This window comes from Bacillus cereus group sp. BfR-BA-01350 (genome assembly GCF_022663775.1).
Lineage (GTDB): Bacteria > Bacillota > Bacilli > Bacillales > Bacillaceae_G > Bacillus_A > Bacillus_A paranthracis.
On record NZ_JAKUGD010000008.1, the window covers coordinates 1 to 57,671 of the forward strand.

The window sequence follows — 57,671 nt, forward strand, 5'->3', positions numbered from 1 at the left end:
TTTTTCATCTTCAAAATGTCCGATTGTTCCTTCACATACTTGGCATACGATTGTTCCCATTTTTCATTTCCCCCTAAGTTTATGGTCCTAAAAACTTTCAGCTGTCCATTTCCTATCAATTATTGGGCTTTTGTATGCTCTGTGTGATCACATCCGCAAGATCCACATTTCCCGTAAAGTACTGTTACTTTCTCATCCTCGAAGTGTGCAATTGTACCTTCACAATCTTGACATACGATTGTTCCCATTTTTCATTTCCCCCTAAGTTTATAATCCCAAAAACTTTTTGTAACCGCTTAACTTTCTGTCTTTATTTTAATATGTTATACTTTTTACGTCAATAGGTTTTTAGTATAACACATTAAATATTTTAAATTTAAATTAGTATGCGATATTCAAACAAAAAAACAGCCATATTTATACGTACGACTGTTTTACATTATTTATTCTTCGTATTCCGCATGCAAAGATGTAGATGGAACTAGAAATGAGAAAAACTGAGATAACTCAGCTGCTTCCTCTTCTGAGCCTAATTTGAAAACTTCCTGTAAATATTGAATATTCTCCACATCATCTCGTCCAAGTAAAGTTGACTTCCCTGTTTGCATGCAAACAATAAGTGGCTTTCCAAAGAACATATTTGTATAAATAACACCAAAATCATAACGAGTATCATGTGTCATAAACCCCAAAAATCGTACCTTCACACTTTCATGCTCATCATACAATTTTTCAAACATCGGTTTCCACCTTTCCACATCACCTTTCATTAATATATTAAACAAAAAAAGGAATACTCCTTTTAATTGTCAAAAAATTCAGTAGGATGTAGAATGGTAGTATTCTACTTAGTTAGGGGGAACTTATATGCAACATGCCTTTATTACGCTTGTACCTAAATCCAATCAACAATCTGTTTCAATAGATGATATAAAACAACTTTTTCATTATTATAAAACAGTTACTTCCAAAACTGGTGTTCAAATTAATTACGCTTATACAAATACCGCTTTTCCGTATGAAATTTTAGATACATCAGCAACAACATTCAAACTACAATCTACTCACGATCGATATGACTCCATTTATGTTGGTGTCGGTATAGAAAAGGAACAAACTTATATTCAAGTTTCTTTACCACCTAATGCAACATTTGGTGATAAAGGAAAAGCAAATGAATTTTGCCGTTTTCTAGCGAAGAAATTAGAAGGAGAGTTAAAATTATTTAATGGAAGAACAATGTATTTCTATAAACGTTAATTTAAAAAATAGAAAATATAATTAAGAAAAGTATGCAATTTGAACACGTAAGGAATAATGCCTGCTTTCTAATTTGCAATACAAAATATGCGATCACATATGCTAAATAAAGAAATACAAAAAATAGAATAACTTTATAATGCAACTTATCACCATTTGACAATGATAATACAATGGAAAAACCACTCCATAATAAAAAATGATAAAATATAACATGTAATATTCTCATGGAACCTTCTCCTTTGACATGCTCTATTTCATTAATATATGGTATTAAGTTTGAATCAATTACATATTACACGAAAGCATATATATGGCTTTTGGATTTATATATGTTTTAACAATTCAATTCAATTAAATTATTATATATTCATTCGACAAGTACGTATAAAGACCTTGCAAGCCACTTTTATTATAAAATAAAAAATAGCCCATCTCTTTAAATAAGAGATGGGCTATTTTCATTACTTAAATTATTTTACAATGTGAATTGGCATTCCAAGAGCAACTTCAGCTGCTTCCATTGTGATTTCACCTAATGTTGGGTGAGCGTGGATTGTTTGAGCGATATCTTCTGCTGTCATTCCAGCTTCGATAGCTAAACCAATCTCAGAAATAATATCAGAAGCGCCTGCACCTGCAACTTGAGCACCTACAAGAAGACCATCTTCTTTACGTGTTACAAGTTGTAAGAAACCGTCAGTGCTGTTTAATGATAATGCACGACCGTTAGCAGCGAATGGGAACTTAGATACAGTTACAGTCATTCCAGCTTCTTCAGCTTGTTTCTTAGTGTAACCAACAGATGCTAATTCTGGATCAGTGAAGCATACTGCAGGAATTCCGATGTAATCGATAGCTGACGCATGGCCACTAATTGCTTCTACAGCTACTTTACCTTCGTAAGAAGCTTTGTGAGCTAATGGTGGTCCAGGAACGATATCACCGATTGCATAGATGTTTGGTACATTTGTACGACATTGCTCATCGATTTCGATGATGCCGCGGTCAGTCATTTTAACTCCAACTTGCTCAAGACCGATTTCTTGAGTGTTTGGACGACGACCTACAGTTACTAATACGTAATCTGCTTCTACAGTTTGGATTTCACCTTTAACTTCGAAGCTAACTTTTACGCCAGTTTCTGTTTCTTCAACGCCTTTAGCCATAGCTTTTGTATGGATTGTTACGTTACCTTTTTTCTGTAGAGCACGTTTAACAACAGAGCTCATAGCTTTTTCGAAACCAGCTAAGATTTCGTCGCCAGCTTCTACTACAGTAACTTCTGTACCGAAGTTAGCATATGCAGTACCTAATTCCATACCGATGTAACCGCCGCCGATTACAACAAGTTTTTTAGGAATTTCAGGTAAGCTTAAAGCACCTGTAGAGTTGATAACACGTTTAGAGTATTTGAATCCTGGAATTTCGATTGGTGTAGAACCAGTTGCAAGAACAGCATTTTTAAACGTATAAGTTTGAGCTGCATCTTCAGTCATTACGCGTAATGTGTTAGCATCTACGAAGTAAGCTTCACCGCGAATGATTTCAACTTTGTTACCTTTAAGAAGGCCTTCAACACCGCCAGTTAATTTCTTAACTACGCCGTTTTTCCATTCTTGAACTTTTGTAAAGTCAACTTTTACGTTCTCTGCAGTGATACCCATGTCATCAGAATGCATTGCATTCTCATAACGATGACCTGCATTGATTAACGCTTTTGAAGGAATACATCCAACGTTTAAGCATACGCCACCAAGGTTAGCTTTTTCAATGATCGCTACCTTTTGACCTAATTGTGCTGCACGAATTGCCGCAACGTATCCACCAGGACCTGCACCAACAACGACTGTATCTAATTCAATTGGGAAATCTCCTACTACCATTGTTATTACGCCTCCATTACTAATAATTGTGGGTCATTCAATAGACGTTTAATTTGGTTTAATGCTTTTTGAGCAGTTGCGCCGTCAATTAAACGATGGTCAAAGCTTAGAGATAATGCTAATACTGGAGCTGCAACGATCTCACCGTTTTTCACAACTGGTTTCTCAGCGATACGGCCGATACCAAGAATTGCTACTTCTGGGTGGTTGATAACTGGAGTGAACCATTGTCCACCTGCAGAACCAATGTTTGTAATTGTGCAAGAAGCGCCTTTCATTTCAGCAGGAGCTAAACGACCTTCACGTGCTTTACCAGCAAGATCATTGATCTCGTTAGAAATTGTGAAGATAGACTTGCGATCTGTATCTTTAACAACTGGTACTAATAGACCTTTGTCTGTATCAGCTGCGATACCGATGTTGAAGTAATGTTTATGAACTACTTCTTGAGAAGCATCATCTAAAGAAGTGTTTAACATTGGATATTCACGTAATGCAGATGTTAAAGCTTTAACAACGTATGGAAGGTAAGTTAATTTAATACCTTTGTCAGCTGCCACAGCTTTGAACTTCTTACGGTGAGCAACAAGTTCAGTTACATCTACTTCATCCATTAATGTTACGTGAGGAGCTGTATGTTTAGAGTTAACCATTGCTTTCGCAATTGCTTTACGGATACCACTCATTTTCTCACGAGTTTCTGGATATTCACCAGCTGGGATTGGTTGTGCTTTTGGTGCTTCTTCTTTCGCTGCTGCTGGAGTAGCTTCTACTGCTGCTGGAGCCTCAGTTGCTGCTACCGCTTGTCCACCATTTGCAAATGCATCGATGTCAGCTTTTACGATACGACCGTTCTTACCAGAACCAGCTACTTTATGAATGTCTACGCCGTTTTCACGAGCATATTTACGAACAGATGGCATAGCGATTACGCGCTCATTTACTACTTCTGCAGTTGCTGCTGGAGTAGCTTCAGCTTTAGGAGCTTCTTCTTTTGCTTCTTCAGCTTTAGGAGCTTCGTCATGATCGTCGCCTTTAAATTTAAGGTTTTCGTATCCAGGAGCATCAAATTTAATTAATGTATCTCCAACTACTGCAACCGTACCTTCTTCTACAAGTACTTCAAGTACTTTACCTTTAACAGGAGAAGGAATTTCTACTACTGCTTTATCATTTTGTACTTCAAGAAGTACGTCGTCTTCGTTTACTTCGTCGCCTGGTTTAATAAACCATTTTACGATTTCACCTTCGTGGATACCTTCACCGATATCTGGTAGTTTAAATTCAAATGCCACGGAATTCAGCCCCCTGATTCATTTCTTTATTATGGAATATGGCAAAAGAAATCAGCATGTGCTGATTTCTTTTGCACATGAATAAGTAAAAATTAGAAGTTCATTACTTTGTTAACAGCTTCAACAATATCTTTGTGGTTTGGTAACCATACGCTCTCAGCTTGAGAGAATGGGAATACTGTATCAGCAGCTGCAACACGTACAACTGGAGCTTCTAAGTTTAAAATTGCACGGTCGTTAATTTCCGCTACAACGTTAGCTGCAATACCAGCTTGTTTTTGAGCTTCTTGAACTACAACTACGCGGCCTGTTTTTTCAACAGAAGCGATGATTGTTTCGATATCTAATGGTTGAACTGTACGTAAGTCAACAACTTCTAAAGAGATACCTTCTTTTTCAAGTTCTTCAGCAGCTTTTAATGCAGCGTGAACCATAGCACCGTAAGCGATAACAGATACATCTGTACCTTCACGTTTGATGTCAGCTTTGCCTAAATCAATTGTGTATTCGCCTTCTGGTACATCTTGACGGAATGAACGGTACAATTTCATATGCTCTAAGTAGATAACTGGATCGTTGTCACGAATCGCAGAGATTAAAAGACCTTTTGCATCGTATGGAGTAGATGGAATAACAACTTTTAGACCAGGTTGTTGAGCCACTAAACCTTCTAAGCTATCAGCATGTAGTTCAGGAGTATGAACACCACCACCGAATGGAGAACGAACTGTTACTGGAGCAGTCCAACGTCCACCAGAACGGTAACGCATACGAGCTAATTGACCAGAAATTGAATCCATTACTTCATAAACGAAACCGAAGAATTGGATTTCTGGAACTGGACGGAATCCTTCAAGTGCAAGTCCAACTGCAAGTCCACCAATACCAGACTCTGCAAGTGGAGTATCCATTACACGGTCTTCACCGAATTCAGCTTGTAAACCTTCAGTAGCACGGAATACACCGCCGTTTACACCAACGTCTTCACCAAACACAAGTACGTTAGGGTCATTTTTCATTTCAACGCGTAAAGCATCAGTGATTGCTTGAATCATTGTCATTTGAGCCATGGCTTACTTCGACTCCTTTTCTTTGTAAATTTCATATTGTTCAGCTAAGTTGTAAGGCATTTTTTCGTACATGATTTCCATTAAATCAGTAACTTTTTGTTTTGGAGCTTGGTCAGCCTTAGCAATTGCTTGTTTGATATCTTCTTTTGCTTCTTCGATTACTTTCTCTTCAACTTCTTGAGACCATAGGCCTTTGTTTTCTAAGAATGCACGGAAGCGTACGATTGGATCTTTTTGTTCCCATTCGTTCTCGATATCTTTTGTACGGTAACGAGTTGGGTCATCACCAGCCATTGTATGTGGACCGTAACGGAATGTTAAAGTCTCGATTAAAGTAGGACCTTCACCATTTACTGCACGCTCACGAGCGAAAGCAGTTGCTGCGTATACAGCTAATGGATCCATACCGTCTACTTGAATTCCGTAAATACCTGCTGCTACTGCTTTTTGTGCTACAGTTTTAGCTGCAGATTGCTTTTCTACTGGAGTAGAGATAGCATAACGGTTGTTTTGTACAACGAAGATTGCTGGAGCTTTGAATGCACCCGCAAAGTTCATACCTTCGTAGAAGTCACCTTGTGAAGCACCACCGTCACCAGTGTAAGTAATTGCAACAGATTTTTTACCACGTAATTTCATACCTAACGCAACACCAGCAGTTTGGATGATTTGCGCACCGATGATGATTTGTGGAGCAAGTGCATTTACGTTCTCAGGCATTTGGTTACCCATGAAATGTCCACGAGAGAATAAGAATGCTTGGTATAATGGTAAACCGTGCCATACTAATTGTGGCACATCACGATATCCTGGTAAGATGAAATCTTCTGCTTCAAGTGCGAAATGACTTGCTAATTGAGAAGCCTCTTGTCCAGCTGTTGGTGCGTAGAAACCTAAACGTCCTTGACGGTTTAAAGAAATAGAACGTTGATCTAGTACGCGAGTATACACCATACGGCGCATTAATTCTTTTAATTGATCATCAGATAATTCAGGCATAGCTGCTTCATTCACAACTTCGCCTTTTTCATTTAAAATTTGTAATGTTTCAAATTGAGCTGCGATAGCTTTCATTTGCTCATCAACATTAAATAGGGTCTTTTTTGTTTTAGTACCCATTCCGTTCACCTCTTCCTCTCTTGAACCATATTCTGAAACGCTTTCACTATCTATTAGCTAGGTGGAAAACGCAACAATGTAAACCAACAAATTTATTTGTCAGTTGAGAATAATTTTGTGTACCTAACAATCTGTACTAATGTTTTTTCAGAAACATATTAATACAATCTTGATCACGTTTTTTAGTTTACAACTATTCTAATTACGATGTCAATTACTTTGAATACGTTTTTTTATAAATAATCTGCAGGTTTCTTCTACACAAACGTGTTTTTATTTTTCACATCTGTATTAGTAAGCATTAACCTACTGTTATATTATTCCCTTTTTAACTTGTTTTTTCTCTTAGAATAATATGTAAACGATTTAATTCTCTTTAGTTTTTCTCTCTTCTTAGCAAAAATATACAAACTCTTCTTCCTTTTATAGGTAATTACCCATACATTTCTACCCTTCCCTCCATACATTATAGTAACCGCAGTATTAGCGGGAAATGATAAAGGAGGTCATCTCATGTACGGATACTCATATTGCTATCCAACTTGTTCATATCCTTCCTACGGTTATGGCGGTTCTTGTGGCGGGTCTGGACGCGGCTTCGCCTTAATCGTTGTGTTGTTTATTCTTTTAATTATCGTTGGTGCTGCTTGCATTCGCTAATGTAAAACGAAACAACTATGGAAAGAAACAGACGGCTCTGCCGTCTGTTTCTTTTTATTCCTACATAACCGATCTATCTTCCCCTTACTTGCCGATGACTTTTTCCATCTCCTTTGGTAGACTAAGGAGGAAAGGAGAGATTACATATGCTTACAATGAAAGATGTAATTCGCGAAGGAGATCCTATTTTGCGAAAAGTTGCAGAAGAGGTAGTAATACCAGCGAGCAAAGAAGATACAAATACCCTTAAAGAAATGATTGAATTTGTAATAAATAGCCAAGATCCTGAAATGGCTGAAAAATATAGTTTACGCCCTGGAATCGGATTAGCGGCTCCGCAAATCGGTATTTCAAAGAAAATGATTGCAGTTCACGTAACAGATACGGACGGTACGTTATATAGTCATGCATTATTCAATCCAAAAATCATTAGCCATTCTGTTGAACGTACATATTTACAAAGTGGTGAAGGCTGTCTATCAGTAGACCGTGAAGTACCTGGTTATGTACCTCGTTACACAAGAATTACAGTGAAAGCAACTTCTATCAACGGCGAAGAAGTAAAATTACGTTTAAAAGGTTTACCAGCAATTGTATTCCAACATGAAATTGACCATTTAAATGGTGTTATGTTCTATGACCATATTAATAAAGAAAATCCATTTGCTACTCCTGACGGTTCAAAACCTCTGGAGCGATAATAAAAAAGGCGGAAGATAATCCTCCGCCTTTTTACTATTATGAAATGGGTTCCATATCCACTTATAACAATCCAGCCCATTTTAATCCATGATATATGCCGTCTTCACTAACATCCTTTGTCACATGATTTGCAAGTTTTTTCAAGTCTTCATGACCATTCCCCATCACAATACCTGTCCCAACTGCTTCAATCATTTCTAAATCATTTAAGCCATCTCCAAATGCATACACTTGTTCACGGTTAAATCCTAACCTTTCAATGAATTTCTCAATCCCTTTCGCCTTAGAACCGCCATTTGGAATGATATCCATTGAATACGCATGCCAGCGAATAAAATGAAAGTCTGGGTACTGATTAATAAACTTTTCCTCTTCATTCACTTCACAGAAAAGAAGCGTTTGATAAATATTACGTTTCTCATAAAAATTAGGTTCATATGCTGGATGCTCAAAGTTTAAGCTACCAAAGCCTTCCTTCACATAATCATGATATTCCACTGATGCTCTCATGTCTTGATGATCAAGATATACAAGTGGATATCCTTCTTCTTTGGCAAACTGAGTAAATTTATGAAGAGCATCTGGATGTAACGGATTATTAAATATTACCTCATCCTCAAATACAACGTATTGCCCATTAAAACTAACATAATTATGTATATTAAGTTCCTTCCGAATATCTTCAAACATAAATGGCGCACGCCCTGTCGCAATTGCTACATGTACACCCTTTTCTTGTAACTGTTTTACTGCATCTCGTGTAGATTGCGGAATTTTTTTATCATGATCTAATAATGTTCCATCAATATCAAAAAAGACAATTTTATCATTCATTTGTCAAAATCCTTTCTGTTACTGTATATTCCTATTTTGATTATCGCTTTTCAAATGCTAAAAAAAAGTATAACATATTAAACATCTGTGAAGAAAGCGTTCACTTTCTGACCTTATTTATGAAACCTGCATATATATATTAGTAAAAAAATGTGGATACTTGTTCGTATGAATTTTCTTTTCTATTCTTTCTCATACTATATCTATAACTAACGGCTACTAATCGTTACTATAAGAATAACTTTCCCTGTATGAGAAAAGACAAGATTCAACATTCACTTTTGTCTTCTTTCTTATATCAGAGACGGCGTTTTCACTAGTAATATGCATGTTTAAAATAAGGAAAGGAAGGAGTAATCATGCTGAAGAAGCTGAAGAAAAAGCTGAAGCGTTATTTAAAAGATCTAGTCCGTAAAAAGACGATCGCTTAAATTGTGCCCATTTCGGGCTTTTTCTTCATTCTCATTCGAAAAAACATGAAAATCGTGACTGTTTGCTTTATAATAAGTAACAGATAATGCAAAACATAGACAAGGAGAGGTTTTCCAAATGATTTTTAAAGTATTTTATCAAGAAAAAATGACTGAGGTTCCAGTACGTGAAAATACAAAAGTTTTATATTTAGAGGCTACGTCTGAGAAGGATGTTCGTACAAAATTAAATAAGTTCGCATATAATATCGAATTCGTTCAGTCTGTGACTGGCAATCATCTTGAATATGAAAAAGCAAACGCTGATTTAACATTAGCGGAAATCGTATAGTCATATGAAATTTCTAAAGAATGATCAAGCAGCCGTTTTTGCTTTAGGTGGCCTTGGTGAAATCGGTAAAAATACATATGCTGTTCAATTTCAAGATGAAATTATTATAATTGACGCTGGAATTAAATTTCCAGAAGACGAACTCCTCGGAATCGATTATGTAATACCAGATTACACTTATTTTGTGCGAAACGAAGATAAAATTAAAGGATTATTCATTACACATGGTCACGAAGATCATATCGGTGGAATTCCTTACTTATTACGTCAAGTGAACATTCCGATTTATGGCGGAAAATTAGCAATTGCACTAATCAAAAACAAATTAGAAGAGCACGGATTACTTCGTAAAGCAAAACTTTATGAAATTCAAGAAGATGATGTTATTAAATTTAAAAAGACATCCGTTTCCTTCTTCCGTACAACTCACAGTATCCCAGATTCATACGGAGTTGTTGTGAAAACACCTCAAGGACAAGTAGTTCATACTGGAGATTTCAAATTTGATTTCACACCAGTTGGTGAACCAGCGGACTTAACAAAAATGGCTGAAATCGGAAAAGACGGTGTACTTTGTCTCTTATCTGACAGTACAAACAGTGAAGTTCCAAACTTTACAATGTCTGAGCGCCGTGTTGGTGATAGTATTCAAGATATTTTCCGCAAAGTAGAAGGTCGTATTATCTTCGCAACCTTTGCATCAAATATCCATCGTTTGCAACAAGTTGTTGAAGCGGCTGTTGAAAATAATCGTAAAGTGGCTGTATTTGGCCGAAGTATGGAAGCAGCGATTGAAATCGGACAAAACCTCGGTTATATTCGCTGTCCGAAAGATACATTCATAGATGCATCTCAATTAAATCGTCTACCAGCTAATAAAGTTGTTATTTTATGTACAGGTAGTCAAGGGGAGCCAATGGCAGCACTTTCACGTATTGCTAATGGTACTCATCGTCAAATTCAAATCATTCCTGGCGACACGGTTGTTTTCTCTTCTTCACCAATCCCTGGTAATACAATTAGTGTAAGCCGTACAATTAATATGTTGTACCGTGCGGGTGCTGATGTAATCCACGGAAAACTGTCAAACATTCATACGAGTGGACACGGTGGACAAGAAGAACAAAAACTAATGCTTCGTCTAATTAAACCGAAGTATTTCATGCCAATTCATGGTGAATATCGTATGCAACGTATGCATATGAAGTTAGCAAATGATTGTGGTATTCCAGAAGAAAATTGTTTCATTATGGATAATGGTGATGTTCTTGCCTTACGTTCAGATGAAGCAAGTGTAGCTGGTAAAATACCATCTGGATCTGTCTATATTGACGGAAATGGTATTGGAGATATCGGTAATATCGTATTACGCGATCGTCGTATCCTTTCTGAAGAAGGACTTGTTATTGTAGTTGTAAGCATTGATATGAAAGAATTTAAAGTTGCAGCAGGGCCTGATATTATCTCACGTGGTTTCGTTTATATGCGCGAAAGTAGTGATTTAATTAATGATGCGCAAACATTAATTACAACTCATTTAGAAAAAGTAATGGAACGTAAAACAACACAATGGTCTGAAATTAAAAATGAAATTACAGACACATTAGCACCATTCCTATATGAGAAAACGAAACGTCGCCCAATGATTTTACCAATCATTATGGAAATATAAGAAAAAGGACAATACCTTTATGGTATTGTCCTTTTCTCTTATCTTAAAAAGTGCTTGAAACGATCTACTTCATCGTCATGACCAATTACAATTAATATATCTCCCGCTTGAATATTTTCCGTAGCTCGAGGAGATACAATAACTTCTTTTCCACGTTTAATTGCTACAATATTCAATCCGAACTTCGCACGAATATCTAATTCAATTAAAGAATGCCCATCAATTTTTTTATTTGCAATAATCTCTACAATACTATGCTCATCTGAAAGCTCAAGGTAGTCTAACACATTACTTGATGCAATATTATTAGCAATCCTTTTTCCCATATCACGCTCTGGATGCACAATGTGATCTGCCCCTATTTTACTTAATACTTTTTCATGGTAATCATTTTGAGCTTTTACAGTAATATTTTTTACACCTAACTCTTTCAGAATTAATGTTGTTAAAATACTTGAATTTAAGTTATCTCCAATAGCAACAACTACATGATCAAAATTACGAATACCAAGACTTTTTAATACCATCTCATCTGTTGAATCTGCAATTACAGCATGCGAAGCTATATTTGCAAACTCATTAATTTTATCCTCATCAGAGTCAATTGCCATTACTTCCATACCTAATTGAGCAAGTTCCCGGCAAATACTTCCACCAAAACGCCCAAGCCCAATGACAGCAAATTCTTTCTCTTTTTCACCCACAGGAATTCCTCCAATAACATCGAATACTATGTATTTTTATTGTAACATACTTTAGATTTGCTACAAAAACCTGTATATCATTCTTATTTTTGTTTTTGCATATAGAAATACTGTTGTAAATAAAATGCGATACTGAAAATTAACATACCAAATACAAATATGTTTCCAAATGAACTAAACGTTTCAAAAACGAATAATAACGTTTCTTGTCCGAAGAAAGCAAATAATAGTTGTGTAAATGCGAATAGCAATGCCAATATATAATGGTGTTGATGGAATAAATAATGCGTTGCACCTAAAAAAGCGATAAACGAAAGAATGAAAATCCACCAATTTTCTAAAAACAGTTGCCAATTCGTAAATTGATACCCATTTACTAATATCGCAATAATTGCTATAACCGCCATCGTTGGCACACTCCATAACAATGCACGCCCTCTAAAGAAATGCGTACCTTTTACATCTCCCTTTTCATTTGCAATGTATGTTAGCACGACAGTACTTATATACAACACAGAGAGAATTGTTAAAACAATTATGAGCCAAAAATGCAACTGATAATATTCATGTTCTATATTCGTCACGATAGCAGCTAGCATACACGGTATTAGCATTCCCGTCCAACCATCTACTTTTCTCTCATTCCAAAATACTGTATTACCAATCCGTATTCCTAACAGCATAAAAATAATGATACCTAGTACAAATAATGTAGTTTTATTTCCTACTAAGCTCGTTGAAAAAGCAATTAATCCAATAAATAAAAAAAGAACAAATCCATTCATAATTTCTAGTACAGGTGATAAATACCTTTTCACCCAGTTGTATGTCTCTTCATATTCATTATTATTCGCTAAACGATAGGCGTAAAAACTTATCCCAAAATAAACCGCCGCAATAATAACATATGCATATAAGACAAAACATAAAATTGCACTGCTAATTTGCACGTAATTCCCCACCCTTTTTTCTATGTTTCACCTTGATTTTACACACTTTCCACACGAAATGTAAACATATATAAGCTAGTTAACTAATCATCTTTTCAATAAGCGATAATGAATAATGAGCAGCGGCTCAAAACCACTGCTCATTATTTTATCCATTTGTATGCCGATGTGTATCCAAAACAAATATGAAAGATGTTTTCACCTTGAATCTAACAAATACCAACTTTAAATTGTTACATAGTTGGCGAGCAAGTTTACTTTCTAGTTCCCTTCCACTTCACATATTGATCTAAAAATACGATAGCTTTCTCAATAGCCTCTTCATCTGGTTTTAATTTTGCGTGATGTAAACCATATTCTGAATTTACCCCAAGCCAAAACATAAATCCAGGAATCTCTTGAAGCATATAACCAAAATCTTCACCTGTCATTGCCTCAGTACATGTAATTACTTTCATATCAGTTTGTTCACTTACAAATTGCATAAACTCTCTCGTTAATGCTTCATGGTTGTATACTTGATGATACATCGCTCCGTAGTCAATAACGGCCTCACATTGGAAGGAAGCTTCTATACCTGCAACAATTGCCTCAATCCTACTTTTAACACGGCTCATTGATTCCACTGATAACGTTCGGATTGTTCCCTCTAATCGAGACTTTTCTGCTATGATATTTTGAACTGTACCGCCTGTTATTTTCCCAATTGTAATTACTGCACTATCAAGTGGGTTTACATTACGACTAATAACGGACTGAAGCTGTGTAACAAGGTGACTAGCTGCGACAATCATATCATTTGCAGTATGAGGGTAAGCTGCATGTCCACCTTTCCCCTTTAAATCAACATATAATTCTGATGTATTTGCAAATAATAGCCCCTCTTTTGTAGCAATTGTTCCTACAGGGTATTCAGGTGCAATATGGAGACCGAGAATTATATTCGGCTTCCATTCTTTTAACTCTTCGCTCTCTAACATAGGAAGAGCCCCTCCAGGCCCTTCTTCAGCTGGTTGGAATAGAAATACAAGGTCATCATCTATTCTTTCTGTTACAGCTGCTGTTAGAAGGCCTAAACCAATTGTTGTATGTAAGTCGTGTCCGCATGCATGCATCATTCCTTCATGAACAGAAGCGAACTCATATCCAGTTTCCTCTGTAATTGGTAAACCGTCTATATCTGCGCGATACCCTATAACTTTTTCTGGATTTTTCCCCTTTACTTTAACAATGACGCCCGTTCTCCATACCTTCACTTCCACATGTTCGTTCGAAAGCGTTCCTATGTAATCTAAAATATACTGTTGTGTTTTCCACTCTTTAAATCCAATTTCCGGTATTTTGTGTAAGTCTCTACGAATTTGAACGAATTTGCTTACTGCCATTTTTGCACCTCTATCTATAAAAAGCGTAAGAGCCTGTTTATGCTCTTACGCTTTTATGTTTTTATTTCTCTGGGTTTAATTGACGAAGCTCTTGTTTAATTTCAGTTTTTGCTTTTGTCTTCTCATCAATTTCTTTAATTACACGTGCTGGAGTACCTGCAACAACTGTATATGGAGGTACATCTTCTGTTACAACAGCTCCTGCTGCTACAACTGCACCTTTACCTACTGTAACTCCCTCTAACACAACTACGTTAGCACCAATTACAACATCGTCTTCAACGATAACTGGTTTTGCTGAAGGTGGCTCAATAACGCCTGCAAGTACTGCACCTGCACCTACGTGACAGTTCTTACCAACAGTTGCACGTCCACCAAGTACCGCGTTCATGTCGATCATAGAACCTTCACCAATTACAGCACCGATGTTAATTGTTGCATTCATCATAATAACAGCGTTGTCGCCGATTTCAACGTGGTCACGAATAATCGCACCTGGCTCAATACGAGCTTTAATACCTTTTAAATCAAGCATTGGAATTGCAGAATTACGACGGTCATTTTCAACAACGTAATCAACAATGTATTTGCTATTTTCATCTAGAATTGTCTTAATTTCAGACCATTCTCCAAATAATACACCAGACTTTTTATTTACAAATGCTTGTACTGTTTCAGGGAATGTTACTTCTTTTAAATCCCCTTTTATGTATACCTTTACAGGAGTTTTCTTTTCACTTTTTTGAATAAACGAAATAATTTCGTTAGCGTCCATCATTTTCATTCTTGTTGCCTCCTAAATCCATTTATAATGTTACTCTACCAAACGATAGAGCGAGTAGCAAGATAATAATCCTATTTTTCCATTTGAATTTCTTCTATAATTTCTAAAAATGCTTGTACTTGCTTCAATTGTCTAGCTGATTCACTCGTCAATAACCATGTTTCTCTCGTTAATTGAACAGGTGTTTTATACATATTTTCTTGTACTTCTTTTAAAACAGTAGAAGGTAAAAGCGCGTAGCCTATGCCATTTAAAACGAGTTGTTTACAAGTCTCAATTTGATCAACGACAATTGTTCTCTTAGGTGGATTAGAAAATAAACCATACCACCAATTTTGTATTTGTCCATAATAAGTCGAGTCACTTTTAAATTGAATAAATGGTCTATTTGTTTCTTTTAACATCGAAATATCTTTTATTTCTTTATCCACTAAATAAAGTTCATCTTCAAATAATTGTTGCTTCTGGCCTTTATATTCTTGTGTTCCTCTCAATATAGCAACATGAACGTCTCCTTCATAAAATTGCTTTTGCACTTCACTACTCCAGCCAGTAAACAACGATATTTTCACAGAAGGATATTTATGCACAAACTTCTTCAAAACAGGAGGAAGCCAATATTGGCCAATAACTGATGCGACAGCTATTTTTAACGTCCCGTGAGTTTCTGTTCTAAAAACAGCAAGCTCACTTTTAATATCCTCTTCCCTTTGTAGCATTTCTTTTGCGTAATTCGCAACTTTTTCCCCTTCAGGTGTAATTGTCAATCCTTTTTGCGAGCGAATAAAAAACTTCATTCCCCATTGTTTCTCCATAGATTGTAATCGTTGACTAAGCGCAGGTTGTGAAACAAATAAACGTTCCGCCGCTTTTCTCATATTTGATTCCTGTGCTAACACAACCATCATTTGAAAATCATCAATTTGCAACTTTCTCCCTCTTTCCTTAGCTTCCATACACCTTATCTCAATAAGCTTTTCATCCTTAATTTAACTACATACTCTTATATTTTTTATCTTTTTAAATATAATACATACACAACTGATATGCACGAAAAAAAAGTGACTTCTTCGGTTCTATGAAGTCACTTTTCTCACTTTATCGATTATGTTGCCTTACTTTTTTATTCAATAATTTTAAAATAGCTCGGCGTGTTAAAATCCCCTCAAAATACCCATCTTCATTAACAGCGCAAATAAATGGATGATCAATAGTCATTTCTAAAGCTTTTGCAAATGAGTCTTCTAACTTAAGAACCGGAATATCTTGCTTCATCACTTGCTCTACTTTCATCTCTTCAAGTCTTTCAAACTCAATGCGTTCTAGCCCTAATATACCATCTAAAATCATAGCAGTACTAATTAACCCGTGCAATTTGTACATCGGGTCCAAAACAGGTATCGCCGAATATCCAGATTTCACAAGTACGAGTAAAGCATGCTCTAAACCATTCCCTATTTGAACGTGTGCTACTTTTTCTGATGAAATCATTAAATCTTTTACAAAAATTTGTTGAAACTCGTCTTTTGGAATACTAATCATATTACATCCCCCATTTTCCCTTTTTCCTGCTTATAATCACCGGCTCTATTCACATTTTATGACAGCGTTTTCATATTATTATTTTGTCCTTACATTCTTTCAGTAAAAAACAAAATTACACAGCTATTTTAGCATATAACACAAAAAAAAGACTACCATTCCGGTAGCGCTTAATACCCTTTATTTTTTAATCTGTAAAATAACCTTGTGATTTTTTTATATTGCATCACGTCTGTCTTTTTTAAACCATTCTCGATATCTGTAAGTTCCACAGCTAAAATTTCACTCGCATAATTTTGCTGAAATAAAATATCTAGTAACAAACTTTCCTCTTCTTCTGTTAAAACAAATTCCCTTTTCATATACCCCTCTCCTTATACTCGCATCGTTACCATTATTATATAAAATTTTCAGCCTATTTAATAGATGTAATATTCAGTTTTTAGTGAAAGAAATATATAAATTGTTTTTATTTCGTATATCGATTTGCATAACTAAACGCCGCATAAGCATCTGGCTTAATTTTTGCAGTTAATCCCATCGCTTGAATTTTCGCTGTCATATCTAGAATAAATTCTTTTGTTAAACCATCATTTCCGATATCTAAGTGAATCTCCATTATAAAACCAGCCCCATCTTGAGCATATGGATGCAATAAATCCCATATTGTTTGTATATGATTTGGAGTAAATAGGCATGCGATTTCTTGACTAAACTGCGTCTCTAAATATATTTTCTCACGTAAAGTTTCTGGCTTATCTTTTACTGATTGATGGTGTAAACACCCCCAGGCTCCTTTTCCAACGCGATGAATATGAATTGCCGTAATAAACCTCGTATCCTTTTGATGTGCTTGTGAGTCTGTCCCAATGGATAAACGATATAAATTTCGCGGATCCTTTTCAATGAAATTACAAATACGGGTAAAGACCATATCAAAATTTAAATGTCTCTCTGAAACATTATAAAATTTATGTTCACCGGCCACATAGTCACGTCCTTTCAATTAGACAGACTTTTCGTATTCTCATTGTATGGGACAAAAACAAAAATTATAACTCCCTACCCTTTATTCGTTTCAATATTCCGAATTACATAATGGCAAACTTGGCACGTATAAATTACGTTTTGATTCGATTGAGCCGTTAGTACATGAATAATCTCAGCAGAATTGTGACAATTAGGACAAATCACAACTGGTAAACGTTCCATATAACACACCTCCTCACTATTTTCATCCCGCTATTTACTATCCGTCCTCAATTGGTGATGGATAATAAGCTGTATAGGACGAAGAAACCCTACTAATTACACTTTCACTTTATTACCATTGTAGGAAAAATGAAAAATCCTTATACATATATACTAAAAGTAATAGAACTAAAAAAGGTGTTGCCCTATGGCAACACCTTTTTTATATGTATCAAGAAATGATATCGTAAATCTCAATTGCAACCATGTCGATATTATCGAATTGATACACTTGAGGTTTTTCACCTTGTTGATACACTTCTAACTCATACATTTCACTTTTATCGAAAAATTTCACGCTACATTTGCGCTCACCGTTCACTTCAAAATAGCGTTGTGCTACTTCACCGCTTTCAGCTTGTTCTTGTAGACTAACAAGTCGAGTTAAAATTCCTTGGAGTAGAGACATGAAATCTCTCCTTTCTCTGATCTTCCTACCAATAGGTTTTACAGCTATACTCATTCTATCCGTCATAACAGAAAAAATGTTCCACACTCTAGGATAAAGGTTATTGGCCAGAAACTCAACTAAAAATTTGTCGAAATACGAAGGAAAAAACAGAAAGAACATCTTTTCCCTTCTTTATTGCGATTTTTATACTGGAAGAATATAATAAAAAACAGTAAAAAGGAGGAATTGCAATGAAAAAAATTGAGGTTTACACACAACCTGATTGTCCGCCATGTGTTATTGTGAAAGAATTTTTAAAGCATAATAACGTTGTATACGAAGAGTTTGACGTAAAAAAAGACGCCGCTGCTCGCAATCGTCTTTTATATGACTATGATTCTTATTCAACTCCGACGGTTGTAATTGATGGAGAAGTTGTTGCTGGTTTTCAAATTGAAAAATTACAACAACTTCTTAATATAGAATAGGAATAGGTAAAGACCTATTCCTATTTTTATCCCGATATATTTTGGAAGTATGCATCTGATTGTGGCAAGTTCATATTAAATGGGATATACCCCTGATTAAAGTTTCACTTTATAATTGTTGTAACTTTTTTATTTCAGTTAAAAGTTCTTGACTTTCATGATATCCAGCCAATTTCCATTTTCCTTGATCTCTTTGCAATGTTACAATTTGATATTGTCCACTTTTCGCCCGCTCATAAACATATAAAATTTTATGCTCTTCATCATATGACATTTTCGTTTCTGAATTAAAAGAAAATGGCGCTTCTTTTGCTGGAAGTAAATATTCACCACTTTGTTTATCACTTCTACTATTTTCATCTGTAAATACTTGAAGGAAATTCTCTGTAAAATATGGTGATAACGTTTCTATCATCTTATTCATCGGCAAACGCTTCCCACGAATTGAAAATTGGCTTTCATAGCCTTTTTGTATCGTTACAAACACTTCTTTCCGATCGACTTTCACTTCCTCTTTTCCTAAAACAGTTGTAACACTATAACCAACTAGAAAGGCAACGCATACAAATAGAACTAACCATATTCCATATTTTCTCATTTTTTCACCTTCCTTTTAAGAAAACTTGTCTTTGTAGTATTCATTGTAACAATGATTATGCAAAGAAAGGGCTGGTTTCGTTCGTAAAATCTTTACAACGATAGACAGCATTTTCGGCACCATTTTCACTATTACCAATTTATGATAAAAACAAACAAAAAATGCACGAATCTCTTCGTGCATTAAAATAAAACATCTTCTTCATATAAATATTCATACGATAAATCTATAAATAAAAAGTTTTCATCATCAATCGGGAAAGAAAATGTTCGTACCATCTCACCGGTTTCAATATCAGCATATAAATCTGAAAGTCTTGCCTTATTCTCAAAACGCATTTTCATAATATTCTCTAGAAAATACGGGCGCCAACTCCAGTTCTTCATATAATACTCAGGCATCACAATCCATTCCCCATCTTTTTTCATAACGTTTCCTGATTGTTGGAAACCATCTTCGTTACAAATAAATATACGAAAACTACATTGTGATATACTTTGGCTAAATTGTAATAACCAATCATTTATATCTTCATTCTTTTTCTGTTTGGCTAAAACATCGCCAATTCGATCACGTAACATTTCTGTTAAATTATAAATCTTTTGTAGTTTTTTCTTCTCATGTTGAATAAATTGATGACACTCATTACCAAGTCGTTCTTTCAAAACGTTCGTTTCAATAAAATCAGGTAAGCATTCTTTCAAATAATTCCCTTGATAGTACCTACCACCGTTTTTCCATGCATATTGTAATTGATAAAAAGCATCTATTTCTTCATATAACAATGTCGCACCAATTCTTCTAGCAAGTAATGATAAAGAATATAAAATATCTTGATAAGATTGTAAAAGTGCAGTTTGCCTTAAATTTGTTAAATCTACTTTTAAAATATCAGGTGCTAACACGCTAATACGTTCTAAATTACTTGTACCTGTTCCGACTTTATTAATCGAAATTTGAATACCATATGTACGATAATACATAAGCAAATGATTAAATTGCTCTATATCTTCTTTACATTCATGTTCTGTAATCTCTAAAACAATGTTTTTCAAATTTAAACCTTGTTTTTCATACATCAATAAAAGTTGAAGCAAACTTTCATCATCATCGTTCATTAATACGTTAGCATTTCGATGTATAAATAATAATAATTTTTGATCACTTTCTAAATAACGATTTAAAGCTTTTTCTACTATAATGTTATCCGCTTCTAGTTGAAACTCACTTGGAATAGAGTCATCATGAAAGAAAGAAGCTAAACTTTGTATGCCCTCTTCTGTTTGAATACGCCCTACTACTTCATATCCAATTACAGTATGTTCATCAGCACTAAAAATTGCTTGATAATAAGGAAGGACTTTATCCAAGTTACTCATTACATCTAATGCATCTATCAACGTGCTTCCCTCCCTTTACTTTTCAAAAATTATAACATGATATTTACGGAAAAATAATAAAAAATCCCTTCAGTTTTCCTGAAGGGATTAGAGGGGTAAAATGCTAAGGGGAATTAGCAATTCTACTATGAAGAAAAAAGAGGTCTTAAATATAACGTATATATGACCTCTTGTAAACACTTTTCTTTCATATGTCACAATTCCGTCACATTTTTCTTATCCCTTTTAAAATGGATATTGATGTAAATGTTGTCCTCCATCCATTGTCATACAAGTTCCATTTATGTACGCAGCTTCATCTGAACATAAATAATAAGCTAGACCTGCAATTTCTTCTGGCGTACCCAGTCTTCCAAGCGGAACACTTTGTATCGTACGCTTAGCCATTTCTTCTGAAATCCATAATTTATCAGCACCGCCCGTACGTTCAATTGGTCCTGGCGCAATAGCGTTAACTCGGATTCCATATTTACGTCCCCACTCAACAGCGAGTGTCTTCGTCATTGCTAATACTCCAGCCTTCGCTGCAGCCGAATGAATCACTCCCGGACCTGCATCCCACGCATATGTTGCTACCATGTTAATGATATTTCCTTTTATACCTTTTTCAATCCAATATTTTCCGACAGCCTGGCTACAGTAAAATGTACCATTTAACACAATATTAATAACCGAATTCCAGCCGTTCACGGATAAATCTTCTGCTGGACAAATAAAGTTTCCAGCTGCATTATTTATTAAAATATCAATTCGTCCAAACTTCTCATCAATCTGTTCAATCATTTTCTGAATATCATCCGTATTTCTTACATCCATTTGTACCGGTAATATTTGTCCTGGAAATTGTTCAATTTCCAATTTTGTTTCCTCTAGTTTTTCCTTTGTACGTCCTGTAATAACAACTCGTGCCCCTTCTTTTGCAAAACGAGTCGCCATTCCTTTTCCCATTCCGCTCGATCCACCTGTTACAATAACTACTTTTTCTTTCATATTATATCCCCTCCAAAAAATGAATACACATTCATTTTATCATTTTATTTAATAGAAATCTTTATATTTTTAAACTTTTCTGATATTTTAACGTAAAGAGATTTCTTTTTATTCACTTTTTCGTTATCTATACTACTTTTACATGATTTAAAATATATTAAAAAAAACGAAAGGAGATTTGAGTAACCTGTAAATGTAACGAATACATGTAATATAAGCCAAATAGGTATACTCATATTTTTATGAAGAAAATTACAAGAAGAGATTTTTTAAAAACTGGAATGCGTACTTGCCTATTTTCATTTATAACGACTAGTATCGGATACTATTATGCTAAATATATTGAGCCTCATCTGCTCTCTTTTACAGAACATACACTGAAATCACAACTCATCCCAAAAAGCTTTCACGGTATGAAGATTCTTCAATTTAGCGATTTACATCTCGGATACTATTTCTCTCTCCAACATTTATCTCAAATCGTCTCTAAAATTAATGCTGTAAAACCCGACATTGTTCTTTTTACTGGTGATCTCATTGATAATTATCAAACGTATACTGACACTCCTTTCGTTGCATCTATTTTAAAAAACATACAAGCACCCTTCGGTAAATTTTCTATTTATGGTAACCATGATCACGGCGGATATGGAACGGAATACTACGAACACATCATGCGCGAATCTGGATTTGAACTGTTACTAAACAGTGAAAAGAGAATCCGTCTACTGGATAATAGTGAAATTTCAATTTTCGGTCTTGATGATATACTATTAGGCAAACCAAAAATAAAGGAGACACTACAGCGCGCTCGGAAAAACATTTATAACATTGTTCTTGTTCACGAACCAGATATTGCACCGCAAATTGCTACATATCCAGTTAACTTACAACTTTCTGGTCATAGCCATGGCGGACAAGTACAAATCCCTTTTTTAGGCGCTATTATTACCCCAGCACTTGCTAAAAACTATGTAGAAGGTTTCTATACGATCCAAGATTTAGCTCTCTATGTCAATCGCGGCCTTGGCAGAACACGTGTCCCATTCCGATTTATGGCAAAACCTGAGATAACAATTTTTACACTCCAACATTCGTAATCATTCGCCTATTTTCTTACATATCCTTTCTTGTACGCGCTCATCCATGTTTCATTTACCATATGATAAAAGTGAGTCCAATAAAGGAGGTTTGTTCATGTATCCATATTATCAACCAATCCCAGTCCGTTCAGCACCTATTGGTCCAGTAGGCGACTCACGCTTCTTTCCGTTTTTTGGCGTCCCATTTCTAGCTGGTATTGCTGGTGGACTGCTTGGCGGAGCATTAGCTTTCGGTCCTAGACCGTATTACCCACCATATCCACCACCTTTCCCACCGCCGACACCTTATCCTTGTTATGGCGGACCTTGTCAACAACCATTCTATTATTAATGTACCGCAACAATTCTACTAATGTTATTTCCTTTCTTAACCGATTCATAATCCATTAACATGCTTATAATAAAAAGTATTCTCTCTACGCATCCTTTATAATAAGTAGAGAACAAAGTAAAAAACCTCTTAAAAAAGAGGTTTTTTACTTTGTTCTCATTATTCGGCATCTGTGTTTTGATACGCCATCTTAAATAACTTCACTTGGCTATCAATCTCTTCTGCCCCATTATTAATAACATAATAATAGTCACCGTCTTTATTTTGTTCACGTGTTTTCACATTATCAGCTAAAGTAAGCTGTAAAATCGCCTTAATTCGTGCCTTCATTTCAATATCTAATATCGGGAAAGATATTTCTACACGTTTCTCCATATTTCTTGTCATCCAGTCAGCTGAAGATAAATATATTTTCTCTTCTCCATTATGATGGAAATAATAAATACGGCTATGTTCTAAATATCTCCCGACAACACTAACTACCCGAATATTTTCACTTACATTTGGAATACCAGGTCGTAGGCAGCATGTTCCTCGAACGATGAGCTCTACCTTTACTCCAGCTTGTGATGCTTCATACATTTTTTTAATAAGTGGTTTATCAGTTAATGAATTCATTTTAGCAATGATATATCCATTTCCATATTGCCTATGATAACGAATTTCTTCATCTATTAAATCAATAAATTGCTCTCTTATATCAAATGGTGCAACCGATAAATGATGAAAATGCGGCTTTGTTGTATAACCACTCAAATAATTAAAGAAATTTGTTGCATCGACCCCAAAGTCTTTTCGTGATGTAATATAGCCAAAATCAGTATATAGCTTTGCGGTTGCATCATTGTAATTTCCGGTTCCAAGATGTACGAACCTTTCAATTTTTCCGTTTTTTCTTCTTACAACTAGTGTAATTTTACTATGTGTTTTCAAATGACTTACACCGTAAATAACATGACAACCCGCCTGTTCTAATTCTTTAGCCCAATGCACATTATTTTCTTCATCAAACCTTGCCTTTAACTCAACTAATACCGTCACTTGTTTCCCTTTTTCAGCCGCTACCTTTAGCGCCTGAATAATTGGAGAATCACCACTTACTCGATATAATGTTTGTTTGATCGCAAGTACATTCGGGTCGTCTGCTGCATCGCGAACAAAATCAACTACTGGCTGAAACGATTCAAACGGATGATGTAATAAAATATCATGCTCAATTGCTTTTTCAAATACATCTTCCGCATCCCCTAAATCTTGAGGTCGTTGTGGAATAAGAGCCGGATATACTAAATGTTCATATAAAGGCGCTAGTTTTTTATATAAAGAAAATAGACATGTTAAATCTAACGGTCCATCCATTATATACACATCTTCATCTTTTACTTCCAACACTTCATATAATAACGCTAATACTCTTTCATCAATGTGTTCTTTGCCAACTTCTAAACGTACAGCAGCTCCCCACTTACGCTTTTTTAATTCTTTTTCAATTACCTTTAATAAATCTCTCGCACCTTCTTCGTGAATTGTTAAATCCGCATTGCGTGTAATACGGAAACGAGTAACAGATGATACTTTATATCCTGTAAATAATTTATGAGTAAAACTACTAATTACGTCTTCTAATAAAATAAATTTATGCTTTTGTCCTTCACTCGGTAAAAATATGAAACGTTCCAGTAGTGAAGGAACTTGTACAATTCCTAACTTCGTGCGGTTTTCTTCTTCCACTTGTTTCTCATCATATAAAAGAGTAGCTAAATTTAAACTTTTATTTAATAACATCGGAAATGGGCGATATGCATCGATAGCCACAGGTGTTAAGACTGGGAAAATTTGTTCATCAAAATACTCTTCTATAAATTCTCTCTGTTCTTTCGTCAAATCATGGAATGTTAAACGCTCAATCCCCTCTAACTCCAACGCTGGCAACACATAATTTTTAAACGTACCATACTGTACGGTCATTAATTCATGTGCTTTTATCGCAATTTTATTTAGTTGCTTTTTTGGTGTTAAGCCGGCCTTATTTTCTGGTTGGTTAAAACCAGCACTCACCTGATCCTTCAATCCTGCTACACGTACCATAAAGAATTCATCTAAATTTGAGCTAAAAATGCTAATAAACTTTAATCTTTCTAAGAGTGGATTCGTTTCATCTTGTGCTTCTTGTAGTACACGTTCATTAAATGCTAACCAACTTAACTCTCGATTGTTGTAATAAGCTGTATCATTTAAATTGACTATATTCCCCTTCGATAATTCCATTCTCTTCACACTTCCCCTTGAAACTTTTTTACTATAATTTAGTTACTTTCATTTTAGCAAATTACAATATTATAAAGTGTAAATTTTTTGTAAAGACATCCGTACAACTCAATTCTTTAATTTAAATAATAAGGTAATATTTGTTTTCAATACCCTTTCTAGCTGTTTCTTCTGCTTTTCAGCTTGCACTTTTTCCGCTAACGCCGATTGTTCACATACAATTTCAAATGTTAATCCTTCTTTACTTTCTGTTATAGATATTGATTCAACAAGCGATCTTTGTCTTATATTTAGAGCTGCTGAAAATTGTAAAACAGCCCCTAAAAGGCGAATTTTCTTTTGTTCATTTTTATCAAACCATCCTTCAAACGGAGACAGATGTTGTTTGAATAACATTTTTGATTTATAAGACGCAATAAGCGCTAATCTAACTCGCTCTTTGTGCATCATACCATCAATTGTTTTATTCGCTAATAAATAAAACGTATGTAAGCGGCTCGCTTCTTCGTCTATATATTTGCCAATATTAAATACTTTCGCTGCTTGATGGAATACTTTCCAGTCTTCTACTGACATAGAAATCAGTCCCATTTCTTCAAGCTGTTGACAAATCAATCTTCCATGCTTAATAAGCTGTATTACAAATTTCATATCCATTTCATATTCATGTGATAATAAATACAAACTTTCTTCGACCACGTTCGGATAATATGAAATCCCCAAATCTTTTGTCAACTCTTCATAGAAAACACCTTCTCGTAATCCTTTTCTACTTAATACAAATGCTGGCGCCTCTATAACATTAACAAGCGTATGAAATACTTCGACTGCTGGAACAATTGTATCTGCTCGATCTTTTGCCAATCCTTCCAATTTTTGAAGTTCTATGAACGACAATGCTTCTAATTCTTCTTTCACATTTTTAATATCTTCTTCTTTCATCTTATATAAATGTACCCCTGCTATAGGATAACAAATTAAATTTTGATGAATTTTCACTAAGTTCCTCGCACTACCACCAATTGCAATAAGAGGCAACTTCTTATCTATTAACCATGGTAATGTTCGAAATTGATATTCTAAGTACGTTCGAATCTTTTCCAACTCTTCTTCAGTAGGTATGTCCTCTTTAATAAACTGCTTTAAAGAAAGTGCTCCAAAAGGAAAGCTATGATACTCTAGAATCTCTCTATTTCGAAAGTATGTAACCTCAGTACTCCCCCCACCAATATCTACTGTAATCCCTTCAGAGAACGAAGTTGAATTCATAACTGCTAAATAGCCGTAACGTGCTTCTTCATATTCTGATAATACTCTAAGAGTAAAGTCTGTTTGTCCTTCAACAAGCTTTTTAATTTCCTCTTGATTCTTAGCCTGTCTAATTGTTGCTGTTGCAACACAAAGTACATGGCGCAACTGATGGAATCGTGTACTTTCTTGAAATTGAAATAATGTTTGTAACAATACCTCTATTCCTTCTTCAATCAACACACCATCGACTAAGTAATTCCTTAACCTTGCAACCACTTTCGTATTTTCAATCTCTTTATAAAAACCTCCGTTTTGCTTTTCATAAATAACTAAACGCATTGTATTAGATCCAATATCTATAATGGCATATTGCTGTTTTAATATTTCTTTCAAACTTCTCACTCTTTCATTATCAAATTTCTAAAACACATTCTATTACTATTATACAAAATAGTTGTTTTTTGTAACAATATTGCTTTAATATTGAAAATATATACAATCACTTTTTGCATATAATAAAAATCGCTTTTACTTATGGTATAATAATGAAAAATTGAAAGGAGATTTAATATGAAACCTTCACAACCACAATCTCAATTACAAAACCAACATTCTATTAATCGACTAGCTCAATCTATTTTCGTTGTGAATCGTCATGCTAAAGCTGCAACTAATCCGAAATATTTATACTGGTTAAAAAAGACAGCTTTAGAACGCTTAATTACTGAAAAAAAAGCTATTAAAGAAGGATTACATTTCTCTAGAAATCCACGTTTTAGCCAACAACAATCTGATGTTCTTATACGTTTAGGTGATTACTTTTTCCATATTCCTCCTACAAAAGAAGATTTTCGAATCCTACCACATCTCGGTCATCTTGAATCCTCCTATCGAAATCCGAAAACAACCTTATCTTTAACAGTAGCAAAAAAAACACTTCAAGATTATATTGGTCCTGAAGCGCTAAAACAAGAAAAAAAATTAAGTGAACCTGTCCCATGGTATAGTCGTACCTATACAAAAAAATAAAACAGTTTGGCCAATTGTAGGCCAAACTGTTTTATTTTTTCTCTTCTTTAATTTTAATATTTGCTTGTTTATAAAAAGCAATTTTTTCTGTATTATAAGACTTCGTAAATTCATTAAACTTGTCTTTTTCTGATTCAATATCTTTATAAGACTGATTTACTACTTTTACTTTTTCACTAATATCTTTTAATTTCGTACCTTTATCTTGTAACATTGTATATAATTCTTTTTCTTGTTTTAACGATTTATTATAGCTATCATACATTTTGTTAAATGAGTCATGTCGTTTCTCATATGTGCTTTTCACTTTATCCGCTTGATCTTTCAATTTCTTATCTTCAATTTTCTTCACATATTTATCTGCCGATTTCACTTCTTCTTGTGCCTTATTTAAAGATTCTTTTTCTTTTTTAAGCACTTTTTCTCGTTCATCTGTATTTTTCACTGCTTGGTTTAGTTTTTCCTTAACAGTTTGATTATTATCTTTTCCTTCTTGAACAATCTGGTTATATAATTCTTGTCCCTCTTTCTCTAAAGTTTCAAGTTTTTTTGCATCTTCAAACATTGTTTTTTCTTGCTTTGCAGCATTTTCAAATGCAACATATAATTCCTCTTCTGGTTTCGGCCCGAAACAACCCGCTAGTAAAGTCATTGATAATGCAGTTACAATTGCTAATTTACTATATTTCAACATCTTTTTCCTCCTACTTATATACGATCATCGTGTAAAAAGTTATGAAATTATATATCCTTCTATAAACTAAACTCCACACTCGCACCTTTTTCACGAAAATCATTCATATTGTTTATAATGCTTGTACAAATTGTATTACTTAAAATTACATTTTCCGTTTTTGAACTAAATAGCAGTTTCATATCCATCTTTTACTTGAAACTTTTTAAAACCTATTCATACTATGTATTACATAAAAGTACAACGGAATTCATCACAACCATAATAATTTGAAGAACAACAGTAATTATTCACCTGATAAAAGATGTTCGTTGTTCTCACACGTCTATCATTCCCTTTCCCGCTTTCTATCAAATAATCTCTTCGTTCATTTTACACAGTATAAATGCTATCTTGCAACAACTTACAATTATTCTTGCCATTCCCTAAAAAGGAAAAGTGTAGAGTATGCTTTCCTCTACACTTTTAAAATGAAACACATTGTGCAAAATGCATTGACACATCCATCATAATTATATGCCTATTTCATATATTTTTAAAGACTTTTATTACAAAAAAAGTTCTTTTTGTAATAAAAGTCAAAAAAATGTTACAATCAAAACTTCTTCATATCATATTTCTTCAAATCAAAATTTCACTTATTTTTTTACAAATTTCTATGCTGGTACAATTGATTTTGTGCCTTTCTTAACAATTCTTCAAACGTTTTTCCTTCTATTGGATAACTAGCAGCCCCAAATAATAGAGTCATACTTAACAAACCATTTTCTATTTCACTTTCAATATTTTTCATTAATCGGTTTGTTATTGTCGATTTTTCATGTCCGTTATCAATCGCCACAATCACATACTTATTTTCATCCCACTTCGTAACTACATCGCCTTTACGAATTGTCTTTACAATCGTGCTCTCCAATTTTTGTACTAACACCTCCAATTTTTTTTCTTGCACTGTTTCTTTTAGTCCTTTCCATTCTTTCACAGAAAGAATGTACACTGTAATATTATGAGAATCTCGTTCTGATAAAGCAGCTACTTTCTCAAAAAAATCAACTACAAAATCATTACTTGCCATTCCTCCTACTTCCGTATCCATACGCCCACTCGCTCTTTTATCATACCAATGTCCAAAATAATAGCTGAGTATCATTTGCAATATATAAATAATAAAGACGGTATAAAATGATCGCGAATCCAGTTTTGTAATTACATCCTGAAGCGCAATCCATTCTGTAACTGCCACTGTATTCCCAAGTAATAATCCACTAATTTTCCCTTTATGTTTCATACTTCACCTCCCTTCTATACCAATATATGTTTCTATAACAATTATGTTTTTCTACAAAATAAAAAATGTACATATTGAGTGTACATTTCCGCTTAAGCTTGTCTACCATTTCTATTCTATTTCATATATATGCCATGCATCATTTTAGAAATATGGTGACCTACATGCTACAAAAGAAAAATCTATCAGATATTATACGTTTACTATCGGGGTTTCTGTTGTCGCTAAAATTACTATTTAATTCTTTCGAAGTAAACTTCATTACATACAATCAAATCGACGCTATTGTAAATATGGATCGAACAAAAAAGGGAATCAAAAAGGAACCTTTCATACAGGTTCCTTTTTATCATTGCCGTACAACAACTTCATTTGTTTGCAACGGACCATATGATACTCCGTTATATTGAAATGTATATGTAGCCTGAAATAATGCGTTTTTGAGTGCTTTATCTTTATTTGCTTTTATTTTACAAATTAATTCTACCTTCTCATCCGGTAATAAATTATCGATTCTCCACCTTACAAGCTGAAACAAAAACTCGCTCATCCCCTTATCAGCCTTTAATGAATTTGGAATATAGGCAAAATAATCTCGAATCATATGGCTTACTACAACTCGTGAAATCATTTCCATTCCTTTATTTTCAACTTCAATTCGAATAATAAGTATGTCGTTTACATCATAGATCAGTTCATATGAAAATTTTTCTTTATACATACTACGGATTTGTAATTTAACTGCTATGTTAGGACATTCGTTTTCCTTTTTTGAGCCATCAATCCATAATACCGGTTGTAGAGGTATTGAATGCCTTCCTTGATCCGAAATTCGTTTCCATATTTTCATAATAATATTCACCCCATTTCAGATGCATCATATCCATACGACCTTATTCTGCCTCTCTACACAATATTAATAAAGCTCGTTACAAACGATATATAGTTATTACTCTTCCTTTTATCCTATTCGACAAAGTAAAGAAAAAACCATTTTTCATCTGTTAACAGCAGGTATTCTTACTGAAATATTTTTTTACAATTTCCTTCATTGACTTTTTACCAATACTAAGTATTACTCACTCTTTCGCTGTCCATACAACAGAATATTTTGACGGAAGAAAAAGTTTGCCTTTTAGTCAAATTTGACTATAATATTCTTTATGGCTTTGTCAGTGCACTTGTATAAATTGATTTTAAAAAATATATTTATAATTTTTATGCGCTGCACTCAAAACTTAATATAGTTTACTTATTATTAAAGGAGGGTTATCTTTGGAATCTCAATTATCAAAAAAAGACTCCAGCAAGACAAAATTTGTTGTTGCGGGTTTACTACTTGGTATTTTAATGGCGGCAATGGATAATACAATTGTTGCAACAGCAATGGCAACGATCGTTGGAGACCTAGGAGGATTTGACAAGTTCGTTTGGGTCACGTCTGCATATATGGTAGCAACAATGGCAGGGATGCCTATCTTCGGAAAACTTTCTGATATGTATGGACGAAAACGCTTTTATATTGGTGGCCTTATTCTTTTCTTGTTCGGTTCTGCACTTTGCGGAACAGCATCTAGTATTGAGCAACTAAGTATTTATAGGGCTATTCAAGGAATTGGTGGCGGCGCTCTTATGCCTATCGCCTTCACAATTATGTACGATATATTCCCACCAGAAAAGCGCGGAAAAATGACAGGGCTATTCGGTGCTGTTTTCGGGACATCTAGTGTATTCGGCCCTTTATTAGGTGCGTATATTACAGACTATATAAGTTGGCACTGGGTCTTCTATATTAATATTCCATTAGGACTTATCTCCTTCTTCTTCATTACGAAATACTACAGTGAATCTCTAGAATTTAGAAAACAAAAAATTGATTGGGCTGGCGCTATTACACTTGTTATTAGTATCGTTTGCTTAATGTTCGCCTTAGAACTTGGTGGTAAAGAATACGCATGGAATTCCACTGTAATTATCGGCTTATTTACAACCGTTGTTATTATGCTTATTATTTTCTTCTTCGTAGAACGAAAAGCAACCGAGCCTATCATTTCTTTCCATCTATTTAAAAAACCTTTATTCGCAGCTAGCCAAGGTGTTGCCTTTTTCTATGGTGCCGCTTTTATCATCTGTACAGTTTATATCCCAATCTTCGTTCAAGGTGTTCTCGGTGGTTCAGCCTCAAATGCTGGATTGATATTAACACCTATGATGGTTGGCTCTGTAATTGGAAGTCAAACAGGTGGACAGTTAGCTTCGCGAACAAGTTATCGTAACATTATGATGGTATCTGGAGTTTTCTTCGTTCTTGGTATTTATTTACTAAGCACTTTAACAATGGACACACCTCGCCTACTCGTAACACTATTTATGGTTCTCGCTGGGCTTGGAGTTGGCTTCTCATTCTCAGTTTTAAGTATGTCTTCTATCCACAAATTAGAAATGAGAGACCGTGGTTCTGCTACATCAACAAACTCATTCTTCCGTTCACTCGGTATGACTCTTGGTGTAACAATTTTCGGTACAATTCAAAATCATATTTTTACTGATAAACTAAACACTGTGTTCCCTCCTGAACTAGCAAAATTAGCTCCAAAGGGTGGAGACACAAGTTTCTTATTATCACCAGGTGCTACCGATAAAATACCAGCTGAAATATTAACCGGTATTAAAGAAGCTCTTGCTACATCTATTGCCAGTACATTCTTCTGGGCACTTATCCCGGCTGTACTAAGTATTATTTGTATTTTACTTATGGGAGATGAGCGCCTTTTTACAGGTCCAAAAACGAAACAAAAACAGAAGCAGGTAAGTTAATATATAGAAAAGAAACGGCATATCCCTTTATGAAAACGGATATGCCGTTTATAATATGTATAAAGTTTTTATATATAGGAGTTGAAACAGCATGAGTATGAAATTAGTCATTCTCGGCTTACTACTCGAAGGGGATAAACATCCATATGAAGTGCAACACATCATGAAAGAAAGACAAATGGATTGTTATATTAAATATGCAAAAGGATCACTTTACTACGCCTTCGAGCAATTAGAAAAACAAGGGGCAATTCGTGTTACAACTATTGTTCGAGATACAAATAGACCAGATAAAACAATTTTTCATATAACAGACGAAGGTAAACGGTTATTTCACACGTTACTATTAAAACAATTCGAGGCAAAAAATCAAATATATAAACCAATTTATTCGGCACTCTCTTTCGCTCATTTTGGTAATGATCAAGAGTTAGTTCCTATTTTAGAAAAGAAGAAAAATGACACCATTCAATATTTACATAATATGCAAACTATTTATGATTGTAGCAAAGGAAAAATTCCACGTGCCCAACTATATATTTTACAAAGCGTTATTGAACATATTACAGTTGAATTGCAATGGTTAAACACCCTCCTTACAGATGCAGTTGAAGGGCGACTTTCAGAAATTGATATAGATGAAGGGTGAACTTATAAAGAAAAAACTATAAAAAGACAATAAAGTTATTTAATTTTAATACCTAAAACAAGCATACCCCCGTTCTAATTTAGGACGAGGGTATCATATAGCTGTTTAATTTTCGATACAAGATACTTCACTGTGCTCAAAAATATAACAATACATTTGTTTGAAAATCTAATATTTATTCATCACTGACTTCCCATAATGGAAAGTTGTTTCTTAAAATTCTATATAAAAAGGATGTTGGTTTTCATCCAAACTGTATTCAATTCTTTGTTTGAAATTCATAAAATTCACCATTTCTAACGCCTGCTCAATAGGATAGAACCCTACTTCCAAACTTTCTGGTGTAGTCGTTAATTTACCGCCAACTGGTCTAGCTAAAAACAACGTATTACATATTGAATGATTCACATTTTGGAATACACCACAAAACTTTAAAACCTCAATATCAATACCTGTTTCCTCTTTAGTTTCCCTAATTGCAGCATCTTTCAAAGACTCACCTTCTTCAACTTGTCCACCTGGCATTTCCCATCCTCTTCTAGGTCCCTTAATTAATAGAATTTCTTTTTGTTCATTCATTACAATTGTCGCTGCTGAAATTATATGTTTTGGCGGTAAATAAATATTTTGTGTGCTTTGTTCCAAGTAAAATTCCCCATTTCTATAAACTTAGTATATTCATCTTTATACAGTAACCTTGTTCTTTTTTTAATAACTTACTATTTCGAAATGAACCATCTAATCCCCTTCCTTATTCCAAAATATAGACCAATTGTTAAACAACATAATTAGCGTCTTACCTCTGTACAAGTACACACTTTTTTATAAGCTTAATCCAATTAAATCCTTTTTACTAATCAGAAAAATAAGAATAATAAAAATAAAAAACTTTAGAATTTTCTTATTTCAAAACAGTAGACAAAATTCCAAAAATTGTGTTAGAATTTGTTTCAATATCATATCGCTTGTTAAATTCCTTTCAAAAGGAAAATGGGTACACGAACAGTTTGTTTCGTGTTTAAAAGGGAAGCTTGGTGAAACTCCAACACGGTCCCGCCACTGTAAATGCTGAGATTTCTTTTTAATGCCACTGTGAAAACGGGAAGGTGAAAGAAATCATATGAAGCATAAGTCAGGAGACCTGCCTGTTTTAACAACACTGATAGATTCACGGATGATGATGAGGTGTTAAAACAAAAAGGAAGGCTTATTTTCTATGCCTTTATACTTTTTGTTATAGGTATTTCCTAGTAAACGGAAATGCTTACTTTCAATTAGGGAGGAATTTGAAATGGCTATTCAAACAAGTAACTTAGGTTATCCACGTATCGGACTACAACGAGAGTGGAAAAAAACATTGGAAGCTTTTTGGTCCAATAAAATCGATGAAGAACAATTTTTAACAACAATGAAAGAGATTCGCCTTCAACACGTTAAAGCACAGCAAGAAAAAGGGATTGAACTTATTCCAATTGGCGACTTTACATATTATGATCACGTTTTGGATACTGCTTATATGCTAGGATTTATCCCATCACGTTTTTCTCAGTTTACATCTTACCTTGATGTATATTTCGCAATGGCGCGTGGTTCTAAAGATCACGTAGCTTCCGAAATGACAAAATGGTTTAACACAAACTATCATTATATCGTTCCTGAATATGAAGAGGGATTACAAATCTCTTTAAAAGATAATCGTCCACTTCGCTTATACGAAGAGGCAAAACAAGAATTAGGAGTAGATGGAAAACCTGTTATTTTAGGACCATATACTTTCTTGAAATTAGCTAAAGGCTATACACAAGAGCAATTTGCTACTATTTTAAACCAGTTAGTTGCACCTTACGTACAACTGCTTTCAGAACTACATGCAGCTGGTGCACAAATCATTCAAGTTGATGAACCGATTTTCGCTTCTTTAACGAAAGAAGAAGTTCAACAAGCAAAAGAAATTTATGAAGCTATTCGTAAAGAAGTTCCAAATGCGAATCTTCTTTTACAAACATATTTTGATAGTGTAGAAGAAAACTATGAAGAAATCATTACATTCCCAGTATCAAGTATTGGATTAGATTTCATTCATGGTAAAGAAGGTAATCTACATGCTATTTCAAAATATGGATTCCCAGCTGATAAAACTTTAGCTGTTGGTTGTATAGATGGCCGTAACATTTGGAGAGCCGATCTTGATGAAGTTCTTACGTTATTTACAACGTTACAAAAACAAGTCCAAACGAAAGATTTCATCGTTCAGCCTTCTTGTAGCTTATTGCATACGCCAATCGATAAAACAGAAGAAACTCACTTATCGACTGAGCTATTTGATGCGTTGGCATTTGCAAATCAAAAATTAGAAGAGTTAGTTCTTATTCATTCCGCTCTAACTCAAGGTACAGAAAGTATTCGTAATGAGCTGGAAACATATCGAAACGTACATCATACAATTCGTTCATCTGCTGCACGTAACCGAGAAGATGTCAAAGCAGCACGAACAGCACTAAAAGAAGAAGATTTTTCACGTCCTCTTCCATTTGAAAAACGATATGAATTACAACAAGTTGCCCTGAAGTTACCATTGTTACCAACAACAACTATCGGTAGCTTCCCGCAAACAACTGAAGTTCGCCAAACGCGAAAAGAATGGCGTAACGGTGTTATTTCAAATGAACAATATGAACAATTTATTGAAAAAGAGACAGAAAAATGGATTCGTTACCAAGAAGAAATCGGTCTCGATGTTCTTGTGCATGGTGAATTTGAAAGAACTGACATGGTTGAATATTTTGGTGAGCGCCTTGCTGGTTTCTCATTCACTAAAAACGGTTGGGTACAATCATACGGTTCCCGCTGCGTAAAACCACCTGTTATTTATGGTGATGTAGCCTTTATTAACGGAATGACTATTAAGGAAACTATTTATGCACAAAGCTTAACAGAGAAAGTTGTAAAAGGAATGTTAACTGGACCTGTTACGATTTTAAATTGGTCCTTCGTTCGAAACGATATTCCAAGAAAAGAAGTTTCGTATCAAATTGCATTAGCTCTTCGTCACGAAATTGAACTACTTGAATCTTCGGGGATTCGAGTGATCCAAGTCGATGAACCAGCACTTCGTGAAGGTATGCCGTTAAAAGAAAAAGATTGGGACGCTTATATTACATGGGCAGTACAATCCTTCCTTTTAGCAACTTCTTCTGTAGCAAATGAAACACAAATTCATACTCATATGTGTTACAGTAACTTCGAAGATATTGTTGATGCGATTCGCGCATTAGATGCAGATGTGATTTCTATCGAAACATCAAGGAGTCACGGTGAATTTATTGATACATTAAAACATACAACATATGAAAAAGGCATCGGTCTAGGCGTATATGATATTCATAGCCCACGTGTACCAAGTAAAGATGAAATGTATAAAATCGTAGAACAATCTCTACAAGTATGCGATCCTAAATATTTCTGGATTAATCCTGATTGTGGTTTAAAAACGAGAAGAACAGAAGAAGTTATTCCAGCTTTAGAGCACATGGTGCAAGCGGCAAAAGACGCTCGTTCCTTGCTAAAAACAAACGCATAATAAAAATGGGGTATCCTTTTTGAGGATACCCCATTTTTTATTCTTTACTTTCAAAAAAGAATTCATATTGTATTTTATATAATTCATCATCCGTTGGTTCTTCAAGAGGTGTTGCTTGTAATACAACCGTATACTCACCATTTGGAATAGGAATTTGAAATTTATTTGAAAGAATACTTGTTACAACGATACATTCATTTTCAACTGTAAACGGAACTGTAACGGTTCTAATCACTTCTTCTTTCTCAATATGTTTCCCGCAGGTCACTTTTACTTCACAAGTATAATCAGAAAGTGCTTCAAAAATAACAGTTCCATCCGCCTTCGCATAACCTCTTTCAAAATCTTCATTCGTCCAGTCAACGTAAGGCTGATCCCCGTCATAGTTCATCAACATTAATTGCGAATACGAAATTGTTAACTCCATCGTTCCCTTCTCCTTCATTATGAAATATGCAACTACTACTTCACGTTAAACTTCACACGCGTACCATCTGGGTATTTATCTAACTTATTTCCTACCCAAGAGCCTGCTCCGCGGTTATCGGCTGGACTTATATATTCAATATGTGCTCCTTTTCCGCCTTCTTTACACATCGCCATTGGCCATTCATCACGATCATACCCTTTTTTTGATGGGTATGGAGCTAACGATAATTTTCTTCTATCCGCAGCGCCACCACGGTCGATTGTACACACTTCTGAATGTCCTTCTTTTATAGCATCCGTAATATGTTTCCCTGTCTCTGGATATCGATCTTTCGGAAATTCTAGAACTTGATCATACGCATTTGTTTTTTTAATACTTGTTTCCTCTGGAACAAGCACTTCATACACCGCTACTACAATAGAAAGAATTGCAATAATTGAAATGATAATACCTTTTAATTGCTTCATGTATACCTCCATAATTCTACCAGTTTCTTTTCCTCAGTTATTATAACAAACTTCTCCTGTATATGTTTTCAGACATTATTTTAGCTCTTCTTCGCCATTCCGCCAAAAACTCTCATTTTTCTTCATCTTTTCACTAATGCTGTAGAAAACTAATAACCTTCCGACATTCTTTTTCAAAGGAAGTCCTCATAAAAGATTGAAATGATATATACGATACTTTTTGGGGAGGAAATATTATGGAAGCTACCTATAAAACGAAAGATGTCACGAATAAAACAGGCATCCCAAAACATATAGTTCGCAAATATAGTCAACTGTTAGAGGAACATGGTTATATGATTTCCAAAACAGCTGATGCTCGTATTTATAAATTGGATGATTTAAAACTATTGAAATCTATACATGAAAGAGCTGCTACATTGCAAGAAGATATTTCAGAAACGATACCTATTATTTTAAAAGAAAAAGAGGCCCCACCTGTACCAGTTATACAAGATACGCAAGAGATACAACCGAAAGAAAAAGAAGATGGGCGTAACTTTGAGGAGTTCATGTTAAAACTTGAAATGCTCGCTCAATTAAATGAAGCAATTATTCATCAAAATTCTACCCTGATTACCCAAAATCGTTTGAAAGATGAAAAACTTGATGAATTAATGCAACAAGTTTATGTAAAAGAAGGCTCTCAAGAAAAAATGCTACAAGAGTTAGTAGATCATGCCGCTCAAACAGATGCCCTGCAAAAAGAAAAGATGGACTTATTAATGAATCATATGTATAAACGAGAATCTAAGCAAGAAGAAAAAATGAATAAACTCGTAAATCAAATTTATAATAAAGATAGCAACCGTGATGCACAACTTATGCAAGTCATTCGTGAAATTCAAGAAACAAAAAGATTAGTCGCAGCTTCAAAAGAACAAGGCTTTTTCCAATCTTTTAGAAGTTTATTTAGCCGAACAAAACAAGAAAAAACAAATGAATAATATAATATATTTTTCCTATATAAAATAAAAAGTTACCTTTCATCGGTAACTTTTATTCCTTATTTCTTACAGCTGGCAATATAATAATCGCTTCAGTCCCTTTTCCACTTTCGCTTTTATATTCCAGTGTACCATTATGTGCTTGTAAAATACTAAATGTTACCATAAGCCCTAATCCTGTCCCTTTTTCTTTTAAAGAATAATACGGTTGTCCTAGCCTTGCTAATTGTTCTTTCGTCATTCCAACACCACTATCTTTAACTCTTATTACAATCGTTTCATCTTTTTGCATAGCTGTTACTTTTAAATACCCTTTATTTCCTTGTATTGCTTCAATACCATTTTTAACAACATTCATAATCGCTTGTTTCAATTTCGTCTTATCACCGATCGTATACAAACTTTCAGAAATCTCAACTTGTAAATATACACCTTGCATCGCTGCAAATGATGACATAAGAGTTGTCATTTCTATTAATTGAGCGGATAAGCAAATATGTTCTTTCTTCTCAATTTGTGGCCTTGCTAAATTCAAATAATCTGAAATAATTTGTTCTGCCCGGTCCAATTCAGCTAATACGAGACGCATATAATCCTTATTCTTCACATCTTCTGTACTTTCTAGCAATTGAATAAAACCACGAACAACGGTGAGCGGATTTCGAACTTCATGTGCAACACTTGCTGCTAACTCACTTACAATATTAAGTTTCTCTGACTTTTGCATCTCTGTACGTAGTATTGCATTTTCATTTAAATATTCTGTTAAGTACACCTGAAATACCATTGTCATAACCATAATAAGCGAAGCAAATATATATCCGCTATATAAGTGCGAAACATATGGTGTAAAGCCCGTTTCTAACAGAACGTTAATCATACCAATCACTAAAGAAACAAGTACGTACAATGATGAAATCATAAATGCTAAAATTAGCTTCTTATCCCTTGAAAATAGAGACCATTTCTTTGATAAAAATAATGGAACTATCAAGAGAAATATTACTTCTATGACTGGAAGAAAGTTTATTCCCTTTAGCGTCCATTCATATGCAACAAAAATAACGGCCGGGATTAAACCAACAATCCCACCATATAGAAAACCACTAACAATCGGGATTGGGTGAAAGTTATACCCGCAAACGTCCCCAAAACAAATAGAGTATGTCATAGAGAGAACGAGTGTAATGCTAGATAAAAACATAATAAAGTAGCGGTTCGGCTTCGGAGGCATTTCTTGGTAACGATTTAAACGTATCGCTTCATATAAAAATAGTGGCAAAATTATGATGGCAATTTGGATCATTAAATCACGGATAAGCTCCATAGCCTCTCATCCCCTATATGTATTTTGATATGATTATATCATTTTACAGACGTATTTGTTGTAAGATTTTGATTTTTCTTAACATATTTGTTAATTCTTTGTTAACAACGCATAATAATTGTTACAGATTTTCGAAATGAATGTAAACCCTGTACCAAATTTCTGCCGGGCAGTATACAATGAATACGGATTACAAAGAAAATAAAAAATACTTCATGAGACGGACAACTATAGCAAAATACAGCATATAATCCATACTATCTATGTTTACAAATAAGTGATCATTATTTTAGTAGGAGGAAGATAAATATGGCGGGTACTACGCTTGTTTTAAAAGAAGAAAACTTGGTCGTTCTAGAGAATGTTGAAAAATCAGTATATGAAGAGTTGCAGCATAAAACAGGAGATGAAAATTGCACATGTGCTGTGAATGAATCAGTTGTTCACCTTGGCAAAGTATCCTCTGTACTTTGGAATGAAGATGAAATAGATTGGGAGTACGGATATTAAAAGTCGCTGACAGCGGCTTTTTTTCTATTATCCCTCCCTTTCCACACAACATATACGCAAGCGAAATGATAGAAAATATGTTAAAATGAACTTAATTTTCAAACGGAAGAAAGGGAGATACAATGGAACAATTCATTAACCCTAGAGTGAAGGACATCCAAATTTCTGGAATCCGTCAATTCTCTAACATGATTCAAAACTATGATAATCTTATCTCTTTAACAATTGGACAACCTGATTTTCCTACACCTTCTCTCGTGAAAGAAGCGGCAAAACGGGCTATTACAGAAAATTATACAAGCTATACACATAACGCTGGTTTACTAGAATTACGCAAGGCAGCTTGTAACTTTGTAAAAGATAACTACGATTTACATTATTCACCTGAAAACGAAACCATCGTTACAATCGGTGCTAGTGAAGCAATTGATGTTGCATTTCGAACGATTTTAGAGCCAGGAACAGAAGTCATTTTACCTGCCCCTATTTATCCAGGGTACGAGCCGATTATTCGATTATGCGGTGCAACCCCTATTTTTATCGATGTTCGTGAAACTGGCTTCCGTTTAACAGCCGATGCACTAAAAAATGCCATTACAGAAAAAACAAGATGCGTCGTACTGCCGTATCCTTCTAATCCAACTGGTGTAACTTTATCAAAAGAAGAACTACAGGATATTGTAAATGTTTTAAAAGATAAAAATATTTTCGTCCTTTCTGATGAAATTTATAGCGAACTTGTATATGAACAAACACATACATCGATCGCTCATTTCCCAGAAATGCGCGAAAAGACTATCGTCATTAACGGTTTATCAAAATCGCATTCTATGACTGGCTGGCGTATCGGTCTATTATTCGCACCAAACTATTTAGCTGGGCATATATTAAAAGTTCATCAATACAACGTAACGTGCGCTACTTCAATCGCTCAATATGCTGCAATTGAAGCATTAACAGCTGCTAAAGATGCACCAAAAATGATGCGTCATCAATACAAAAAACGCCGTGATTACGTATATAATAGACTCATTCAAATGGGCTTAACAGTTGAAAAACCAACAGGTGCATTTTACTTATTCCCATATGTTGGTCATTTAACATCTTCATCATTTGATTTTGCACTTGATCTTGTGAAAGAAGCTGGACTTGCCGTCGTTCCCGGAACAGCATTCTCTGAATACGGGGAAGGCTACCTTCGCTTGTCCTATGCGTATAGTATTGAAACTTTAAAAGAAGGCTGTGACCGTTTAGAAGCCTTTCTACAACAAAAAGCTAAGAGTTAAACTCTTAGCTTTTTGTTGTATAATGATCGCAAGTTTGACGCTTCAGTAATTTATGTGGAATAATAATACACTTTGCAGTAGACTCCGCATTCTCTACTTTATCAACTAAAGCTTTTGCTGCCTCATATCCTAGCTGGTATATATTCACATCAACTGTCGAAAGTGGCGGACTCGCAATTTCTGATAATAAAGCATTATTAAAGCTTACAATTGAAACATCCTTTGGTACAACGAATCCTTTTTTAGAAAGTGCACTTAGCACGCCAAGTCCAATCAAGTCATCCGTTGCCATAATTGCTGTCGGTGGTTGCTTTAATCCCATTAATTCCTCCACGGCTTGTTGACCACTTTCTCTTGAGAAATCAAAATGTAAAATATACTCTTTTGGTAATACAATATCTGCTAATTTTAAAGCATCACTCATACCAGCCAAACGATCTCTCGTTACAAGTAAATCTGATCCACCACCGATGAACGCGATTTGTTTATGACCTAATGAAATCAAATATTCTGCTACTTCTCTTGCAGCTGTATAATTGTCATTATCTACATATGTAATTTCTTCTTTACGATCATATGGTTTCCCGATTAATACGAACGGGAAATTTTGTTTATGTAAATATTGAATAATCCGATCATTCTCTCTTGAATATAAAAGAATAATGCCACCAATTTGGCGCCCCTGCACCATCTTTACAACACCATTAAAAATTTCATCTTCCGTTTCACCTGTCGACATATAAAGTGCATACCCTTCCACATGTGCAAACGAACTAATCCCTCTTATAACTTCTGGGAAAAACGGATTTTGAAAAGCTTTACTTGCAGAACTTGGCATAACAAGGCCAAGTGTTTTTGTTGTTTGGTTAGCTAGGTTTCTTGCGTTTAAATTAGGATGATACCCTAGTTCACTCATTACTTTCCGAACACGACGCTTTGTTTTTTCACTTATACTTGGATTATCAGCAATTACACGAGAAACGGTAGATGGTGCTACATTCGCTTTCTTCGCCACATCTTTAATTGTAACTGTCATAAAAATCCCCCTCCTTTCACTTCTCTGCCATTTTATATATTTTCATCTTGCACCCATTGCAAGTAATAGGGGAAGTCATAAACTTTCATTGATTCTATCTTGTAAAACCTATCATATTCTCCCTCTCCATGTATTGTAAGGGATAGAGCTCTTTTTTCCTATACTATAATATACTATTTATTTCACTTCTTTTCATATGGGATGTCAAATCTCTTTTCATCTCCCTATAAAATGTTTTATAGGGAGATGAAAAGAAAAATGGGACATAATGTCCCATTTTTCATCCTTTCGTACCTCCAGCAGTTAAACCAGAGATAAAGTATTTTTGTAGTGATAGGAATAAAATTGAAATTGGGATTGCAATCAATACGGAACCCGCTGCGAACGTTGTAAATTCATTCCCAAATTTCTTCGCCACCATTTCATATAATCCAACTGCTAACGTATAATTTTCTGGTGTGCGCAAAATAATACTCGCTAAAATAAAATCTGTAAATGGGCCGATGAAAGTAAATAACGCTACAACTGCTACGATTGGCTTTGCAAGTGGCATAATGATTTGCCAAAAAATACGGAAATGTCCTGCTCCATCCATACGAGCTGACTCATCCAATTCTTTCGGAATCGTATCAAAATACCCTTTCATAAGCCACGTATTCATTGGAATTGCCCCGCCTACATAAATTAAAATTAATGCAAGGTGCGTATCAATTAATCCTGTTAACTGTGCTAATACGTATAAAGCGATTAACGCTGCAAAGTTTGGAATCATTTGCAAAATTAAAAATGTTAATAAACCATTTTTTCTTCCAACAAAACGGTATCTCGAAAATGCATAAGCAGTAAAACTAATTGCTAACACTGAAAAAATCATCGTTAAAACACTTACTTTTAATGTGTTTTTATACCATAGTAAATAATTACTATTCTCTAAATCTAATAACTTACGATAATGATCTAGCGTTGCATTTTGCGGAATAATACTTGATCCAGATAAACTATCACCCGGATTAAACGATGAGCCAATAATCCATAATAATGGATAGAAAATGATGGCACACATTACGAAAATAACGAGATAACTTAATGAGAGACGTAACATCTTTTGTCTTTTAATATTCATTTACATCATATCCTCTTCTTGGAATGATTTTGTTCTCTTAAATTGCCATAACGCAACTGTAATAACGATTAACGATAAGATCATTGTAAGAGCTGCTGCTTTTCCGTACTGCGCGGAAGTCATCGTTAACTTATAAATCCATGAAATTAAAATATCTGTTCCACCTGCGTCTTGTCCAGCTACAGCAGGACCTCCGCCGTTAAATAGATAGATGATACTAAAGTTATTAAAGTTAAACGTATATTGCGTAATTAATATTGGCGCTGTTGCATATAGAACAAGTGGCAATGTAATTTTACGAAACTGTTGCCAAGCTGTAGCTCCATCTACTGTAGCCGCTTCGTATAATTCTCCTGGAATCGATTGCAGTATACCTGTTGTCATTGCAAAGACGAACGGGAATCCAAGCCACGTTTGAATCATAATTAAAGCAATCTTCGCCCAAAATGGATCTGTCATCCAAGCAATCTTTTCAATTCCGAATAAAGCTAATACTTGATTGTTAATCGCTCCAAATGTTTCATTAAACATACCAGAGAAAACAAGAATAGATACGAATGCTGGGACCGCCCACGGTAAAATGAAGATTGTTCGAATAATCGCCTTCCCTTTAATACCAGGCTGATTTACGATAATCGCTAAGAAAATACCAAGCGCAACTTGTAATGTCGTTGCAACGAATGTCCAGATGACAGTCCAAGAAAATACACTTAAAAACGTTTCTCTCCACATCGGTAATGTAAAGATATCAATAAAGTTTTTAAATCCTACCCAATCTACTAATTTAGCTGGAGGAGAATGATATAAATCATAGTTCGTAAATCCAATTAAAATTACGAAAATGATTGGAAATACAACGACAAAGATAAGTAATAAAAACCCTGGTGAAACCATTAAATACGGAAAACCTTGGTCTAATAAATTACGGTATTGTTCTTTTACAGAGTTTAACGGTGTTCCTATATCCCGTTTCTTTCCGTTTTGGTATGCATCATATAAATTAAATGCATATATTCCGAGTCCAAACACGATGACAATGAGTGCCAAGATTCCTTCTACTAATAGAAAGACAGAATGGTCACGTGGAACTTCTGTACCAAGCGTTACAATTCCCCATAATCCCATATTTAATAAATCAGCAAAGGCTACAATAAATGAACCTGTTAATACTAGAAAAATAAGACCTTTTACAAATTGTTTATTATACATTTGGCCCACGCCTGGAATGATTGATAACATGGTTGCCATTTTCCTATGTTTTGAACCGTTTAAGCCGTTTGCTGGTTCCATAGATGTTTGCATGTTCCTTCCCCCTTTTTTCTTGGGAGAGAATTCGTGCCCCTCATATTAGAGGCACGAATTTCACCTTATTTTTTCTTACTATGATTTGCCTCAATATTACCTTTAATTTGCTTCACTGCATTATCAAGTGCTGCTTTTGGTGCCTCTTTATCCGTAACAACTAATTGAAGCGCATCTCCAGCTGGTTTCCATACTTCTTGCATTTCTGGAATGTTTGGCATTGGAATTCCATTTTCAGATTGTGTTGCAACTGCTTTTGCAGCTTCGTTATCTTTAATAATTGGATCTTCCATTACTGCTTTTACTGGAGGAATTTCTTTCGTCTTCTCAAATCGAATTTTTGCGTTTTCTTCATTCGTTACCCATTCAGTGAACTTTGTAGCTAAATCATTTTGTTTAGAGAAACTTGTTACATGCCATCCTTTAACCCCAACAAACGTTTTCATTGGTTGACCATTTGGTAATTTCGGCATTGGAGCAACGCCATAATCAATTCCGTTCTTTTCCATTGCTTGGAACGCCCAAGGGCCGTTCATGATAGATGCTGCTTTTCCTTCATTAAATAGCCCATCAGCAGCAGGTCCACCAGATTCACCGATAATACCTTTCGGGAATAACTTTTCTTTGTACCATTTTTGAAGATACTCAGCACCTTGTACTGCTCCGCTATTATTTAATCCAACATCACTTGCATTTGGCTTTCCATCTTTTTCACCAAACACATAACCACCCATACCTGCCATGAATGCATTAGCAAAGTAGAAGTTATCTCCTAATGCTAAAAATCCGTACTTGCCATCTTTCGTAAATTCTTTTGAGAAGTTAAACAGCTCGTCCATCGTTTCTGGTGCTTTTGGCATTAGTTTTTTATTGTAAATAAAGACTGGTGTCTCAATTGCTTTTGGTAAACCATATAATTTTCCGTTATATGTCTGTGCTTCTATTGATGAATCAGTAAATTTACTCTTTACAGCATCATCAGCTTTCACTTCAGAAAGTAAACCTTCTGTTACTGCATTTCCGATTTGATCATGTGGCAATGTTACAACATCTGGTCCCGTCCCCGCTGGTCCATCAAGGCGTAACTTCTTCACTTGATCTGTCATTTGCATTTCAACAACTTTTACTTTTACTTTATATTTTTCCTCAAAGCTTTTCACTGCTGGTTCTAAACCAACACCTTTTTTATCATCTTCCCAAACGAGTAGATCGTAATCTTTCTTTGCTTTACTTTCTTCTTTTTTCCCTGAATCTTTCGGTCCACATGCAGATAACATACCAATTGATAATGCTGAAACCGTTAATAATGATAATGCTTTCTTCATCCCAAAAACCTCCCTGAATTGTATATGTACCCTACTAATTGAAAACGTTTGCATTGAATAGTTTAATAGAAGCGCAAACAATATCTCAATCTATGAAAACGTTTGCGCTATTTGTCTATCATTATACATTCTTTTATTCATTTTGCAAATATTAATTTTAAAAATATTATTACTATACTCTTTGTACATTGACTTTATACGAAATGAATACTACTCTTATAAGCAATATTAAAGCTATGCAAAAGGCAATCGTTTGCAACATATGCTTTATTATTATACTTAAGGGAACAATATGCATAGAGATAGTAAAGGGGGATTTTTTATATGCTTAAAGACGCCATCTATCATAGGCCAAAAGATAATTACGCATACGCTTACGATGAAAAAACGATTCATATCCGAATACGTACGAAAAGAGACGATGTTCAAAGCACCAATCTTATTTATGGTGATCCTTATGAATGGACAGACGGGAAGTGGATTTCTTCAAGTGCACCGATGAAAAAAACTGGTTCTACTGCATTATTTGATTATTGGTCCATTTCCATCGAGCCAAAATTTAAGCGCTTACGTTATGGATTTGAATTAAAAGCAGAGACAGAAACGCTTATTTATGCAGAACGCGGATTTTTTTCCAGCATTCCAAATGATGACGTTGGTAACTTTTTTTGTTTTCCATTTATTCATGCAAATGATGTATTCAAAGCACCTTCCTGGATTAAAGATACTGTTTGGTATCAAATTTTCCCAGAACGGTTCGCTAATGGAGATCATACGTTGAATCCAGAAAACACCCTTCCTTGGGGAAGCGCTGAACCAACTCCAACTAATTTTTTCGGCGGAGATTTTGCTGGTATTATTCAAAACCTCGATTACCTTGTTAAGCTTGGAATTTCGGGAATATATTTCACACCTATTTTCAAAGCACATTCAAACCATAAATATGACACAATTGACTACATGGAAATCGATCCGCAATTTGGCACAAAAGAAACATTCAAAGAACTTGTTGAGGCATGTCATACACATGGTATAAAAGTAATGCTCGATGCCGTATTCAATCACAGTGGATACTTTTTCGATAAATTTCAAGACGTACTAGAAAATGGTGAACAGTCAGCATATAAAGAATGGTTTCATATTCATGAGTTCCCAATTAGAACTGAGCCACTTCCGAATTATGATACTTTCGCGTTTACACCGTATATGCCGAAATTAAACACTGCACACCCGGATGTAAAAGAATACCTACTTGAAGTAGGGCGTTATTGGGTAAAAGAATTCAATATAGACGGGTGGCGCCTTGATGTAGCAAATGAAGTCGACCATAACTTTTGGAGAGAATTCCGAAGGGAGATAAAAGCATTAAATTCTGAAGTATATATTTTAGGAGAAATTTGGCACGATGCACTTCCTTGGCTACAAGGAGATCAATTTGATGCTGTAATGAGCTACCCTGTTACAAACGCTCTACTGTCTTACTTTGCTAACAATTCCATTAAGGCAAATGAATTTATGAAACAAATTATAGAATCTCTACATTCCTACTCTATGAATGTAAATGAAGCAGCATTTCATTTATTAGACAGCCATGATACACCAAGAATATTGACAACATGTAACGGAGATAAAAATAAGTTAAAGTTACTTTATGTATTCCACCTTTCTTTCATCGGCTCTCCTTGTATTTATTATGGAGACGAAATTGGTATGGATGGCGGTATGGACCCTGATTGCCGCAAATGTATGGTTTGGGATACGAAAGAACAAGATCATCTATTATTTACACATGTACAAACATTAATTTCGTTACGAAAGCAATATAAAGCATTTGGAGGACATGGTACTTTCCAATTCATTGAAGCAAATGATGAACATAATTATATTTCTTATACAAAAACATATGAAGATGAAACTATCTTTTTCGTTTTAAATCCGACTAATAGTGCTATTACAGCTTCACTGCCTCTCCATGTTACTGGAAAGAAAATCATTAATATTTATACAAACGAAGAATTTTCAGCGGAAGCAAGTGTATTACAAGTTACACTTCCTCCATATGGATTCTCCATATTAAAATGGTAACCAAAAAAATCCTTATACCAAAGTGGTATAAGGATTTTTCTTATTTCAATTTGAACACGATTGCTTCATACGGACGTAATGTCATGTTATCTATCGGTCCATTCTCTACGTCGTAATTGTGTATAAATAACTCTGCTTCACTATAACTAATGTTCTCAGGCAATTCAAATACACATTCTTCCGCAGTAAAGTTTGCAATGACAAGCAGTTTTTCTTCTCCATACGTTCTTACGTATGCAAAAATAGATGGATTATTCTCCAATATTAAATCATATGATCCATACACTACTATTTCGTTATTTTTGCGTAACTCAATTAATTTTTTATAATAATAAAAAATTGAATCTTTATTTTGGATCGCTTGTTTCACATTAATTTCTTTGTAATTAGGGTTTACCGTAATCCAAGGTTCACCTGTTGTAAATCCAGCGTGATTCTGATCATCCCACTGCATCGGAGTTCTAGCATTATCACGACCCTTTATATAAATAGATTCCATTACTTTTTCTATATCTTCACCACGGTCTATCACTTTTTCTTTATACATATTTAATGTTTCAATATCTCGATATTCATCAATCGACTCAAATCGGACGTTTGTCATTCCAATTTCTTCTCCTTGATAAATATATGGTGTTCCTTTCATCATATGAAGCACCGTCGCTAACATTTTCGCAGATTCAATGCGATACATTCCATCATTACCAAAACGAGATACAACGCGAGGCTGATCATGGTTATTCCAATACAGACTATTCCAGCCTGTATGTTCTAATGCTTTTTGCCACTTCGTTAAATTCTCTTTTAAAGTAAGAAGTGAACATGGTTTTACATCCCATTTTCCGCCTTCTCCTGAATCTAAATCCATATGTTCAAATTGGAATACCATCTGCAGTTCTTTTCGTTCTTCCCCGGTATACAATTTTGCTTCTTCTGTCGTTACACCAGGCATTTCACCAACCGTCATAATATCATAATGAGACAATACTTCTTCATTCATTTCATGTAAATATTTATGAATGTTTGGACCGTTCATAAAATGCTTATGACCTGAAACATACCCCTCTTCTTCTGTTTCAACAGCTGGTAATCCCTCTTCTTTAGAAATAAAATTAATAACATCCATACGGAAGCCATCAATTCCTTTTTCTAACCAAAACTTCATCATCTCATAAACATCTTGTCTTACCTTTTCATTATCCCAATTTAAATCTGGCTGTTTTTTAGAAAACAAATGTAAATAATATTCATCTGTCATTTCATCATACTGCCATGCAGATCCGCTAAACGCTGCTCCCCAGTTATTCGGCTCTTTTCCTTCTTTTCCAGGGCGCCATATATAGTAATCTCTATATTTATTATCTTTTGATTTACGTGATTCAATAAACCAATTATGTTCATCAGAAGTATGATTAACAACTAAGTCCATCATAAGTTTCATATTACGTTCATGCATTTCATGTAATAGCTCATCCCAATCTTCCATTGTTCCGAACTCATTCATAATTTTACAATAATCACTTATATCATAACCATTATCATCATTTGGAGATTCATAGACTGGTGATAACCAAATTACATCAATCCCTAATTCTTTTAAGTAATCTAACTTTGAAATAATACCGCGAAGATCCCCGATGCCATCACCGTTGCTATCCATAAAGCTACGAGGATAAATTTGATATACTACACTTTCTTTCCACCACTGTTTTTCCATTATGCTACCCCATTTCATTCATAATTCGATTTTCTCTTTTTTAAGGCGCAAACGTTTTCATTAATGAATGATAACAGATTCTATCTTAATTTAAAATAGCGCTTACAACTTTTATTCTTATTTTTCTAAGAAAACATACGAAATTCACTAATATTCTTCCAATTCATGAAAACGTTTTATTTTTTTGTTTATTTTTTGAATCTATTCGTTTATAATGAACTCAAAGAAAACGTTTGCATAATTATTTCTAGGGGGAAATACCATGGCAGAACTGAAATTAGAAAACATTTATAAAATATATGATAATAACGTAACAGCTGTAACAGACTTCAATTTACACATTCAAGATAAAGAATTTATCGTATTTGTCGGTCCTTCTGGATGCGGAAAATCTACAACATTACGAATGGTGGCTGGACTTGAAGATATTTCAAAAGGAGAGTTTTCAATTGATGGTAAGCTAATGAATGATGTCCCTCCAAAAGACCGCGATATCGCAATGGTCTTCCAAAACTATGCCCTATATCCACATATGAGTGTGTATGATAATATGGCATTTGGATTAAAACTTAGAAAAATACCAAAAGATGAAATTGATCGTCGTGTGAAAGATGCAGCAAAAATTTTAGGACTGGAACAATATTTAGATAGAAAACCGAAAGCTTTATCCGGTGGACAACGCCAACGTGTTGCGTTAGGGAGAGCAATCGTTCGAGACGCGAAAGTGTTCTTAATGGATGAGCCTTTATCTAACTTAGATGCTAAATTACGCGTTGCAATGCGCTCAGAAATTTCTAAGTTACACCACCGCCTTGGTACGACAACAATTTATGTAACGCATGATCAAACTGAAGCGATGACAATGGCTTCTCGTCTTGTTGTTATGAAAGACGGAAAAATTCAACAAATCGGTACTCCAAAAGAAGTATATGAAACACCTGAAAACATTTTTGTTGGTGGATTTATCGGCTCTCCAGCGATGAATTTCTTCCGTGGTAAATTAACTGAAACCGATTTCGTTATAGACAATGCTGCAAAAATTAAAGTAACTGAAGGAAAAATGAAGATATTACGTGAACAAGGCTATGTAAATAAAGACATTGTTTTAGGTATTCGTCCTGAGGACATTCATGATGAACTATTATTTTTAGAAGCTTCACAATCTACTGCCTTCACAACAAAAATTGAAGTTGCCGAGTTATTAGGTGCTGAATCTATTTTATATATGAAACTTGGAAATCAAGATTTTGCAGCACGTGTTGATGCAAGACATACATTCTCACCTGGTGACCAAATTAAACTAGCATTTGATATGAATAAAGCGCATTTCTTTGATAGTCAAAACGAACAACGCATTCGTTAAAAAATAATTTTCATACAAAAAAACCGTCCACATATATTGAGGGCGGTTTTCACTATTATACGAGGGCTTCTACTGTATGAAATGATTGTCCTTTCGTGCTAATAATACCGAAAATCGGTAAGTCACTTAGCACCACTTCTTCTTGCTGTTTCATAAAAGATGACGTTAATTGTTTTATCTCTATCCATACGTCATTAATACAAAGTACATTGGAATCGTTCTCTTGTTGGCGTGAAAATATAGAATCTATTTTATATAAACCAGCATTTTGAAAAAGCATATCAATGCGACTGAATGCATTCAAAGTAATGCTGATTACGCGTTGCCAATCTCCTTGTTTTTCCATATTATAGGATACAAAAAGTGCTTCTCCGCCTAGATTCGTAATTTCCTCCACTGTTGCTTGTCCACTTTCTTGATCAATGTCCGTCACAATTACTTTTGCGCCTTGTTTAGCCAACAAAAGAGCTGTATTACGTCCAATACCGATGCCACCGCCAGTTACGATAGCAACTTTTCCTGCAAGCTTCATTTTCATTACCCCTTCTATAAGTCTTACCGTCATTCAGTATACTCCTTTATGAGATTAGTCTGCAAGCAAGAAAAGTTGCTTATTCATTTGTAAACGGTTACTTTTTTACTCCTTCTTTTTTCTTACTATTACGCTGATCGAAAACTAAACCGATGAAAATTAAAATCCCCCAAAAGATTACGCTACCTCCAGTCATTTCAATTTCCCCCTTATTATATAAACATATTATTTTAATCATTATAACATTTTCTTAATTTTCAATCTATTAAATCCGAAAATGATATAGATTAACTTTTTCCCTATTATATATCCATTAAAATATATTTGTATAACAAAAAGAGACCTTTTTATATAAAAAGGTCTCTTTTTGTTATACAAGACTTATCACTTTCGTTTTTGTAATTAAATCCTGAAAACCACAATTATCTTTGCGGAATAACATCATATATACGTTACATAATATCGGAATTCCAAGCAGTAATATGTTCGGTAATAACAATACAAAAAATCGAATCGTTAATGTTTGTAATGTTAACTTTTCACTCTTCAATGAAATTAATTTTATTCTCGTTACCTTTTTACCAAGTGTTACACCGTTCCAAATAAAGGGTAGCAAAATAAAATATATCGCCATTAATATAAAAACTACTGCAAGATCATATCTATAATCGCCAAAACTAATATTAAAGCGATTAAAAATAGCACTATAATTTCCAGTCATAACAGCTACTACTGCACCATACATAACCGAGATTAAAAACATGTCAATTAGGGAAGCACCTATGCGGTTCATTACAAGCGCTGGACGATGCATCTTTAACTTCATTTTTATGTCGACTCCTTCATATCCTTCTTTACCCGTCTCATCGTACCACTTCTAAAAAACATTGTAAACTAGCGTTTCTCTTACTTTTCTTGTACAATGTGTTACAACAGCATTGTAAAGGAGGTTCCCATATTGAAAAAATGGATAATCCTATTCGTCGCACTCCTATTAGCCGGTTGTGCTGGAAATACAAATCATATAACATATACGATTAACGATGAATACGAACTCATACGTACTTCTGGAAATGCATTTGAACTTTTCCCCACGCAAGATGCTGTATATGCCACACAATACATTCCTGCAAAAATTACAGACATAGCCTGGGATGATAAATACATTATTGCAAAACAAACTGAGGAAAAGTCAGATCCTAATAATCCTGACGCAGCAATTGCAAATAAAAAAAGCGAGCATTATTGGATTATTGACGTAAAGCATAATAAACGTTTTGGCCCCTATAATGAAAAACAATTTCATGAACAAAAAGATGCGTTTAAAATTAAGGTGCCTTTTCAAAGTGTAGATTCATACATAGAAGAACAGAAAAAACAGTCAGCATAATAGTTTGAGCGCTGACTGTTTTTTCTTGCATATATTTAAAAACAACTTACTCAGAAAGTGAGATGTTAAAAGTTTGTGGCTCTTTTTCAACATCTTGCGTTTCTGTATTTGCTGCGATTACATTATCTGTTGTAAATTTAATATCCTTTACCTTTTCTTTTCCATCATCAAGTATTAGGCCGATAATACCATCTCTTGTTTCACCAGGCTTATAGTCTTCCCTTGATACATTTTTTGTACCAACGAGCGTATCTTCATCATATAAAAAGTTTTGCGTTGCTACTTTAAAATGTTGTTTATCATTAATCGCAACATCATTCATAGAGAAAAATTGTATATTTTTATTCCCGCTATTTTCCACCTTATATGTAATTTCAACATAACGAATCGTATCACTAATCTCTGTACCACTTAGCGATGCATATAACTCCGCATCTTCTTGACTGACTTTATCTCCTAATCTACGCTTTACTTCTTCAGGAGTTAATGCCGTATATACTTTTAATGTATTTTTTGCATCTTTACTCATCTGCGATAAAGAGATTACTTTCACATCTTGTACGTGAATTTTCATTGGTGCTACTTCAAATGTTTGATTCACAGAATGAATTTGTTCTAATTTAAAAGTACCCCATCCTGTTTCTTTCACTTTTTGTCCTACTTTTTTCAGCTCACGCCCACCATATTCTTTTGTTTCAGGAATAGATTCTTTCTTCTTCGGTTCAGCTTTCTTTTCTTCTTGATGGAAGCAACCACTTAACATAAGAAGAAAACTACATAAAACAAAAATACTTTTCCATGCTTTCATCATATAATTTCTCCTAACACTATCATTCATTAATATTAATTAGTCCTTTGCTTTGTAAACTATAGAAACAATGAAAAGTCCACAAAACGAACTTGTCAGTCCAGATACTATTATACCCCCTATTTGGAAAATATGAAAATAGGGATCTACGAACGCGTGCACGATAAATATAATAGTTGCTACAACAATTACCGAAATCCAATATTTTATTTTTTCCGAAGCTAAAATAAGGTCTTTACCCATTTCATTTCTACACTTCCATAAAACGTATACTAATAACAGAAAACCAATACATGTACTTCCATGTTGCATATATTTATAAACAGAGATACCGTACCATTCTCTTTGCAATAATGGTATTTTCATAACAAAATAGCCTGTCTTATGAGTGATTGCATCCCAAATAACATGCGTTAACATACCGAATAATGCTGAATAACAAAATACAAAGAAATCTTTCTTTGTGTAAAGCCCCCACCTCTCATCTACTGCATATGTATAGTAGCCAGCAAATGGTTTAGGTAAATGTGTTATAAACGGCTTTTTTAAAATGTAGTGATATATGTATGCTAATAAAAATACGAGTGGTAAATTAAAATATAAGAATCCAAGCCACGTATGCCCAATTACACCATACGGTCTAAAGTGTAGGAAATATTCAAAGTCAGGCGCCATACTACCTAATATAAGAGCCGTTACTGAAATATGTTGAGAATACTTTTTTGCAAAAGGAAGCACTGCTGCTGGATGTGCAAATGTAAACGGCATGTTTTGACTCCTTTTTATAATTACAATAGATTACATACTATCATAACGACATGAATAATCTCCATGCAATATTTATTTTCACATTGGAATATGATAGTTTAAATGATATAATCCACATAAAATATTCAGAAAATAAGGAGGGATTCACGTGTCATTAACACTTGTCTTTTTTCTTGTTCTGTTTACCTTGTTTTTAAGTACATACATTGGCTTCTATCTATGGAAGCACTACAAAATTATAAAATATATACCTGCTCTCGTTGGTTTTATAAGCATTCTTTTTATTTTCATATGGAAGAGAATGACTTTCGGCTGGGAAGGTCTTGGCTTTGGCGCACTTCAATATACAATATGTCTTACCCTTGTATTTGCTGCTTTTTTAGAATCAAAATCCGTTATGAATTGAGGTTTCTATATTGATTGACGTACCCTTTTTAAAAAATGTCACATTAAAAAAAGAAAATATCCCTAGTTTCTCCGCATATCCTTACTGTTTACCCGCTATTCGAACATTACAATCACTAGCTTTCCATCCAAATGTAACATTCATTATTGGAGAAAACGGAACAGGGAAGTCAACATTACTCGAAGCGATTGCAATTGCGTTAGGATTTAATGCAGAAGGTGGAACGAAAAACTTCCGTTTTAGTACAAACGATTCCCATTCATCTTTACATGAATACCTTCGAATTTCCAAAAGTTTCAATACACCAAATGACGGTTTCTTTCTTCGTGCCGAATCATTTTATAACGTTGCTTCTTATATTGATGAAATGGATGCCGATTCAGAAGCACGTGGAAATCCAATTATTGACTCATATGGTGGTACTTCACTACACGCCCAATCACACGGTGAGTCATTTTTCTCCTTATTTATGAATCGTTTTTCAGGACAAGGCTTATACATTTTAGATGAGCCCGAGGCCGCTCTATCACCAATGAGACAACTTTCTATGCTCATTCGAATGCATGAACTAGCGGAACAAGGTTCACAATTTGTTATCGCAACGCATTCTCCTATTTTAATGGCTTATCCTGAATCTACTATATATTCTTTAACACAAGAAGGAATTCATGAATCCACATTAGAAGAAACTGAGCATTACCAAACGACGAAACTTTTCTTTGAAAATCGTGATCGATTATTTCATCATTTATTTGAATCATAAAAAAAGAAGCAGCGATTGCTGCTTCTTTTTTATAGTGCTTCTATAAATAATGCTACCCCAATACCGCCACCGACGCATAAAGAGGCAATTCCTTTTTCTAACCCGCGTCTTTTCAATTCATGAATTAAACTTACAGTAATACGAGCTCCTGTACAACCGATTGGATGTCCAAGTCCTACACCACTACCGTTTACATTTACTTTTTCACGATCTAAACCTAATTCTTTTTCTACAGCTAAGTATTGTGCAGCGAAAGCCTCATTAATTTCAAGTAAATCTGCATCTTCTAATGACCAATCTACTTTTTCTAATCCTTTACGAATTGCTGGTGCTGGTCCAATACCCATAATTTTCGGATCTACTCCAGCTACTGAATATCCAACAATTCTAGCTAACGGTTGTAAGCCTTTTTCTTTCGCTTTTTCTTCGCTCATTAATACTAGAACCGCACTTCCGTCATTCAGGCCAGATGCATTCCCTGCCGTTACAGATCCGCCTTTACGGAAAGCTGGTTTTAATCCTGCTAATTTTTCTGCTGTAATGTCAGCACGTGGATGTTCATCCTTCGAAAATACTACTTCTTTTCTACGTTCTTTTATTGTAATAGGAACAATTTGATCGTCAAAGTATCCAGACTCGATTGCCTTCAGTGCCAATGTATGACTGCGAAGCGCAACTTCATCTTGTTCCTCTCTTGTAATTTCATATTGTTCAACTAAATTTTCCGCTGTTTCCCCCATCATAATATGATGAATCGGATCTTCTAATACTTCCCACACCGTATCACGAATTTCTCCGTGTTGTAGGCGTTGTCCCCAGCGGTGTTGTTTCAATGCATAAGGGCTTGAACTCATTGCTTCTACTCCACCTGCAACGACAACTTCACTTACACCTAATTGAATTTGCATTGCAGCCGACATAATTGCTTGCATACCTGAAGAACATTGGCGTTGGATTGTATAGCCCGTAACTGTGTCAGGAAATCCTGCCGCTAATGCAGCCGTTCTCGCCGTATTTGCTTCATCAGTTCTTTGAATACAATGACCTAAAATCACTTCATCCACTTCGTGTGGTTCTACCCCGCCTCGTTTTACAGCTTCCTGAAGTACAGGAACAGCTAATTCTACTGGCGTTACATTTTTTAGCGCTCCCCCAAAAGTTCCAATTGGCGAACGAACTGCAGCTGTAATAACAACATTATGCATTTTGCACTTGCCCCTCTCTTATGTACCCTAGTCAGTTTTTAGGTGAAATTCCATAAGATGTATGTCTACACCTATCATACTATAAACAT

Annotated in this window: 63 protein-coding genes and 1 riboswitch; of the genes, 21 read left to right on the forward strand and 42 right to left on the reverse strand. The window is 34.7% G+C overall.

The annotated features are described in order from the left end of the window. The 3 genes from MR147_RS17360 to MR147_RS17370 all read right to left on the reverse strand — a co-directional run. Positions 1-60: GapA-binding peptide SR1P (locus MR147_RS17360; protein WP_141527636.1), on the reverse strand; the 60-nt coding region annotated here is incomplete at its 3' end. Positions 61-119: 59 nt separating this feature from the next. Continuing rightward, on the reverse strand, positions 120-248 hold the full coding sequence (locus MR147_RS17365) for a GapA-binding peptide SR1P (protein WP_000536778.1): 129 nt from the start codon (positions 246-248) through the stop codon (positions 120-122). A 195-nt stretch (positions 249-443) separates the two neighbouring features. Then, positions 444-740, reverse strand: a complete 297-nt coding sequence (locus tag MR147_RS17370; protein ID WP_011181837.1) for a DUF3055 domain-containing protein — start codon at positions 738-740, stop codon at positions 444-446. A gap of 127 nt (positions 741-867) precedes the next feature. Here MR147_RS17370 and MR147_RS17375 point away from each other — a divergent pair, with 127 nt between their 5' ends. Then, a complete protein-coding gene (locus MR147_RS17375) occupies positions 868-1,260 on the forward strand; it encodes a DUF1885 family protein (RefSeq protein WP_001163309.1) in 393 nt (130 codons plus the stop codon). A 1-nt stretch (position 1,261) separates the two neighbouring features. Here MR147_RS17375 and MR147_RS17380 read toward each other — a convergent pair whose 3' ends face one another. The 5 genes from MR147_RS17380 to pdhA all read right to left on the reverse strand — a co-directional run bounded on the left by MR147_RS17380 (position 1,262) and on the right by pdhA (position 6,630). Then, positions 1,262-1,489, reverse strand: a complete 228-nt coding sequence (locus tag MR147_RS17380; protein ID WP_002156771.1) for a hypothetical protein — start codon at positions 1,487-1,489, stop codon at positions 1,262-1,264. A gap of 244 nt (positions 1,490-1,733) precedes the next feature. Next, positions 1,734-3,146 carry a dihydrolipoyl dehydrogenase gene (gene lpdA, locus MR147_RS17385; RefSeq protein WP_000260111.1) on the reverse strand — a complete coding sequence of 471 codons (1,413 nt, stop codon included), beginning with the start codon at positions 3,144-3,146 and terminating at the stop codon, positions 1,734-1,736. A 5-nt stretch (positions 3,147-3,151) separates the two neighbouring features. Beyond that, positions 3,152-4,441: a pyruvate dehydrogenase complex dihydrolipoyllysine-residue acetyltransferase gene (pdhC, locus tag MR147_RS17390; RefSeq protein ID WP_000863427.1), complete on the reverse strand. Its 1,290-nt coding sequence runs from the start codon at positions 4,439-4,441 to the stop codon at positions 3,152-3,154. A gap of 92 nt (positions 4,442-4,533) precedes the next feature. Beyond that, positions 4,534-5,511, reverse strand: a complete 978-nt coding sequence (gene pdhB / locus MR147_RS17395; RefSeq protein WP_000068166.1) for a pyruvate dehydrogenase complex E1 component subunit beta — start codon at positions 5,509-5,511, stop codon at positions 4,534-4,536. 3 nt (positions 5,512-5,514) lie between these two features. Beyond that, complete coding sequence (gene pdhA, locus MR147_RS17400; protein ID WP_000536893.1) at positions 5,515-6,630, reverse strand: pyruvate dehydrogenase E1 component subunit alpha; 1,116 nt, start codon at positions 6,628-6,630, stop codon at positions 5,515-5,517. Between the two features lie 513 nt (positions 6,631-7,143). On the opposite strand from pdhA, the gene MR147_RS17405 reads away from it, so the two are divergent. Together MR147_RS17405 and def are read left to right on the forward strand one after the other, a co-directional pair. After that, positions 7,144-7,290 carry a YjcZ family sporulation protein gene (locus MR147_RS17405; protein ID WP_000274562.1) on the forward strand — a complete coding sequence of 49 codons (147 nt, stop codon included), beginning with the start codon at positions 7,144-7,146 and terminating at the stop codon, positions 7,288-7,290. A gap of 146 nt (positions 7,291-7,436) precedes the next feature. After that, positions 7,437-7,991 (forward strand): peptide deformylase, encoded by a 555-nt coding sequence (gene def / locus MR147_RS17410; RefSeq protein WP_074606314.1) that lies wholly within the window; start codon positions 7,437-7,439, stop codon positions 7,989-7,991. Between the two features lie 61 nt (positions 7,992-8,052). Here the strand turns inward: def and MR147_RS17415 are convergent, their stop codons facing one another. Then, on the reverse strand, positions 8,053-8,826 hold the full coding sequence (locus MR147_RS17415) for a Cof-type HAD-IIB family hydrolase (protein WP_046946797.1): 774 nt from the start codon (positions 8,824-8,826) through the stop codon (positions 8,053-8,055). A gap of 549 nt (positions 8,827-9,375) precedes the next feature. On the opposite strand from MR147_RS17415, the gene MR147_RS17420 reads away from it, so the two are divergent. After that, positions 9,376-9,588: a DNA-dependent RNA polymerase subunit epsilon gene (locus MR147_RS17420; RefSeq protein ID WP_000576443.1), complete on the forward strand. Its 213-nt coding sequence runs from the start codon at positions 9,376-9,378 to the stop codon at positions 9,586-9,588. A gap of 4 nt (positions 9,589-9,592) precedes the next feature. Beyond that, positions 9,593-11,260: a ribonuclease J1 gene (rnjA, locus tag MR147_RS17425; protein WP_000670368.1), complete on the forward strand. Its 1,668-nt coding sequence runs from the start codon at positions 9,593-9,595 to the stop codon at positions 11,258-11,260. Positions 11,261-11,298: 38 nt separating this feature from the next. On the opposite strand, the gene MR147_RS17430 is transcribed toward rnjA, so the two are convergent. The 10 genes from MR147_RS17430 to MR147_RS17475 form a co-directional block, all read right to left on the reverse strand. Beyond that, on the reverse strand, positions 11,299-11,964 hold the full coding sequence (locus tag MR147_RS17430; protein WP_000504032.1) for a potassium channel family protein: 666 nt from the start codon (positions 11,962-11,964) through the stop codon (positions 11,299-11,301). Between the two features lie 83 nt (positions 11,965-12,047). Then, positions 12,048-12,914 carry a hypothetical protein gene (locus MR147_RS17435; protein WP_001167310.1) on the reverse strand — a complete coding sequence of 289 codons (867 nt, stop codon included), beginning with the start codon at positions 12,912-12,914 and terminating at the stop codon, positions 12,048-12,050. A 254-nt stretch (positions 12,915-13,168) separates the two neighbouring features. Beyond that, a complete protein-coding gene (locus MR147_RS17440; RefSeq protein WP_000301165.1) occupies positions 13,169-14,299 on the reverse strand; it encodes an N-acetyldiaminopimelate deacetylase in 1,131 nt (376 codons plus the stop codon). Positions 14,300-14,360: 61 nt separating this feature from the next. Beyond that, positions 14,361-15,083, reverse strand: a complete 723-nt coding sequence (gene dapD, locus MR147_RS17445; RefSeq protein WP_000783248.1) for a 2,3,4,5-tetrahydropyridine-2,6-dicarboxylate N-acetyltransferase — start codon at positions 15,081-15,083, stop codon at positions 14,361-14,363. Positions 15,084-15,154: 71 nt separating this feature from the next. Continuing rightward, on the reverse strand, positions 15,155-16,039 hold the full coding sequence (locus MR147_RS17450) for a LysR family transcriptional regulator (RefSeq protein ID WP_001984809.1): 885 nt from the start codon (positions 16,037-16,039) through the stop codon (positions 15,155-15,157). 142 nt (positions 16,040-16,181) lie between these two features. Next, positions 16,182-16,625, reverse strand: a complete 444-nt coding sequence (cbpB, locus tag MR147_RS17455) for a cyclic-di-AMP-binding protein CbpB (protein WP_000623565.1) — start codon at positions 16,623-16,625, stop codon at positions 16,182-16,184. Positions 16,626-16,795: 170 nt separating this feature from the next. Continuing rightward, positions 16,796-16,987, reverse strand: coding sequence for an antirepressor AbbA (gene abbA / locus MR147_RS17460; RefSeq protein WP_000817794.1), 192 nt, complete (start codon positions 16,985-16,987; stop codon positions 16,796-16,798). A gap of 107 nt (positions 16,988-17,094) precedes the next feature. Continuing rightward, the gene (locus MR147_RS17465) at positions 17,095-17,613 is read right to left on the reverse strand and encodes a ribonuclease H-like YkuK family protein (protein WP_000896651.1); all 519 of its coding nucleotides are present in this window, start codon (positions 17,611-17,613) and stop codon (positions 17,095-17,097) included. 74 nt (positions 17,614-17,687) lie between these two features. Continuing rightward, complete coding sequence (locus MR147_RS17470; protein WP_000440537.1) at positions 17,688-17,837, reverse strand: hypothetical protein; 150 nt, start codon at positions 17,835-17,837, stop codon at positions 17,688-17,690. A 211-nt stretch (positions 17,838-18,048) separates the two neighbouring features. Continuing rightward, a complete protein-coding gene (locus MR147_RS17475) occupies positions 18,049-18,285 on the reverse strand; it encodes a YkuJ family protein (protein WP_000055151.1) in 237 nt (78 codons plus the stop codon). A 233-nt stretch (positions 18,286-18,518) separates the two neighbouring features. Between MR147_RS17475 and MR147_RS17480 the strand changes: the two genes are divergently transcribed. After that, on the forward strand, positions 18,519-18,755 hold the full coding sequence (locus MR147_RS17480; RefSeq protein ID WP_000717880.1) for a glutaredoxin family protein: 237 nt from the start codon (positions 18,519-18,521) through the stop codon (positions 18,753-18,755). A 109-nt stretch (positions 18,756-18,864) separates the two neighbouring features. On the opposite strand, the gene MR147_RS17485 is transcribed toward MR147_RS17480, so the two are convergent. The 3 genes from MR147_RS17485 to fadH all read right to left on the reverse strand — a co-directional run bounded on the left by MR147_RS17485 (position 18,865) and on the right by fadH (position 21,743). Further along, positions 18,865-19,353 (reverse strand): DUF3993 domain-containing protein, encoded by a 489-nt coding sequence (locus tag MR147_RS17485; protein WP_074606317.1) that lies wholly within the window; start codon positions 19,351-19,353, stop codon positions 18,865-18,867. Positions 19,354-19,535: 182 nt separating this feature from the next. After that, positions 19,536-20,753 (reverse strand): EAL domain-containing protein, encoded by a 1,218-nt coding sequence (locus MR147_RS17490; RefSeq protein ID WP_074606318.1) that lies wholly within the window; start codon positions 20,751-20,753, stop codon positions 19,536-19,538. Between the two features lie 225 nt (positions 20,754-20,978). Then, entirely contained in the window at positions 20,979-21,743 is a 765-nt protein-coding gene (fadH, locus tag MR147_RS17495) for a 2,4-dienoyl-CoA reductase (RefSeq protein WP_000660918.1), read from the reverse strand. A 242-nt stretch (positions 21,744-21,985) separates the two neighbouring features. On the opposite strand from fadH, the gene MR147_RS17500 reads away from it, so the two are divergent. Further along, positions 21,986-22,843 carry a metallophosphoesterase gene (locus MR147_RS17500; RefSeq protein ID WP_242304598.1) on the forward strand — a complete coding sequence of 286 codons (858 nt, stop codon included), beginning with the start codon at positions 21,986-21,988 and terminating at the stop codon, positions 22,841-22,843. A gap of 97 nt (positions 22,844-22,940) precedes the next feature. Next, entirely contained in the window at positions 22,941-23,177 is a 237-nt protein-coding gene (locus tag MR147_RS17505; protein WP_000283744.1) for a hypothetical protein, read from the forward strand. 159 nt (positions 23,178-23,336) lie between these two features. Here MR147_RS17505 and MR147_RS17510 read toward each other — a convergent pair whose 3' ends face one another. Further along, a complete protein-coding gene (locus MR147_RS17510) occupies positions 23,337-25,445 on the reverse strand; it encodes a polyphosphate kinase (protein ID WP_000423563.1) in 2,109 nt (702 codons plus the stop codon). A 108-nt stretch (positions 25,446-25,553) separates the two neighbouring features. Next, positions 25,554-27,089, reverse strand: a complete 1,536-nt coding sequence (gene ppx / locus MR147_RS17515; RefSeq protein WP_242304599.1) for an exopolyphosphatase — start codon at positions 27,087-27,089, stop codon at positions 25,554-25,556. A gap of 177 nt (positions 27,090-27,266) precedes the next feature. Between ppx and MR147_RS17520 the strand changes: the two genes are divergently transcribed. Then, positions 27,267-27,725: a YkyB family protein gene (locus MR147_RS17520; RefSeq protein ID WP_000804868.1), complete on the forward strand. Its 459-nt coding sequence runs from the start codon at positions 27,267-27,269 to the stop codon at positions 27,723-27,725. Positions 27,726-27,756: 31 nt separating this feature from the next. Here MR147_RS17520 and MR147_RS17525 read toward each other — a convergent pair whose 3' ends face one another. Then, complete coding sequence (locus MR147_RS17525) at positions 27,757-28,419, reverse strand: YkyA family protein (RefSeq protein ID WP_000922491.1); 663 nt, start codon at positions 28,417-28,419, stop codon at positions 27,757-27,759. 646 nt (positions 28,420-29,065) lie between these two features. Continuing rightward, the gene (locus MR147_RS17530) at positions 29,066-29,707 is read right to left on the reverse strand and encodes a diguanylate cyclase domain-containing protein (RefSeq protein ID WP_074606322.1); all 642 of its coding nucleotides are present in this window, start codon (positions 29,705-29,707) and stop codon (positions 29,066-29,068) included. A 164-nt stretch (positions 29,708-29,871) separates the two neighbouring features. Here MR147_RS17530 and MR147_RS17535 point away from each other — a divergent pair, with 164 nt between their 5' ends. Then, positions 29,872-30,117 (forward strand): hypothetical protein, encoded by a 246-nt coding sequence (locus MR147_RS17535; protein ID WP_242304600.1) that lies wholly within the window; start codon positions 29,872-29,874, stop codon positions 30,115-30,117. Here MR147_RS17535 and MR147_RS17540 read toward each other — a convergent pair. Continuing rightward, positions 30,057-30,557: a hypothetical protein gene (locus MR147_RS17540; RefSeq protein WP_242304601.1), complete on the reverse strand. Its 501-nt coding sequence runs from the start codon at positions 30,555-30,557 to the stop codon at positions 30,057-30,059. The genes MR147_RS17535 and MR147_RS17540 overlap by 61 nt on opposite strands. 425 nt (positions 30,558-30,982) lie before the next feature. Between MR147_RS17540 and MR147_RS17545 the strand changes: the two genes are divergently transcribed. Then, entirely contained in the window at positions 30,983-32,524 is a 1,542-nt protein-coding gene (locus tag MR147_RS17545) for an MDR family MFS transporter (RefSeq protein WP_076871156.1), read from the forward strand. Positions 32,525-32,615: 91 nt separating this feature from the next. After that, positions 32,616-33,173, forward strand: coding sequence for a PadR family transcriptional regulator (locus MR147_RS17550; protein WP_242304602.1), 558 nt, complete (start codon positions 32,616-32,618; stop codon positions 33,171-33,173). Between the two features lie 213 nt (positions 33,174-33,386). Here the strand turns inward: MR147_RS17550 and MR147_RS17555 are convergent, their stop codons facing one another. Then, entirely contained in the window at positions 33,387-33,818 is a 432-nt protein-coding gene (locus tag MR147_RS17555) for an NUDIX hydrolase (RefSeq protein WP_000438229.1), read from the reverse strand. Positions 33,819-34,148: 330 nt separating this feature from the next. Further along, positions 34,149-34,336: riboswitch (cobalamin riboswitch) on the forward strand. Between the two features lie 128 nt (positions 34,337-34,464). Between MR147_RS17555 and metE the strand changes: the two genes are divergently transcribed. Then, entirely contained in the window at positions 34,465-36,753 is a 2,289-nt protein-coding gene (gene metE, locus MR147_RS17560) for a 5-methyltetrahydropteroyltriglutamate--homocysteine S-methyltransferase (protein WP_074606327.1), read from the forward strand. A gap of 37 nt (positions 36,754-36,790) precedes the next feature. Here metE and comJ read toward each other — a convergent pair whose 3' ends face one another. After that, positions 36,791-37,180, reverse strand: a complete 390-nt coding sequence (gene comJ / locus MR147_RS17565; RefSeq protein ID WP_074606329.1) for a competence protein ComJ — start codon at positions 37,178-37,180, stop codon at positions 36,791-36,793. Between the two features lie 35 nt (positions 37,181-37,215). Continuing rightward, positions 37,216-37,650 carry a DNA-entry nuclease gene (nucA, locus tag MR147_RS17570; protein WP_242304603.1) on the reverse strand — a complete coding sequence of 145 codons (435 nt, stop codon included), beginning with the start codon at positions 37,648-37,650 and terminating at the stop codon, positions 37,216-37,218. Positions 37,651-37,886: 236 nt separating this feature from the next. On the opposite strand from nucA, the gene MR147_RS17575 reads away from it, so the two are divergent. Further along, positions 37,887-38,636, forward strand: a complete 750-nt coding sequence (locus tag MR147_RS17575; protein WP_074606331.1) for a DUF3967 domain-containing protein — start codon at positions 37,887-37,889, stop codon at positions 38,634-38,636. A 52-nt stretch (positions 38,637-38,688) separates the two neighbouring features. On the opposite strand, the gene kinB is transcribed toward MR147_RS17575, so the two are convergent. Beyond that, the gene (gene kinB, locus MR147_RS17580; protein WP_074606333.1) at positions 38,689-39,963 is read right to left on the reverse strand and encodes a sporulation sensor histidine kinase KinB; all 1,275 of its coding nucleotides are present in this window, start codon (positions 39,961-39,963) and stop codon (positions 38,689-38,691) included. Between the two features lie 309 nt (positions 39,964-40,272). On the opposite strand from kinB, the gene MR147_RS17585 reads away from it, so the two are divergent. Both MR147_RS17585 and MR147_RS17590 read left to right on the forward strand, forming a co-directional pair. Further along, complete coding sequence (locus MR147_RS17585) at positions 40,273-40,473, forward strand: hypothetical protein (protein WP_000929281.1); 201 nt, start codon at positions 40,273-40,275, stop codon at positions 40,471-40,473. Positions 40,474-40,595: 122 nt separating this feature from the next. Next, entirely contained in the window at positions 40,596-41,759 is a 1,164-nt protein-coding gene (locus MR147_RS17590; RefSeq protein ID WP_242304604.1) for an aminotransferase A, read from the forward strand. A 4-nt stretch (positions 41,760-41,763) separates the two neighbouring features. Here the strand turns inward: MR147_RS17590 and malR are convergent, their stop codons facing one another. From malR to MR147_RS17610, 4 genes are all read right to left on the reverse strand, one after another. Continuing rightward, positions 41,764-42,795 carry a maltose operon transcriptional repressor MalR gene (gene malR, locus MR147_RS17595; protein ID WP_074606861.1) on the reverse strand — a complete coding sequence of 344 codons (1,032 nt, stop codon included), beginning with the start codon at positions 42,793-42,795 and terminating at the stop codon, positions 41,764-41,766. Between the two features lie 280 nt (positions 42,796-43,075). Further along, positions 43,076-43,918 carry a maltosaccharide ABC transporter permease MalD gene (malD, locus tag MR147_RS17600; RefSeq protein WP_001022608.1) on the reverse strand — a complete coding sequence of 281 codons (843 nt, stop codon included), beginning with the start codon at positions 43,916-43,918 and terminating at the stop codon, positions 43,076-43,078. After that, complete coding sequence (malC, locus tag MR147_RS17605) at positions 43,919-45,220, reverse strand: maltosaccharide ABC transporter permease MalC (RefSeq protein ID WP_001194989.1); 1,302 nt, start codon at positions 45,218-45,220, stop codon at positions 43,919-43,921. A 65-nt stretch (positions 45,221-45,285) separates the two neighbouring features. Next, entirely contained in the window at positions 45,286-46,545 is a 1,260-nt protein-coding gene (locus MR147_RS17610) for an extracellular solute-binding protein (RefSeq protein ID WP_000709918.1), read from the reverse strand. Between the two features lie 324 nt (positions 46,546-46,869). Here MR147_RS17610 and MR147_RS17615 point away from each other — a divergent pair, with 324 nt between their 5' ends. Then, the gene (locus MR147_RS17615) at positions 46,870-48,630 is read left to right on the forward strand and encodes an alpha-glycosidase (protein WP_074606863.1); all 1,761 of its coding nucleotides are present in this window, start codon (positions 46,870-46,872) and stop codon (positions 48,628-48,630) included. A 40-nt stretch (positions 48,631-48,670) separates the two neighbouring features. Here the strand turns inward: MR147_RS17615 and malL are convergent, their stop codons facing one another. Continuing rightward, entirely contained in the window at positions 48,671-50,347 is a 1,677-nt protein-coding gene (malL, locus tag MR147_RS17620; protein ID WP_074606865.1) for an oligo-1,6-glucosidase, read from the reverse strand. Positions 50,348-50,609: 262 nt separating this feature from the next. Here malL and MR147_RS17625 point away from each other — a divergent pair, with 262 nt between their 5' ends. Further along, positions 50,610-51,710 (forward strand): ABC transporter ATP-binding protein, encoded by a 1,101-nt coding sequence (locus tag MR147_RS17625; RefSeq protein WP_000818923.1) that lies wholly within the window; start codon positions 50,610-50,612, stop codon positions 51,708-51,710. Positions 51,711-51,765: 55 nt separating this feature from the next. On the opposite strand, the gene MR147_RS17630 is transcribed toward MR147_RS17625, so the two are convergent. The 3 genes from MR147_RS17630 to MR147_RS17640 all read right to left on the reverse strand — a co-directional run bounded on the left by MR147_RS17630 (position 51,766) and on the right by MR147_RS17640 (position 53,068). Continuing rightward, the gene (locus MR147_RS17630; RefSeq protein WP_000218426.1) at positions 51,766-52,275 is read right to left on the reverse strand and encodes an SDR family NAD(P)-dependent oxidoreductase; all 510 of its coding nucleotides are present in this window, start codon (positions 52,273-52,275) and stop codon (positions 51,766-51,768) included. Positions 52,276-52,339: 64 nt separating this feature from the next. Beyond that, entirely contained in the window at positions 52,340-52,438 is a 99-nt protein-coding gene (locus MR147_RS17635; RefSeq protein WP_000145657.1) for a hypothetical protein, read from the reverse strand. Positions 52,439-52,612: 174 nt separating this feature from the next. Continuing rightward, positions 52,613-53,068: an RDD family protein gene (locus tag MR147_RS17640; protein WP_000769088.1), complete on the reverse strand. Its 456-nt coding sequence runs from the start codon at positions 53,066-53,068 to the stop codon at positions 52,613-52,615. A gap of 132 nt (positions 53,069-53,200) precedes the next feature. Here MR147_RS17640 and MR147_RS17645 point away from each other — a divergent pair, with 132 nt between their 5' ends. Continuing rightward, on the forward strand, positions 53,201-53,632 hold the full coding sequence (locus tag MR147_RS17645; protein WP_074606867.1) for a DUF3997 domain-containing protein: 432 nt from the start codon (positions 53,201-53,203) through the stop codon (positions 53,630-53,632). Positions 53,633-53,678: 46 nt separating this feature from the next. On the opposite strand, the gene MR147_RS17650 is transcribed toward MR147_RS17645, so the two are convergent. Both MR147_RS17650 and MR147_RS17655 read right to left on the reverse strand, forming a co-directional pair. Continuing rightward, positions 53,679-54,443, reverse strand: coding sequence for a hypothetical protein (locus MR147_RS17650; RefSeq protein ID WP_074606869.1), 765 nt, complete (start codon positions 54,441-54,443; stop codon positions 53,679-53,681). A gap of 36 nt (positions 54,444-54,479) precedes the next feature. Further along, positions 54,480-55,208 (reverse strand): DUF4184 family protein, encoded by a 729-nt coding sequence (locus MR147_RS17655; protein WP_074606871.1) that lies wholly within the window; start codon positions 55,206-55,208, stop codon positions 54,480-54,482. A gap of 148 nt (positions 55,209-55,356) precedes the next feature. Here MR147_RS17655 and MR147_RS17660 point away from each other — a divergent pair, with 148 nt between their 5' ends. Both MR147_RS17660 and MR147_RS17665 read left to right on the forward strand, forming a co-directional pair. After that, a complete protein-coding gene (locus MR147_RS17660; protein ID WP_074606971.1) occupies positions 55,357-55,614 on the forward strand; it encodes a hypothetical protein in 258 nt (85 codons plus the stop codon). Between the two features lie 10 nt (positions 55,615-55,624). Then, a complete protein-coding gene (locus tag MR147_RS17665) occupies positions 55,625-56,377 on the forward strand; it encodes an AAA family ATPase (RefSeq protein WP_074606873.1) in 753 nt (250 codons plus the stop codon). 29 nt (positions 56,378-56,406) lie between these two features. On the opposite strand, the gene MR147_RS17670 is transcribed toward MR147_RS17665, so the two are convergent. After that, positions 56,407-57,582: an acetyl-CoA C-acetyltransferase gene (locus tag MR147_RS17670; RefSeq protein WP_000552088.1), complete on the reverse strand. Its 1,176-nt coding sequence runs from the start codon at positions 57,580-57,582 to the stop codon at positions 56,407-56,409. Between the last annotated feature and the right edge of the window lie 89 nt (positions 57,583-57,671).

What these genes read in the sequence shown, in the direction of transcription:
- MR147_RS17365 (WP_000536778.1), bottom strand. Translation starts at nt 248, where the DNA reads ATGGGAACAATCGTATGTCAAGATTGTGAAGGTACAATTGCACACTTC.
- MR147_RS17370 (WP_011181837.1), bottom strand. Translation starts at nt 740, where the DNA reads ATGTTTGAAAAATTGTATGATGAGCATGAAAGTGTGAAGGTACGATTT.
- MR147_RS17375 (WP_001163309.1), top strand. Translation starts at nt 868, where the DNA reads ATGCAACATGCCTTTATTACGCTTGTACCTAAATCCAATCAACAATCT.
- MR147_RS17380 (WP_002156771.1), bottom strand. Translation starts at nt 1,489, where the DNA reads ATGAGAATATTACATGTTATATTTTATCATTTTTTATTATGGAGTGGT.
- lpdA (WP_000260111.1), bottom strand. Translation starts at nt 3,146, where the DNA reads ATGGTAGTAGGAGATTTCCCAATTGAATTAGATACAGTCGTTGTTGGT.
- pdhB (WP_000068166.1), bottom strand. Translation starts at nt 5,511, where the DNA reads ATGGCTCAAATGACAATGATTCAAGCAATCACTGATGCTTTACGCGTT.
- pdhA (WP_000536893.1), bottom strand. Translation starts at nt 6,630, where the DNA reads ATGGGTACTAAAACAAAAAAGACCCTATTTAATGTTGATGAGCAAATG.
- MR147_RS17405 (WP_000274562.1), top strand. Translation starts at nt 7,144, where the DNA reads ATGTACGGATACTCATATTGCTATCCAACTTGTTCATATCCTTCCTAC.
- def (WP_074606314.1), top strand. Translation starts at nt 7,437, where the DNA reads ATGCTTACAATGAAAGATGTAATTCGCGAAGGAGATCCTATTTTGCGA.
- MR147_RS17415 (WP_046946797.1), bottom strand. Translation starts at nt 8,826, where the DNA reads ATGAATGATAAAATTGTCTTTTTTGATATTGATGGAACATTATTAGAT.
- MR147_RS17420 (WP_000576443.1), top strand. Translation starts at nt 9,376, where the DNA reads ATGATTTTTAAAGTATTTTATCAAGAAAAAATGACTGAGGTTCCAGTA.
- rnjA (WP_000670368.1), top strand. Translation starts at nt 9,593, where the DNA reads ATGAAATTTCTAAAGAATGATCAAGCAGCCGTTTTTGCTTTAGGTGGC.
- MR147_RS17440 (WP_000301165.1), bottom strand. Translation starts at nt 14,299, where the DNA reads ATGGCAGTAAGCAAATTCGTTCAAATTCGTAGAGACTTACACAAAATA.
- dapD (WP_000783248.1), bottom strand. Translation starts at nt 15,083, where the DNA reads ATGAAAATGATGGACGCTAACGAAATTATTTCGTTTATTCAAAAAAGT.
- MR147_RS17450 (WP_001984809.1), bottom strand. Translation starts at nt 16,039, where the DNA reads ATGGAAGCTAAGGAAAGAGGGAGAAAGTTGCAAATTGATGATTTTCAA.
- cbpB (WP_000623565.1), bottom strand. Translation starts at nt 16,625, where the DNA reads ATGATTAGTATTCCAAAAGACGAGTTTCAACAAATTTTTGTAAAAGAT.
- abbA (WP_000817794.1), bottom strand. Translation starts at nt 16,987, where the DNA reads ATGAAAAGGGAATTTGTTTTAACAGAAGAAGAGGAAAGTTTGTTACTA.
- MR147_RS17470 (WP_000440537.1), bottom strand. Translation starts at nt 17,837, where the DNA reads ATGGAACGTTTACCAGTTGTGATTTGTCCTAATTGTCACAATTCTGCT.
- MR147_RS17475 (WP_000055151.1), bottom strand. Translation starts at nt 18,285, where the DNA reads ATGTCTCTACTCCAAGGAATTTTAACTCGACTTGTTAGTCTACAAGAA.
- MR147_RS17480 (WP_000717880.1), top strand. Translation starts at nt 18,519, where the DNA reads ATGAAAAAAATTGAGGTTTACACACAACCTGATTGTCCGCCATGTGTT.
- MR147_RS17485 (WP_074606317.1), bottom strand. Translation starts at nt 19,353, where the DNA reads ATGAGAAAATATGGAATATGGTTAGTTCTATTTGTATGCGTTGCCTTT.
- fadH (WP_000660918.1), bottom strand. Translation starts at nt 21,743, where the DNA reads ATGAAAGAAAAAGTAGTTATTGTAACAGGTGGATCGAGCGGAATGGGA.
- MR147_RS17500 (WP_242304598.1), top strand. Translation starts at nt 21,986, where the DNA reads ATGAAGAAAATTACAAGAAGAGATTTTTTAAAAACTGGAATGCGTACT.
- MR147_RS17505 (WP_000283744.1), top strand. Translation starts at nt 22,941, where the DNA reads ATGTATCCATATTATCAACCAATCCCAGTCCGTTCAGCACCTATTGGT.
- MR147_RS17510 (WP_000423563.1), bottom strand. Translation starts at nt 25,445, where the DNA reads ATGGAATTATCGAAGGGGAATATAGTCAATTTAAATGATACAGCTTAT.
- MR147_RS17520 (WP_000804868.1), top strand. Translation starts at nt 27,267, where the DNA reads ATGAAACCTTCACAACCACAATCTCAATTACAAAACCAACATTCTATT.
- MR147_RS17525 (WP_000922491.1), bottom strand. Translation starts at nt 28,419, where the DNA reads ATGTTGAAATATAGTAAATTAGCAATTGTAACTGCATTATCAATGACT.
- MR147_RS17530 (WP_074606322.1), bottom strand. Translation starts at nt 29,707, where the DNA reads ATGAAACATAAAGGGAAAATTAGTGGATTATTACTTGGGAATACAGTG.
- MR147_RS17535 (WP_242304600.1), top strand. Translation starts at nt 29,872, where the DNA reads ATGCTACAAAAGAAAAATCTATCAGATATTATACGTTTACTATCGGGG.
- MR147_RS17540 (WP_242304601.1), bottom strand. Translation starts at nt 30,557, where the DNA reads ATGAAAATATGGAAACGAATTTCGGATCAAGGAAGGCATTCAATACCT.
- MR147_RS17550 (WP_242304602.1), top strand. Translation starts at nt 32,616, where the DNA reads ATGAGTATGAAATTAGTCATTCTCGGCTTACTACTCGAAGGGGATAAA.
- metE (WP_074606327.1), top strand. Translation starts at nt 34,465, where the DNA reads ATGGCTATTCAAACAAGTAACTTAGGTTATCCACGTATCGGACTACAA.
- comJ (WP_074606329.1), bottom strand. Translation starts at nt 37,180, where the DNA reads ATGGAGTTAACAATTTCGTATTCGCAATTAATGTTGATGAACTATGAC.
- nucA (WP_242304603.1), bottom strand. Translation starts at nt 37,650, where the DNA reads ATGAAGCAATTAAAAGGTATTATCATTTCAATTATTGCAATTCTTTCT.
- MR147_RS17575 (WP_074606331.1), top strand. Translation starts at nt 37,887, where the DNA reads ATGGAAGCTACCTATAAAACGAAAGATGTCACGAATAAAACAGGCATC.
- kinB (WP_074606333.1), bottom strand. Translation starts at nt 39,963, where the DNA reads ATGGAGCTTATCCGTGATTTAATGATCCAAATTGCCATCATAATTTTG.
- MR147_RS17585 (WP_000929281.1), top strand. Translation starts at nt 40,273, where the DNA reads ATGGCGGGTACTACGCTTGTTTTAAAAGAAGAAAACTTGGTCGTTCTA.
- MR147_RS17590 (WP_242304604.1), top strand. Translation starts at nt 40,596, where the DNA reads ATGGAACAATTCATTAACCCTAGAGTGAAGGACATCCAAATTTCTGGA.
- malR (WP_074606861.1), bottom strand. Translation starts at nt 42,795, where the DNA reads ATGACAGTTACAATTAAAGATGTGGCGAAGAAAGCGAATGTAGCACCA.
- malD (WP_001022608.1), bottom strand. Translation starts at nt 43,918, where the DNA reads ATGAATATTAAAAGACAAAAGATGTTACGTCTCTCATTAAGTTATCTC.
- malC (WP_001194989.1), bottom strand. Translation starts at nt 45,220, where the DNA reads ATGCAAACATCTATGGAACCAGCAAACGGCTTAAACGGTTCAAAACAT.
- MR147_RS17610 (WP_000709918.1), bottom strand. Translation starts at nt 46,545, where the DNA reads ATGAAGAAAGCATTATCATTATTAACGGTTTCAGCATTATCAATTGGT.
- MR147_RS17615 (WP_074606863.1), top strand. Translation starts at nt 46,870, where the DNA reads ATGCTTAAAGACGCCATCTATCATAGGCCAAAAGATAATTACGCATAC.
- malL (WP_074606865.1), bottom strand. Translation starts at nt 50,347, where the DNA reads ATGGAAAAACAGTGGTGGAAAGAAAGTGTAGTATATCAAATTTATCCT.
- MR147_RS17625 (WP_000818923.1), top strand. Translation starts at nt 50,610, where the DNA reads ATGGCAGAACTGAAATTAGAAAACATTTATAAAATATATGATAATAAC.
- MR147_RS17630 (WP_000218426.1), bottom strand. Translation starts at nt 52,275, where the DNA reads ATGACGGTAAGACTTATAGAAGGGGTAATGAAAATGAAGCTTGCAGGA.
- MR147_RS17635 (WP_000145657.1), bottom strand. Translation starts at nt 52,438, where the DNA reads ATGACTGGAGGTAGCGTAATCTTTTGGGGGATTTTAATTTTCATCGGT.
- MR147_RS17640 (WP_000769088.1), bottom strand. Translation starts at nt 53,068, where the DNA reads ATGAAGTTAAAGATGCATCGTCCAGCGCTTGTAATGAACCGCATAGGT.
- MR147_RS17650 (WP_074606869.1), bottom strand. Translation starts at nt 54,443, where the DNA reads ATGATGAAAGCATGGAAAAGTATTTTTGTTTTATGTAGTTTTCTTCTT.
- MR147_RS17655 (WP_074606871.1), bottom strand. Translation starts at nt 55,208, where the DNA reads ATGCCGTTTACATTTGCACATCCAGCAGCAGTGCTTCCTTTTGCAAAA.
- MR147_RS17670 (WP_000552088.1), bottom strand. Translation starts at nt 57,582, where the DNA reads ATGCATAATGTTGTTATTACAGCTGCAGTTCGTTCGCCAATTGGAACT.